The following is a 57671-nucleotide window of genomic DNA, read 5'->3' as shown; positions in this document are numbered from 1 at the left end:
GGATTCAAAGGTGTCGCCGGGTTTGATTTCCAAGCCGGGACCGAGTAGGGGAGTGACTTCCAGACGTGCCGGCTTATATTGACCATAATAGCGAATGCCGGTAAATTCGTATTCCGGATGATCGAAAACCCAACGGACAGCCGGATTGTCTTTCATCGCTTCCATATCACCGCCCATGGCATAGTCGGTTACGACGAACAGTTGGGTGAAGCGGTCGATATAATCGCGTGGCGCATCGGTTTGCACGGGTTGTTTACGGAAATCTTTTGTGTAAGCGCCTGCTTCCTGCGCCATCATGCGGACTTCATGCGGTTCGCCGTAATGTACTTTCGGAGCCGTTTCGACCAAAGCAAGTATTTCTGACTTGAAAGAATCGAGTGTAACAGGCATTGTCCCTTTATTGTCAATCTCGATCCATTTGGCCAGGATAGGGGTACCGTCGTACAGTTCATAAATGACACGTATTTTCAGGTCTTTACATTCCTGAGGGGCAGTTGCCGGAGCCTGGTAATTGAAGGTGATCCGTTTTCCCGGGGCAGGCCAGGGGTATAAGTTGGATATCCATTGGCTGTTGGGTTTCCAGGGGAAACGTTCTTTACTTTCGCTTATCTGATAATCAACCAACATGAATGCTGAATCGCAAGCCTGCATATTGTTGATAAATTCTTCTGTCAGGAAGTTATTGACCGGCTGTCCGGTCAGGCCTCCGACAGGATATTCTTTTCCGTTGATGACAAGTAAGGCTTCGGGACGGACGGCACGCAGCTCGTTTTGCCCGGTCATCAGGTTGTCAAGGGCGATGGTCGCTGCATTGGGGGCAAGCAGGAATGTACGGCGAAGGAGGCCGTTCGTTAATTCGAGACGTTTCCCTTCATGGGTTGTTTGTGCTGTCGATTTGTAAGGGGAACCGTCTATTAGCCAATCCTGGGCGGATGAGCTGAGGGTAGAGGAAATGTATGAGAAAATTATTAATAGTAGGTATCTCATGATCTGATGTTTTCTTGATATGTGAAAGAAGAGAAAGAAGGGGCAAATACGTTGCCTGTAGATGCCCCTTGTTATGTCATATAATTAATAACCCGGATTTTGCGGGAAGTCGGCACCTGTATTAGAGTCAATGATAGATTGCGGGATTGGCCACAAAGTATGATCATTGTCTATTTTATTGCTGCGAGAGTTGTACTTTTTAGTACGTTCTACTAATTTGCCTGTACGGACCAGTGTAAAGCGGCGCAGTTCTTCACCAACCAATTCACGGATACGTTCATCCAACAAAAAGTCCATTGTGGCCTGAGAGGAATTGATTTCCGGAGCACCGGCGCGTTTGCGTACAACGTTGATTGCTTCTGCTGCCCCTTGTGTGTTACCTTGCTGCAAACGAGCTTCGGCCAATAACAGGTAAGTTTCTGCCAGGCGGAACTTCATACGGTCTTTGTTGTTTCCTGCGTAAGCTGGATCATCGTCTGTTTTACCATAGTTGAACTTGGTGATAGTTGGGAAAACAGAGCATTTAGCCCATGTATCTTCTGTAATTTCACATTTTTTGCCAAACAGTTCAGGTGTTGCCGGATTGTTGTAATACCAGTCTCTCTTAATATTATATTTAGAGTTACGCATATCCGTAGGAGCGTAGAAGTCTTCACTTTCGATCCACCATTTGAACGGAACGATTTGAGCCAGACCACGACCGCCCAGTGAGTCACACAATACAAAACCTGTCTCATTCCAGTACTTAGGTACCCATGCACGTTTAGTCCAGTCTTCATTGCTACCGCCACCACCAGGAGTATTGTATTCTAGCTGCATCACCCAGATTGTTTCCATATTACCTGCTGTACGGTTCTGGTTGTATTCGAGGAACATATCAGAGAACACGTCACCGGGAGCCGATTTGTTTACCCCGAAACGTTCTGTCATCAGGTGGAAATAACCACAATCTATCACTTGCTTGGCTGCAGCTTCTGCTTTATCATATTGTCCGGCCATTAAGTACACTTCGGATAGTAGTTGGATAGCTGCCCATTTGGTCAGTTTACCCACTTCGTTTACATTATCCGGGTTCTCCGGCAAATTATCTGCAGCAAATGTCAGGTCTTCGATCATGTGATTCAGCACTTCTGCTTTCGGTGTACGGGTAAAGTCTATGCGGAAGTCGCTTTCGATTTTATCTATATAAGGAACATCTCCGTATAGGTAAACCAAGTAACGGTAAGCATAAGCACGGAAGAAACGTGCTTCAGCTTGGAAACCGATTTTATCTGTCGGTGCATCCCAGTTTTCGTTTTTATCGGCATAGGTTAATAATTCGTTGACAGATGCGATCAATCCGTAAGACCACTTCCAGTAGTTTTCGACGAATGTCAGTGAAGGTGTGATGGCCAGTGTTTCGAAAGGAACCAGTGAGCCGTCGCCATGACCGGTATATACAATGTCTGTTGCTACCTGGAACGATTCGTAGGGACAAGCCTGTCCTAATGTCGTCGGTGATGTACCCCAGGTATTGAATTCTGAACGTGCCCACGCATACAATCCGTTTACACCAACCTGGAAACCGTATGTGCTGGTATAGGTATTATCAGGAGCCAATTCCTTTTTCAGATCTTCATTCAGGAAATCGGAACATCCTGTTGTTGTGATCAGTAAAAATGCTGCGGCTGCAGCAGCTAATATATTTTTCATATACTGTATTTGTTTGTGAGATTAGAAAATAAGATTTAAGCCCAGCATAAAAGAACGTGCTGTCGGATAACAGGTTATAATGTTTGCATTGTAATCTGTTCCGTCGAAGTTCAACGCATTCTTTACGTTGCTGAATGTATACAGGTTGTTAACGCTCAAATTAACGTTTAATGCAGAGATTCCAACCGGATTGAGAATTGTTTTCGGAATGTTGTAACCTAATGTGATGTTCTTGATGCGTACATAATTCATCTTTTTGTAGAATGAATGTTTGTCATAAGGAACATAACCCGGAGAGGTCATAGCATTTGTCGGATTTTCCGGAGTCCAGTAATCCATGCCGCTGATGTAGTTGTATTTAGAGCTCCAACGGTCGAAGTTGTAATCGATCATTTCTTTCCATGCACCGAATACTCCGTTCAACAGGAACGAGAATGTGAAATCCTTATATGTAAATGTATTGCCTAATGACATCGTGAAACTCGGTAATTTGGAACCAATGATCTTTTTATCTTTGGCTGTGATTGTACCGTCGCCGTCTACATCTTCCAGTTTGGCATGTCCGGGTTTTGCACCTTTCTGTATTTCTTTTCCGTCTGCGTTCAAGAAGTTATCATCTTCCTGCCATGTTCCTATTACATTATAATCATAGTAAACTTTTACCGGTTCACCGATAAACCATTTGTTAGTGATATCGTCTTTACCGTCTCCGCGAAGTTCGATGATCTTATCACGGTTTAGAGAGAAGTTGTAGCTGGTACTCCAACGGAAGTCCTTGTTTTCCATGTTTACAGAGTTCAAGGCCAGTTCGATACCAGTGTTGCGTGTTTCACCGACATTGTCCATGATGGAGTTGTAACCGTTCATGATAGGAACCGTACGGCTCATCAATAGGTCAGAAGTCTTTGAAACGTAGAAATCGATGCTACCTGACAGGCGGCTGTTGAAGAAACTAAAATCGACACCGGCATTGACTGTGCGGGTTGTTTCCCATTTCAGGTTTGGGTTACCGATCGAGTTGTATGATAAGATCACACCATTCACTGTTGTTCCTTTATCTCCCCAGATGTAGTTTGTCAGTTTCAAACGGTCAAGTGTCTGGTAAGCCTTGATAGCCTGGTTACCGTTAGAACCCCATGACAAACGGATCTTTAACATATCCATCCAGCTGTTTGTGCTTTCCATGAATTCTTCGGAAGAGATGTTCCATGCAGCGGCAAGAGACGGGAAGAATGCATATTTGTTGTTTGTACCGAATGCAGAGTAACCGTCCGAACGACCGGTTGCAGTGAACAAATATCTATTTGCATAATTGTAGTTCAAACGTAACATATAAGATAACATAGCTGTTTCAGTCAGTTCGGAAGTAACGGTTTTGTTTTCTTCCGCACCAGCCATGTTGTGATATTCAGAATCGTCGTTTACGAAGCTGGTTCCTTTTTGTTCGGATATTTCCTGGGATGTCTGCTGCATACTGAACAAACCGGTTGCATCGAATTTATGCTTGCCTAACTGAAGTTCATACTTTAATACATTTTCCCATGTATAATCCCAGTCGTGTTGGTTCTTGATAGCGGCTGAACCGTTCTTCGCTTTACCAGTCACAGTGTTACGTCCGTAGTAAGACGCTTCAAACTTGTTACGGTAGTTGTAACCGAAGTTGGTACGGAAGCTCAATCCTTTTATCGGAAGCTTTGCTTCTGCATAAGTAGAAACAAAGATGTTACGGGCTGTTTTATCGCTTGTTGCTTCCAAGTCAGCTAAAGGGTTGGGGTGTAAAGTCTGATCCATCGGATAGAAATTTAACGAACCGTCGCTGTTATACGGCTGGCCGTAAGGAGATTGACAAAGAGCGTCGGAAATACCGGCCTGAATGCCACCGTATTCTTTCTGAACAGCTTGGGTAGCCATGCCGATAGTCAGCCAGTTTCCCAATTGCTGTGTAATATTTAAAGCGATGTTTGTACGTTTCATACCGGTGTCTTTTACTACACCTTCCTGGTTCAAACGAGAGATAGAAGCCATGTAGGTAGTCTTTTCCGTACCGCCTGATACGCTGATCTGGTGGCTGTTGGTCAAAGCTGTTCTGAAGATTTGATCCTGCCAGTCTGTTTCAATACCGTTTTTCCAGTTTTCAATTTCACTTACGTTTAGAATATCTTCCGGATTTTTGATCACACCGTTATAGTTCATATATGCCCATTGATCCTGAAGGAACTTTACGTATTCCGGACCTTTCATCACATCAACACGACGTTCAGGCTGGGAGAGACCGATCTGTCCTTTATAGCTGACAGTTGCCGTTCCCTTTTTTCCTTTTTTAGTCTGGATCAAAATTACACCGTTTGCACCACGAGAGCCGTAGATAGCGGCAGAAGATGCATCTTTCAAAACAGACAGGTTTTCGATATTATCAGGATCAATGTCACCTAGCGAGCCACTGTAAGGGATACCGTCCAGAACAATCAATGGAGAGTTGTCGGCCGTCAGTGAGTTTTCACCACGAACGCGCAATACCTGATCTTCCGAAGGACTAGCTTTCTCCATAGTGATATTCAAGCCTGGGACCTGTCCAGCCAGTTTATCCATCAGGTTGTTGGTTGAAACCATCTGAAGTTTTTCATTACCGACAGCCACGATACCGCCTGTCATATCCGACTTTTTCTGTGAACCGTAACCGATAACGACAACCTCGTCCAACTTTTCAGTGTCTTCAGATAAAATAATTTTAAGAGGAGCATTGCCGCTTACCTGCATTTCCTGTGATTGGTAGCCAATGTAAGATACAATTAAAGTAGAACCTTTGGGTGCTTCAAAAGAGAAATTACCGTCTACATCTGTAATAGTTCCGATAGTAGTACCTTTTACCAGAATGTTCGCTCCAATGATCGGGTAATTATCAGATCCGGAAATGACTGTTCCGGAAATTTTGATGTTCTGCGCATATACCTGTACAGATATAAACGCCATAAAAAAGAATAATAAAGAAAGAATTCTGTTCTTTCGTTCTGCTGCCTTTTTACAGGGGGGCAGGTTCCCGCTCAGTTGTCTGCTCATGCTTTTCATAATTTGTTTGCGCATTAAAACAATTTAAGTAATTAACCAGGGGTTATTTTATTTTTTTGTGTCAAAAGAATGAAATATGCGTCATGTGTACGAACAAAATTGTCTCAAAAGGATGTATTATCGTCTCAATGCACTAAAAAATATGTAATTTCTATAAAATTACTCCTTTAGTTTGTAGATTTCTCCAGCAGCCATCAGGAGTGCGCCAGTGCCGTAAAGTTCCGTCATATCCCGGGTTACTTTTTTAGGATCGGCTCCGACCGGTTGTACCCAACCTAACTTTCCGTCCGGTTCGACAGCGGAGACAAGCGCCTTCCATCCTTTTTCGATAACTGGGAGATATTTATCTGCCGGGAGATACCCTTGGTTTACACCATAGGCCAGTCCGTAAACGATAAATCCGCTGGCACTGGTCTCAGGAGAGGGATAGCTGTCCGGGTCTAAAAGGCTGGCATGCCAGAAACCGTCTTTATTTTGCAGTCCGGCCAGGCGTTCACTCAATTCGCGGAACAGTTGCAGGTAGAAGGGGCGGTATTCGGTATCATTCTCCGGTAGTGTTTTCAGTATTTCTGCCAGTCCGCCGATCACCCAGCCGTTGCCTCGTCCCCAGAACACTTTCTTGCCGTTCGCTTCCTTCTGACTGAAATAGCGACTGTCACGGAAGAAGAGGTGTTCTTCTTTATCGTATAAGTGGTTATAAGTGGCTTTGAATTCGGCATCGGCGAAAATCATGTACTTTTTATTTCCGGTGAGGGTGTATAGGCGGGTGTATACTCCCGGTGCCATAAAGAGTGCGTCGCACCATGACCATCGTTCGTAGGAGAGAGGTTTGCTGTAGTCTATATCCAGGCCGCCTTTGGAAGGGTTGTTGATTACCCAGTCGATACGCGCTAGGGTAGGAAGCAGCATTTTCTCCTCCTTATATTTATTGTACATATCGATATAGGTCTGTGAGACACATACATCATCGGCATGATACATACGGTCGGCTACCTGCCAGTACTGGCGGTTGAACACTTTCTTCAGCCAATTGAAGTATTCTTCCTCTCCGCTGAGTTCAGCCCAGTCATACATTCCGAGATAGAGAGCACCGGCTATCCATCCTTTGGGTTCCTTGACGGCATATGGATTATTGGGGAATTCCTTTATTTGCCAGTCTGCTACTTTACGGGCTACGGAAAGTATTTCTGCCTGGTCGAAGCCGAATGGTTTTTCGGCCGGTACGGGGGCGGCCCATGAAGAGATTGTTACGAAGCCAAGCATCATTGCTGCGGCAATGTGTTTAAACGGCATTAATTTAAAATTCATAAATCAGTTCTTTTATATTAGATTAATAAGCATAATCAAATGAATAAAAGAACTGACTCATGAAAAAACATTATCATCCCAAATGTGAGTACAAACGTCTCATTTCTCCTGATACTCTGTGGGTGACATGCCGTAAACTGCTTTAAAGCTGCGTGCGAAGTAAGATCGGCTGCTGAAACCGATGTGCTGGGCGATCTCGGATATGTTCATATTCGACTCTTTCAGAAGTTTAGCCCCTGCTTCCAGACGGATATTCTTGATCAGTTCGATGGGGGAGAGTCCGGTAACAGCTTTTACTTTCCGGTAGAAGTTCGCACGGCTCATACCCAATGCTTGGTAGATAACCGAGACATCCAGTTCTTGGTTTGAGATATTTGCCTTTACGATATCTATATATTGCGTCAGGAAGTCATTGTCTTCATCCGGCTCCTCTACACCCAGGTTACGGAGAGTCAGTGACTCTCCGTAAATGCTTTTCATCTTCTCCCGTAGCGAGAGCAAGTTTCTGACACGTGCCTTCAATAAGGATACCTGAAACGGTTTCACAATGTAATCGTCCGCTCCGGCTTCCAGACCCTCTTCGACCTGCGACACCATCGACTTGGCGGTGAGCAATATAACTGGTATATGGCAGAAATCCTGGCTTTCCTTGATCCGTTTGCATAATTCGAGCCCGTTCATCTCCGGCATCATCACATCGCTGATCACGATATTTGGGAAAGTACTTTCCAACTGTTCCAGCGCATCTTTGCCGTTGATGGCTTTCATGACGGTGTAATCGGGCTGTAGTTGTTGTTCCAGATATAGCAAAACTTCCTGGTTGTCATCTACAAGTAGTACGGTTTGTTTATTGCGGGCTTCCGTTTCTTCCACTAGCAGGGCGACCTTTTTGCTGATTTCAGACGGATGTGAGTTTATGGTTTCCTCTTCCTTCTTTATGTCCTGCATCTCAGTGTCAGGCAAAAGGATCTGGAAGTTTGTACCTTTTTCTTCGGTACTGTCCGTCCAGATGCATCCCTGGTGTTGCAGAACGATGGAGCGGGTCAGGCTGAGGCCTATACCCGTGCCTGCTACCTGTTTGTGTATATCTTCCTCTGCCCGGTAGAAAGGTTCGAATATCTTTTCTGCTTCCTTTTTATTAAATCCTTTACCTGTGTCAACGATTTCTATCAACAGATACGACGGCTCGATCAGGGTTGAGGATTGCTGCTCGGGAAACATCGGCAACGTTTCGCACTGCCCTTGGGAGATCCGTTTGATACGGAGCGTGACATTTCCGTTCGCCGGCGTGAATTTGAATGCGTTGGATAGCAGATTGAAAAAGACTTTCTCTATCTCCGCCTCATCATAACAGGTGAAGTAAGGCTCGGGCAGTTCATTTTTCAAAGTGAACTGAATATTCCGGTTATGGGCTACACTTTCAAACGAATGATACATTTCCTGGATAAAAGCGGAAAAGTTGAACCGTGTCTTTTGCAGGATCGATTTCCCGGCCTCATACTTTTGGATATCCATCAGGTTATTTACCAGCAGCAGCATTCGTCCGGTATTCTTTTTGATCATCTGCAACGCTTCTTTTACTTCCGGTGAGAAGGTGACCCGTTGGAGAAGATCGTTCAGCGGATTGATGATTAATGTGAGGGGAGTTCTTAACTCATGGGAAAAGTTGGTGAACATCCGCATGCGCTCTTCATGCAGTTCGTTCATTCGTTCCTGTTCCAGTTGTCTGTATTTTTCTTCTCGTTCCCGTTCGTGTTTACGATGTTGCCAGCGGATAATTAGCGTAATAATTAACGACAAGATACACAGATAGAGTGAATAAGCCCACCATGTTTTGTAAAAAGGAGGGTTTACGGTAATATGTAATACCGCTTCTTCCGGGTTCCAGACACCATCGTTGTTTGCAGCTTTTACGCGGAAGGTATATTTACCGGGTGACAGATTACTATAGTAAGCCTCCCGGCGGTTACCGATATTATGCCAGTTATGGTCGGCCCCTTCCATCATATAAGCATATGAATTATCCTCGGAGTGGATAAAGTTGAGGGCTGAATAGCGGATGGTGATATTACCCTGGCTGGCTTTTAACGTGATGTTGTTATTATATTGCAAAGGCAATAACTCCTGGTAAGTCGGCAGGCCTTCCGGGTCTTCCTGGCTGTTTATCAGTAGTGAGGTGACATAGACAGGAGGTCTGTTCGGATTTGTTAATACTTTTTGCGGGTTGATGGCCAGGATACCCTGGTTCCCCGGGAAATAGAGGGTACCGTCGTTTGATACACAATTGTTTGCATATAATGAGTATTCCTGTGTCGGGCTGTCGACCGGTTTTACCAGCTCGAATTTGTTTTCAGGGCGGTTCAACTTATATAATTCTTTACCGGTAACGACCCATATATCTCCGTTTTTATCGATCGAAAGTGAATTGATGTAACTTTCTGATAACCCGTTTTCTTTCTGGTAGTTTTGTATCAGATTCAGGTTGCTGTCGAGGCGGAACAGACCTCCTTTCGTAGTGGCTATCCAAATGAATTGGTTGTCATCTTTCAAGGCTCCCGATATACTTCCCAGCCGTTTTCTCTTATCGCCGTTCTGGAGCAGGGAGGTAAGGTCGGTAGCCGTTTCCTTGTTCATGTCGTACACAAAAACACTGTCGGATATTGCTCCGAATAAGAAAACGTCCGGTTCCAGTTCTTTAATCAGGCACATTCCCCTGAATTGTTTTTTATGACCGTTTACATTAAAATAACTCGTTGTTTTTTCTTTATCGGCCATGACGGTTTGATCAGGGGTGTTGGTCGGTATCCACAGCCGTTGTTTGCTGTCTATATATAATGTATTGATGTCATTATATTTATAATCATGTATTTTTTTGTACTGTTTGTCCCGGATGGAAAAGAGATAGACCGAGCCGAAGTGGGTGGAACATAGAATGGAATCTCCTTGTATCAAGATGGATTTAAGGATATTTATTTCATAATTTCCGGCCTGTAAAGGTTTGATGGGGTAGAGTTTTTGTTCTTCGGTGCGCGGATTATAGTAAAGTAATCCGGCTCCTTCCGTTGCGAACCACATATTTCCGTTGCTGTCTTCTCGTCCTTGTCCAATAATACCGGCAAAAGAGTTGGTGGTGATAAAGGAAGCAGGCCTGTAAAAGGGACTGTGATAATTGACTCCGGCCGAGTAGGTCCCTACCCATAGTGTCTGGTCACGGTCGATCAGCATGCTATGGATGGAATAATGGCTGAGTGCTCCTTTTGCCTTCATATCCATATTGATCGGAGTGATAATCATGTTTTGGGTGTTCAGTATATTCAGCCCTCTGAAAGTCCCAATCAAGATAGAGTCCTTGCTTAATACGGTGAGATGGCGGACTGAATTATTGTTTAACCCCGAATTATCCGTGTTCAAACGGGTGAAAGTTTGTTCCTTTTTATTGTAGAGGCACAATCCGTTTTCATTGGTACCAATGAAAACAGTATTACCGGGTCCCGGTAATAAGGCCGATATTGTACTGATGGGTAATGTTTGCTGATTATTAGAACTGTCCGGTAAATAATGTTTCTTCAGCTTCCAGCCGGAAGTGAAAATGTACAGTCCTTTATCTTCTGTTCCGATGAAAATATCTCCGGCATTATCTTGTGCAATAGAATGGATCGGTGATTCCATTTTTGTCAGATAGGGCATTTCCTCTACCGTTTTGTCAGAATTGCATTTTAATATGCTCCGCGTGGTGAAAGCATATAACTCACCGTCTGCATGGCGGAGAAAGTTATTGACAGCATTCGTTGTTATCTGCGGATTGATGGCCTGCGGATAGAAGCGGGAAATCTGCTGTGTCTTGTAATCGATGCAATTGACTCCGTTGGAAGTCCCTATCCATATATTTTTGTTTTTGTCTTCACTTATTTTACGGATATAATTGTCACTGATCGATGCCGGGTTATTTACTTCGTTCTGGTATACTTTAAATTCATAACCATCGTAACGGTTTGCTCCGTTACGTGTCCCGAACCATATGTATCCTTCCGAATCCTGAAATATACTGAGAATAGATACCTGCGAAAGCCCGTCTTCAACTCCGAGATGGGAAAAAAAGAAAGGGTTTTCGTTTTCTGCATATATAGTGATGAGGTGCAGGGACAGGATCAGGGTAAGCATCAGTCTGTAGATAACTCCCATATTTATTCCTCCCTGGTTTTTAGGCCATATTGTGCATTGGCGCGATACCCCAAACGGACAATCTTTTGCTCATCCAACAATGTCCGGAGATCTTTCAAGGCGATATACTTCGAGCAACCATTGATGGAACGGCATTCGAGGGTAGAGATCGTGTTGTTCTGCTGTATGTAATTCAATATATTCGTTTTCCGCTTCTCTTCCGTGTATCCTTTCAGACGGCTTGGTTCGTCGGCCCGTTCCACTTTCATATAACGCAACTCCTTCTTCAGTTCGTTGGAGCAGCGGAACACTACTTTGTTGAACCTCACCAGATGAGGTGTGATCTGTTTTTCTGTGGGCAGAGACGGACATTTCAGGGAGGCATTGAACGTACCCAATCCTTCCAGTTCGACGATATCCCCGTATTTCAGGTGAAAGGCAATCCGGCTTTTCACTGCTTCCAGCATTCCTTTTACATCCGAAGAAGAGAAGGAACTGATCTGGGAAATCTCTTCGCAAAGCGCATCGATGCGCACGGTGTACTGGTTTACCTGACGAGCATGAAGATTATCTCCCTTCCCCGGATTCTTAAATAGGTTATAAGTGGCTGACATAGGCAGTGTTGTTTAAGTGTGATATCCCGGTTGTAATCAACCTTGTTCCGGACATAATCTCAATTATAACCGATATAATCTTACTTATATCGGTACAAAAGGTTTGTCCGACCCCTGTAAAACAGCTGTTCGACGGAGGTGGAACAGCTGTCTGACAAGAGTCGGCTAACTGTTCGACATCCGTCGGACAATCTTTTCTTCAGCACCAAAGATACTTAATATAGGGACAACCTGTATCTTTGAAGGGGATATTTTTTATTGTCTCCTACTTGCCGTCCTGCAGCTTCCCGAAGAGATTGAATATCTGTAGTACGCTTTCTTTGTCTTTGACCGGTATCAATAGGATACTCTTTTCTGTTTTTCGTCGTCTGCTTTGGGGGGTTAAAGGAAAAGATGGCAGGACGATTATCAATAACTGGTGGTGGCAATGGGGGAATAAGATTATTTTATTAGATTTGCAATTCAGTTGCAAGCGAATTCAACTATTGGGGATTCTCCGGTAACTGTATCCGAAAGAACGAATCAGGAGATTGAAAAAGGAACGGTTATGGACAATATAGAGAAACTTTATGGCGAATGGTTATCTTTGCAGCCTTTGAAAGAAGAAGACAGTATTCGTTTGAATCAGAAATTCATGTTGGAATTCAACTATAATTCCAATCATATGGAAGGAAATACGCTGACTTATGGCCAGACAGAACTCTTATTGCTATTTGGGAAAGTGATCGGCGAAGCCAACATGAAAGACTTGGAAGAAATGAAAGCACATAATGTCGGCCTGAAAATGATGCAAGTAGAAGCTGCAGAAAAGATTCATCCTTTGACGGAAACCTTTATCCGCCAACTTCATCATACTCTTTTACGCGAAGATTATACAGTTTATCGCAGATTGCCTGATGGGACAACGACTTCGTACGTCATTCATGCCGGATGTTATAAGACTCGTCCTAATTCCGTAATAACCGTTACCGGAGAGTCTTTTGAATATGCTTCCCCGGAAGAAACACCGGCTTTAATGAATGATTTGGTACAATGGTATAATAAAGCGGAAGTGGCCGGAGAGATGTCTCCGATAGAGTTGGCAGCCGTGTTCCATTATCGGTATATTCGTATCCACCCTTTTGAGGACGGAAACGGTCGTATAGCCAGATTGATGGTGAACTACATTCTTTCCCGTCATAATTACCCAATGATTGTAATTAAAACAAAGGATAAAGCGAACTATTTACGTGCTCTAAGTGCAGCGGATACGGCTGTCGGCTCTATCCCAGCCGAAGGTGCTAAGGCTTCGTTTGGACAAATAAAGCCGTTTATTAATTATATGAAGCATGTTTTGGAGGAGGAACTTGATATCGGACTTAAAATTATTCACCGGCATTCCGGTAAATTGTGGTATATGAATGGTGAAGTCATTTTGTTCAGAAGGCCTGTTACTGAAAAAATAATAGAGCAGATATCTTCTAACCCTAAGATTACGGTGCGTGAATTATCTGACGCACTTACTATAAACAAATCGGCTGTTCAGAAAGAAATAAAGGAGTTACAGAATAAAGAGTACATTAAGCGTGAGGGTGGAACACGTGGACGTTGGCACGTCTTAATCAATTGTACCACTTAAAATGGTGGTACAATCGAAAATGGTGGTACAATCGAACGAATTAAGATCAATTAATTAAAAACATCATACCCTTATGCCTGCATTTCATTCTATAGAAGAACTCCTCAAAACGCTTAGTCGCGAACAACGGTTGTTGAAAGAGTTGTTTGCGAAGCGAAAGATACTTTCGTTTCGTTATGAGGATGCGCTGGCTTTGGTGGACTATAAGGAAGAACGTATCCGGAAGTTGGTCGATTCGGAGGTCGTCAGGGAGAACGGTTCGTTTCTCGAACTGGAAGATTCCTATTTGCAATTCTTCGAACAGATACTGGAGGTGAACGAGGAGATCAATATTTCGTTCGTCCATGAACATATCACTTATCTGAAAGATACGATATCCTATTTTCTTCAGGAAAACAACGAGACACAACGATACAGCTATCTGCGGAATATCAAACGGACACTGCGTAACATCGCCGTCACGACTCTTCGCAATGTGATCGACCTGAAACGGAATGTTGATAATACCTTTAAAAGCGAACCCAATTATAAGATAAAGAAACAGAAGCTGGTGCGCCTCGATGAAAAGCGCGAAGGCATCGAGGCGTTGATTCGGACGACAGAGGAACTTATCAACGGAAATGAGGAAGCCTTTTTCTGTATTGCTACGGATGAGGAGCTGGGGCATATTACCGATATGCTGAGGCTTCAGTTTTACGAATGCAGCCACAACCTGATCGAGATCCAGAAACAGATTATCAGTTATTTGAATCAAATCGAGTATCAGAGCCGGATATTGGTAAAAGTTCGCCAGCTGAAATACCTGAAAGACCAGTTTGAGTTGGAAAGCAAGACGAATATCCGGGAAGTGCTGGCAGCCAAAGATCCCGTTTGCTTCGAGCCGTCGCCCACTTATCCGCTTCGTTTGTCGGTCGATTATCTGCGCAGCGGTGACGATGTGGTGGAAAGTATCCGTAAAGTATTTGTCCGTGTGAAGAAAAATGGTCGCCAGGCGAAGAAGATTGCTGGTAACATTGCCGGTGATTATCTTGTGACGCAGACGACGGAAGAAATATTTATCAATCTGGAAGAGGTGAAGAACGCGTTTCTGGCTTCGGGTAGCGACCTGTTCACTTTCGTGATGACTTACCGCTTTCCGAAAGAGGTAGATATTGACGAGCGTATCACCTTCTACTGTCAGATCATCTCCCAGTATTACGACGATTGTTCGGTCACTGACCGGTATGCTTCGGCCTATGGGGTCGAATATACTTTGGTGTATCCTAAATAAATATGAACTATGATTAAACAGACTGCTGAAATATTCGAGTTATTGAGCAAGGGCGGGTTTATCTCGTCGGATAGTACCGATCCGCATATCCGCCAGCTTTACAACCAGATAGACGGGAACCTTACGGAACTTTACGAACACTATGCTTCGATCAACTTTTTCCTCGAAAGCGGCAACGAATACTATTATTTTGCCCGCCGTGAAACCCGTGCCGAACTGGAGCGTAAGCTGGAAATCGCCATGCGATGGATCGATGTGCTCGACTTTGTCAAAACGTATGATAACTCCTTTGCCCCCGGTTTCCGTTTCCAGCCGTCCGATATCCTGGTGCGGCTTAAGTTGGATGCCGAACTGAAGGAGAAACTCGGCGGACTAAAGAAATATACGGGAAAGGAGAAGCAGGACGAGATACTCGAAAAGGTACTGAACGATCTGAAACGTGACGGGTTCATCGAGTTGGAGAACGAGATCACATCGACCTATAAGGTTGTTGCTGCTTTTAATTATCTGGAAGAATTAGTAACCTGTATCAATATACCAGAAGAAACGCAAAATGAGATACCTGAATAGAATTGTTTTTATCAACAGCGCCCGGGTGAATTATGCCGATATCCCGGTCGACGGCAATGTGCATTTCATCGGAACCCAGGGAGTGGGGAAGAGTACCGTGCTGCGTGCCTTGCTCTTTTTCTATAATGCGGATAAGATGAAACTGGGAATTTCGAAAGAGAAGAAAAGTTTCGACGAATACTATTTCCCGTATGCCAATTCATATGTGATCTACGAAGTAAAGCGCGATGAGGGTTGTTATCTTGTGATGGCGTTCCGTTCGCAGGGACGTGCCTGTTTCCGTTTTCTCGATATTGCCTACGACAAGGATTTCTTTATTTCCCCGGAGGGGCGTGCCTTCGACGGTTGGGATCAGATACGCGAAGCATTGGGTCGTAAGGTGTATTATAGCCGAAAGATCGAGAAATACGAAGAATACCGGAATATCATCTTTGGGAATAACAAGGGACTGCTGCCTGAGTTTCGCAAGTTTGCCATCACCGAAAGCAGCCAGTATCAGAATATTCCTCGTACGATACAGAATGTCTTCCTTAATTCAAAACTGGAAGCCTCGTTTATTAAAGATACGATCATCATGTCGCTGAGCGAAGAAAATGCGACGATTGACCTGAGTCAATATGCTGATCATCTCAAAGGATTCGAGGAAGAGTATAAGGATATCAGCCTGTGGCATGCAAAGGACAGGAACGGAAATGTACTGGTACGTAAACAGGCGGAGAAAGCTATCGATGTGCACCGGACGCTGCTTTATCATGAACAGGAGCGGAAAGAATTGTCGCACGAACTGAACTTTGCCTACCGCCTTGCCGGCGAAGAACTTCCCCTTCGTGAACGGCAACTTTCCGAGCAACAGGAAAAGTTGAGAAAGACGGAAATGCAATTGAGCGAACTGGCGAATAAATACCAAGAGAAGAAAATACAGATCACATCCGATATCAAACTGTTGAACGATAAGTTGCAGCAGGCCCGTGAACAGAAGAAACGATACGAACAACTGAATATCGGTGAGATCGAACGGCGGGTGAATGCTCGCGAAAGTGTAGCCAATGAAAAGGCGGGACTGGAAGAACAGTTGAGTATCCTAACAGATCGTTTTACACATATCCGCCAAAAGTTCGCTTTGCTGGAAGAGCAGGAGAAGGCACAATTCACTACTTTCAAAAATGCCAAAGAGACAGAAGCGATCGGTCTGCAACAACGGCTCTTTGAGAAGAAAGAGCAACTTCGCAAACAACAGGAACAACTGATCCGCGAAATAAAGGAGCAGGAGGAAGAAAAGGTGAACAGCGCCCGCGGAAAGATCGACCGGAAAAAGGAAGAACTTTCAGGTCTGGCCATCCGGAAGGTGGAAATCGGTCACCAGGTGTTCTATGAAAAAGAAATCAGGAGTTGTAAAGAAGAACAAGCGGTTTTGCAAGGAGAGATCAAGGAAGATATGCTGAAGAAAGAAACCTGCAACCGCCGTATAAAAAGCAATACCCGCGAATGGGAACTGGAGGGACAGGCTTTGGAACGTGAAACGACTTCCGCGCAAAAAGAACTGTCACGCCGGATAGAGGAGGCTGACCGCCATATCGCAGGGATTGCAACTCTTCTGAAGAGCCGGCAGGGGTCGCTCTACGAGTGGCTGAATCGTGAATATCCCGGATGGGAAGACACGATCGGGAAGGTGATCGACGAGAAGCAAGTCCTGTTCCATACCGGACTCGGTCCGCAGTTGATGGAAAAGCTATCTGCTACACTCTACGGTGTCAAACTTGATTTGTCGGGAATCGGCAAAGTGGTGAAGACCATTGGCGAATATGAAGAGGAACAGCAGGAGTTACGGACACAGTTACAGGAACTGAAAAAGCAGTTCAACGACCTGTCTGTCCGCAAGGAAGAAGAGGCTGTCCGTCTCAAAAAGAAATATCAGCCTTTGATAAAGGCTGACAAGGAAGAGGTGATCCGGCTGGATTACCGCAACGAACAGCATCAGTTGAAATTGCAGCAACTGGCGGCAACGCTGATCACCTGGCAGCAAAAGGCGGCTGACGAGAAGGCGGCCCGGTTACTACAGGTGGAAGAGCAGGTGCGCCGTGTCACCGCCCAACGGATGGAGGCGGAAGAGGAATGGCAGAAATCGGTTGCTGTCCTGGATAAACGGATCAAAGCCAAAGAAAAAGAGTTCCGGCTACGGGGCAAAGAAGAATCAGAACAGGTAGAAACTGCTACAGCTTTGTTGCACGCCGGAATTGCCGCTGCTGGGACAAAGTTGAAAGAAACATTGGTAGTCCTGCAACAAGAATATGCCAAAGAGTTGGCTGGTGAAGGCGCGGATACTTCCCGGATAACGGCGGTGACGGATCGGATCGGGAAACTGGAAAACGAACTGCGTTTCATCGAAGATAACCGGACGTTGGTGATCGAATACCGCAAGGATAAGCGGGAACTGATCGATCGGATGGACGAGTTTCGTAACGACAAGCAACTGAAAGAAAAGGAACTGGCCGGTGAGCAGGGGAAATACGAACAGAAACGTTTGTCACTGCTCCGTGAAGCAGGAGAACAACGGGGTGCGCTGGAGGAACTGAACCGTTTGCTGGAGGAACTGAGGGAGGATATCCGGCGGACAAAAGAATTTTGCCGGCAGGAGGATTGTCCGGCCGAACTGTTGTCGGGTGCTGAAAAGGAAACCGGAAAACGTTGTAAGTCGCTGGTGGAAGAGTTGATCCGCAACCATTTCCGTATCATCGAGCGGGAGAAGGATTTGCGGGAGGCTGTGAACCGCTTCACCGGCAATTTCTCCGAACAGAACACCTTCCATTTCCGTACCCGCCTGACGACTCAGGATGATTTTATGGATTTCGCTTCCGAACTGACTGACTTTATCGACAACGACAAGATCGCCGAGTTCGAACAACGTTCCAATAAGGCTTACACCGATATTATTCGGCAGATCGGAAAGGAAGTTTCGGATATGATGTCGCGGGAAGGAGCTATACAGAAGGTGATCAACGATATCAATGACGATTTTGTGGAACGCAACTTTGCCGGAGTAATCAAAAGCATTGCCCTTCGTGCCATGCCGAGCGAGAATAAGATCATGCAGTTGATGCAGACCATACGCGACTTCAACGAGGAGCATCTTTTCAGCCTGGGAAGTTTCGACCTTTTCTCCGGCTCTGCTGAGAAACAGGAGGAGAACAACCGGAAGGCAGTCGGTTATCTGCAATCGCTGGTGAAAGAGTTGTCACTAACAAGCGAGAAGGAACTAACCCTGTCCGACACCTTCGACCTGCAATTCCGCATCGTGGAGAACGATAACGACAGCGGATGGGTGGAAAAACTGGCCAATGTGGGTTCCGATGGGACAGACGTGTTAGTAAAGGCCATGATTAATATCATGCTGCTCAATGTGTTCAAAGAAAAGGCTTCCCGTCGTTTCAGTGATTTCCGGCTGCATTGTATGATGGATGAGATCGGCAAACTGCATCCGAACAACATACAAGGTATCCTTAACTTTGCTAACAGCCGCAATATCCTGCTGGTGAATTGTTCGCCTACTTCCTACCGGGCGACGGATTATCGCTATACCTATATATTAAATAAGGACAGCCAGAATATCACAGTCGTTAAACGTTTGATCCGGAAGGAGGCCGAATCATGAAGCTTTCGTTGGCGGATGCCCGTAAATTGTTGCGGCTAGGGAGGGGAGAAAAGCTTCCTTCCAGCCAGTTTAATAATGCATTGTCTGCTTTGTTGCTGGAAGAAGAGGTGTTGCAAATCCTTCCGAAAGGGAGTCGGAAAACTTATTATGTCCGGAATCAAGCTACGCTCGATGACTTTCTTTACAACCGTTTCAATGTAAGTAACCTATCGCTCTATGTCGAAACACTGGAAAAGGAAGACTTGCTCCGTGCTGATTTAGCACGTCAGGTAGGTGATACAAAAATTCGTTCGGTGAGAAGTTTTAAGGGTTTCTGTGTGAACAGTTACCAGCCTTTGGAATCTATGTTTAACGGGAAACCGTTTGTTGTCTCACCTGTTGAGGGAAGTTATTTGTTTATTTCCGATTTTGAATCGTTTGTTCCGGATCAGGAAATTACGATTGTCGGTATGGAGAATCCGGAGAACTTTCGTTATATCCGTCAGCAAGCCTATCTGTTCAATAACATAACGCCTCTGTTTGTTTGCCGCTATCCTCAGACACAGAGTAAAGATCTGGTCCGTTGGTTGGCAGCTATACCGAATCCGTATCTTCATTTCGGTGATTTCGATCCGGCAGGTTTGAATGTGTTCAGTAATGAATATTTTCCTTATCTGGCGGGGAAGGCTCATTATTTTGTACCGGATGATATAGAAGAGTGGTTGAATAGAGGAAGCCGGGAGAGATATGATAAGCAGTCGTTTAACTTATCACCCGAATGTCTGGAGTTGCCGGAAGTTCAAAAGTTGGTAGGACTGATCCGTAAACATAAAAGAGGACTCGACCAGGAGGTTTTTATCCGTTTTGAGTGATTTTATAGGTAAATAGAGACAATCTTAATCGGTAATGAGATGATTTTATTACTGAAAAAAAGAATGCCGGGGTATATTTGCAATTCATTCAATTAACAAATCATGAATAAACGAGTATTAAGTTTAACCTTATTATTAGCCTGTCTGGGATTAATGACCATGCAGGCGGAAGGCCGGAAAGTCGAATCATTTAATTCCGGCTGGTCATTTAAAAAAGCTCCGGCGGAAAAGGAACTGGCTATCAATGCCCCGAAATGGGATAAGGGATGGTCGGAAGTTGAAATCCCTCATACCTGGAATGCAAAAGATATGCAGGTACAGGCCAATAGTTTTTATGAAGGGGCGGCTTATTATAAAAAACAATATTTCTTCCCGGCTGAACTGAAAGATAAACGTGTCTTTTTACGGTTTGAGGGAGTCGGCTCCTGTGCAGAAGTTTTTGTGAACGGCATGCTGGCTACTTCCCATAAAGGCGGATATTCTGCTTTTGCCTGTGAGATCAGTCCGCTATTGAAGGCTGGAGAGGAGAATGAGATTATCGTGAAAGCGGATAATAAATCACGTCCCGATGTGATCCCTGTTAATCATAATTTGTTTGGCGTATATGGCGGTATCTATCGTCCGGTGTGGCTGGTTGTCACTGAACCGTATAATATAAGTGTGACCGATTGTGCATCTCCCGGTGTTTATATCACCCAGAAGAATGTATCGAAGAAACAGGCAGATGTAAAAGTGAAGGTAAAGCTCGACAACGGAACTCTGCAACCCGCTCCTGTTACTTTGCAGAATACGATTTACGATCAGGAAGGAAAGCAGGTGGCTACCCATAGCCAGTCTTTCGAACTGTCGGCACAGGGTGAGCAGGCCTATGAATCTTCTTTTACGATAAAGAAACCGACTTTGTGGCAGGGGCGTGAAAATCCTTATCTGTATAAGGTTGTCAGCCGTTTGATTAAAGACGGACAGGTGATTGATGAAATGGTACAGCCGTTGGGGTTGCGTAAATATGAAATTGTTGCCGGCAAAGGTTTCTATCTGAATGGTGAGAAATATCCGATGTATGGTGTTACCCGTCATCAGGACTGGTGGGGGCTGGGAAGTGCCTTGAAGAACGAAAACCATGATTTCGACCTGGCTACGATTATGGATGTCGGTGCGACAACCGTTCGTTTTGCCCACTATCAGCAATCCGATTATCTGTATTCTCGTTGTGACAGTCTGGGGTTGATTATTTGGGCGGAGATACCGTTTGTAAACCGTGTGACCGGGCAGGAAGCGGAGAATTGCCGTAACCAGTTGCGTGAAATGATCCGCCAGAGCTTCAATCATCCTTCTATCTATGTGTGGGGATTGCATAATGAGGTATATCAGCCGCACCAATATACAAAAGAACTGACCCAGTCTTTGCATGACCTGGCTAAAACGGAAGACCCGGACCGTTATACGGTTTCGGTGAACGGATACGGACATATGGAGCATCCGGTTAACCTGGTTGCCGATATTCAGGGTATGAACCGCTATTTCGGTTGGTATGAAAAGAAAATACAGGATATCAAACCCTGGGTGGAGAATCTGGAGAAAGAATATCCGCATCAGAAACTGATGCTGACCGAATATGGTGCAGATGCCAACCTGAATCATCAGACGGAGTATCTGGGAGATGCGCTGAACTGGACGAAAGAGTTCTATCCCGAAACATTCGCTACCAAAACGCACGAATATCAGTGGAGTGTGATCGCTGCCCATCCGTATATCATTGCTTCTTATCTTTGGAATACGTTTGATTTCTGTGCTCCGATGTGGGTGCGTGGCGGTGTTCCGGCACGTAATATGAAAGGTCTGGTAACATTCGACCGTAAAATAAAGAAAGATTCTTATTTCTGGTACAAGGCAAACTGGAGCAAAGAACCTGTACTGTATCTGACTCAACGTCGTAACTGGGACCGTGAGAAAAAGGAAACGTCTGTGACTGTTTATTCAAATATCGGTACGCCGAAAGTGTATCTGAACGGAAAGGAACTGACCGGTATCCGTGAAGGTTATACGCCCGTACATTATATTATAGATAACATTACGCTCGATATGGGCAAAAATATCGTAAAGACGGTTGTTGTGAAAAACGGCAAGACGTACGAAGATGAAATCGAGTGGGTATATAATGGCGAGAAGAAACGTGATTCGGACCAGTCGGTGAACAAGGAAGAACATGCCGGATTCTGATCTCTCTCTGAACTAAACGATAAATGAAACTCCCGGTGTTTCCTGTCAGACGGCAGGATAGCACCGGGAGTCTTTTTTACCATCCGTTATAGTGCATTTGTTTCTTATTGAATTTGTCTTTGGGCTTTTCAATGCCTGTCGGATAGCCTACCGGAATGACAGTCAGCGGAACGATGTGTTCCGGTAAGTGTAAAGCCTCCCGAACTACTTTCATCCGTTCAGGATACGGATAAGCTGCTGTCCAGACGGCTCCCAGTCCCAAAGATTCGGCTGCCAGTAATACGTTTTGTGCGGCAGCGGAACAGTCCAGTTGCCAGGCGTTATTGGACTTCGCTGTATCTCCGCAAACGATAATAGCTTGCTTGGTCTCTTTTAACATACGAGCCAGAGGGAGTCCGTCTCCCATTGTATCCAGAATGTCCCGGTCTGTTACGATGATAAATTCCCATGGACGGCGGTCTCTGGAAGAAGGGGCGGCCATTCCTGCACGTACCAGTGTCTCCAGTTTCTCTTTTTCAACCGGACGTTCAGTGTATTTGCGTACGCTTTTGCGGTTGAAGATTGTCTCCAATGTTTCATTAACCTCTTTATTGTCTTTAGATTCCGTATTGTTATTACAGGCAATCAAAGCAGATAATAATACGATAAAAGAATATTTCCATTTCATATTGCAAACATACGAATTGATTTGGAAAAAAATCCGGAATCGAATCATATTATTACTACCTTTGTAAATCACGTTAATAGTTCATATTATGTCAACCAATTCAATAAACAGACGTCGGGAAGATCTGATAAAACAGATCAGCCAGATAGAAGATGAGGAGTTGCTGATTTCTTTGGAAGATCAGATTTTTACTTATCAGCAAGGAGCGCGTGAGCCATTATCCTGTCCTGAAAGTATGCAAATTCGTTCGGTAGCCCATTTTCGTAGTTTGATAGATCAGGTGTTGGAAGATGACCGGAACGGAAAGATGCTGGATGCCGATGAGGTTTTTGCTGAGTTGGAAAAAGAATGGGGCATTGAAGAGGAGGCTAGAAATAGATGAAAAAGTTGAAACGTATTATCTCTCCGTTGGCTAAAAAGCAATTAAAGGAACTGAAAGATTTTAATCAGATTTTGTATGGAACATCAAGAGCCAATCAAATTTACTTTTCAATAAAAGATTGTCTTCAAGTTTTAACTGATTTTCCGGGTTTAGGATATATAGAACCAACATTGCAGGATTATCCTCAATGTTTCCGTACTTTTGTTCAGCATTCGAATTTGAAAATCATTTACTGGATAGAAGATGGTGCTATAAAAATAGCCATGTTTTTTGGAACTCACCAGAAACCGGAAAAGTTGCGTTATACAATAGAACATACTTCCGATTGGGTGTGTGAAGATATGGAACCTTACGGCTAACCTTATTTCTGACATTCGAAGCAATAATAAATACTTCCTCCTAAATAATTTTCCTTCCGTATATTTTCTCCGCAGACCGGACATGGTTTTCCGACGGTATTTTTAGATAAAATGGGAATATAACCTCCTTTCTTACCGAACAGGTCGGTTTCAGAATTGCGGCCGCCGGCTAGATAAATATCCTGAAGCGTATCTTTAACGCAATGAAACAAAGTGTCTTTCTGTTTATCCGATAATGTGCTGATGCGTGTTTTAGGATGGATACGAGCCTTGAAGAGAATATCCTGTAAAACACCGTTTCCCAGACCTGGGATTGTTTGTTCGGTGGCCAGGAATGCTTTGGCTGTTTTCTTTTGTTTTTCTTCGCTGTTTATCAGGCTCAGGAAATAGGTTTTGTTGAAAGCATCGGAAAGAACCTGCGGTTTGCTTCGTGCCCCATCACGATAGGGGGAGAAATTACATTCAAAAGAATCAGCCGGGAAACACCAGATTCCGCCGTACATTCGGGCAGAACCCATGATACAACTTTCATCCTCGAAGGCAATCAGTAACTGATGTTTTTCCGGCAGCTTTTTTCCGGGAGCATAATAACAAATATTCATCCCGTCTCCGAAAAGTAACCGTACATCCTCGATTTCCACTTCAACCAACCCTCCGTAAGCATGTGCTTCTCCGACAGTTTTATGGAGTAACTTATCACTGTAACCGGCAGGGTCTCCATAATACCAGACAAATTTATGCGGGGTATATCCGGCACTGACAAAAGAGATTCTCTTTCCTTTAATCGTTTGATTTAATTGTTCCGACAGGATCAGGGCTTCCGGTGCTTCTATCATTTTTAATAGGTTAATTTGTTATATATGATTTTTATAGTGTAAATATACGAATATATCTATAACTATTGCCCCATCTGCCTGTACGTTTCGATTTGGGATTTACAGATTTGTTCGGTTATATCGCGCAACCTTTCTACTTTAGGAAATAGTGCTTCTATCTCCTCCTTGGTGACAACGAATTTAGAATTATATCTTGCTTCTACATAGGCCAGGCGGAGCAGTTCAAATAATCGCTTTTCTTCCTTTGGCTTTCGGGGAAAGATTTTCTGTAATTCGGGCGAATATTTATGGGTTGCACCTAACAGTTTTGACAGGTTATGTTGCTTGCTGTTTTTCAGGGTATGGACTAAACGCAGTGCATAGAAATAATTCTCACAGGCTTGATGCAAATCGAAAGAAGCTAAATTATATCTTCCTTTTTCATAATCAAAAGAAGCGTGATCTATGAAATAACCAGCCTTTTCAAACTTCTCGTTAAAATACTCTTGGGACTGTTGCGTGATCTCCTGAAAGTTCAGCTTTCGGGGACGTTCCAGTTTGTAATTTCCACTGTCGTATAACATAATCCCTTGTTTTTGGATGCTGGTATAGAAATATCTTCCTTCCGACAGGTCGGAGTTCAATTTCTCTATATCGTCGTTGATAAATTGAATAGGAACCTGGTTGTCGGGACGTTTATAATATTTGTCATCCACAGTATCCAGTAGATGTCCTACCTCACGAACGTCTTCATTGCTGGTAACTACCAATAGATCGTAGTCGCTCATAAAAGAAGTGAGGATGCCGAATTCATCCCGTTCGTCATATTCCACAAATGTTCCCCTGGCGTAACTTCCGTACAGGATAATCATTTCGCAATGGGGCACTCTTTCCAGTATCAGAGTGACGATCTGTTGCAAATCGTTTTTTGCATAATCAGGTAAGTGGGAATAAGACGTTTTCATTTAGCATTCCAATTTTTATGTTATACATCGGTAAAGATACATGATTTTTCCGTTTCTTATTCCTACTATTGATATTTGTGTGTTTTGTGATGAGGTGTTGTTGCGGAACAGTTTTCTCCACCAGAGGAGAAAGTTGCCGGTGAATTTAAAATAAATTACTTTTCCTTTTGATGTTACCGTTTGGTAACTTAGTTTTGTTGCCGAGTGGTAACAAAGATATAAAGTATGGAAAAAGAAGTAGTAAGAACGAATAAAAACAGAGAGTTGACAGAGCTGGCTTTGTTGAAGGCTGTGGATGACCTGATAGAAGAAGATGGTTTCGAAAATCTGGGAATTAATGCGGTTGCGGCCAAAGCCGGATTATCCAAAATGCTGATTTATCGTTATTTTGAATCGCTGGACGGATTGATTGTTGCTTATATCGAACGGAATGATTACTGGATTAATTTGGAACCGGAACTGCCGGAAGTGGCGAACTTGGGGGAGTTTGTCAAGAAACTGTTTCGTGACCAAATCACGATGTTGCGTAACAGTTATACGTTGAGGCGGTTGTATCGCTGGGAACTTTCGGCCAAAAATAAAGTAATCAAAGAATTGCGTGAGAGGAGGGAGGCGAAGGGTATCTGGCTGATCGATGCTGTCAGCCGGTTGACGGACTGGCCGAAAGCGGATATTGCCGTTATAGCGACGGTTCTCACATCTTCTATCACTTATCTGGTTATGTTGGAAGAGAATTGTCCGGTCTACAACGGCTTCAAATTGCAGAGTGAGACCGGCTGGGAAGAATTGGAAAAAGGAATAGACCTGTTGATTGATAATTGGATTAAAAATTATAGAAATGCATAAGTATGGAATTATTTTAGGAGCTTGTATGGCACTGTTGGCCTGCTGCTCCTGTAACAACGATTTGGTTGAGTATAAGAGTAATGACTTAAAGATTACCTTGCAGAAAGGCGAATCATGGTTGCACGATTTTCCCTTGTTTTTAGGAATCAGTAGAAAGAATCCTCCCCAGATAGCAATCTGGTTGGAAGATAAGGATGGAAATTATCTGTCGACTGTCTATGTGACGCATAAGATTGCGACTCAAAGCTGGCTGATGGCCGGTAAGAACAGAAAGAAAGAAGCATTGCCGCATTGGTGTTATTCCCGTGGGGTGAAATATGGCGACGGTCTTTATTTGCCGACTAAAAAGGAACCTTTCACCGACGGTCTGACCGGCGCTACGCCGCATTCCGGATTCGATGTGAAGATGCAACCGGCAGGCGGTCTGAAGCAGTTCCGTATAAAAATAGAAATCAACCATTCGACTGATTTTAATGAGAGTTATCCCAAATCGGCTCAGGAGGGAGATGATAATTATTCGGGAGGAAAAGAAGGGAGCGGACAACCGGCTGTTGTTTATGCCGCAGATATCGACCTGACATCCGGCGTTACATCGTATGTCGCCAGCCTTATCGGCCATAGTTCGCCTGACGGAAGCAATGGGCAACTATATACGGATACTTCCACCCTGACTTCCGCTTTGAAGATTGTCGAACAAATAACCATAACGATTCAGCCATGAAACAATATCTATTTGTCATGCTTTTCTTTCTGATACCGTTTTTTTCGAAAGGACAGAGGGAATGTAACCCTGTCCGGTATCAGGTAACCGTCAGTACGGGTATTCCGATGAGTACTCCTTCGACAGTCCCTTTCGCATTGGAAGGCAGGGCGTTGTATTCTCTCAGTAGCCGCTTTGCTGCCGGGGTGGGAACCGGATTTTCCCTTTATGATAAGGAAGCACTGATTCCTTTGGCGGGAAACCTACAATTCAACCTGTTGAAACCGGGTAGGTTCACTCCGTATCTGGATTGCGCGGCCGGCTATTCTTTTGCACCGGCAAGTAAAGTGGACGGAGGATTTTATTTGTTCCCGTCTGTGGGTATCCGGATGAACTTATTGTCTGATAAGGAGATGTTGTTTTCCCTGGGATACGGATTGCAGGATTTAAAGCGCTTACAAGAATATTCAACCCCTTATCTTGATTCTTCCTATGAAGAATCGTTGAGTTTTCATAGCCTCTCCTTTAAGCTGGGGATTGTTTTTTGAACTTTATTAAACTCGTTTTTTCCGAAAAGAAGAAAAACAAACGTACCTTTGTTGTGTTATTACTAACGATAACAGCAAAGATTTATGAGAAAAAGAAACAATTGGCAACTTATCAAAGGTCAGCCACTTACCGAATTGGATAAAAAGATTCTCTACCTCCAGAATAAAGGTCATTTGGTACCTTCCCGGAAATTGATTAAAACAGAAGAACAGATTGAAGGTATCCGCAGAAGCGGGGTTGTAAATTCAGGTATTCTCGATTTGGTGGGAAAAGAAATAAAAGCCGGAATGTCGACAGCCGCAATAGATAAACTGGTCTATGACTATACGGTTGACCACGGTGCTATCCCGGCCCCGCTGAATTTTGAAGGATTCCCGAAGAGCGTGTGCACTTCCATCAATGAAGTGGTCTGCCACGGTATCCCCAGCGAAAAAGAGATATTAAAGGAGGGAGATATTATCAATGTGGATGTTTCGACAATCCTGGACGGTTATTATTCGGATGCTTCGCGAATGTTTATGATTGGCAAGGTTTCTCCTAAAGAAGAGAAACTGGTGCGTGTGGCAAAAGAGTGTCTGGAAATAGGAATGAAGGCAGCTAAGCCATTCGGTTTTGTAGGTGATATAGGTCATGCCATCCAGAAACATGCGGAAAAGAACGGTTTTTCCGTTGTCCGTGATTTGTGCGGGCATGGGGTAGGACTGGAATTTCATGAAGAACCCGAAGTAACTCATTTCGGACGTAAGGGTACCGGCATGTTACTGGTCCCGGGAATGGTCTTTACGATTGAACCGATGATTAATATGGGTACATATCGTGTTTATATTGCCGAAGAAGATGGCTGGACGGTAATAACCGACGACGAACTTCCTTCCGCCCAATGGGAACACACATTCGTGATGCGTGAAAACGGACTGGAAATATTATCGGACTAAACACCGATTCAAAGATAAGGGACCTTTGAAATCAAAATAAGGGACTTTTGTTTGCAAAGCATATATGTTTCGTAATCAAAGCATATATGTTTTGTAAGTACTATTTATCCGAATGTTTTTCCTTGCATCTGTCGGGTTGCAAATAATCCCATTCCTGAAGTTTTCCATCCAGTAATTTGAAACGGTATAGCCCATCCTGAAGGTCCTCATATCCGAGCGTTTCCTGATAGCCTTTTGCTGTTTGTTTGACTTCGAGCCTTTTATAAGTCTTCCCCATAATGGCAATAACTTCTATTTTAGTCATTCCCAATTCTAATTTTTGTATATTGTTATCTGCGTTCTTGGCATTATTAAAGGTTGTTCCGCAAGAAGTAAACAAGCATATTGAAAAACAGGAGAATAATATGTATTTAATTAGATTCATAACGCTTTTGTTTTAGATGGTGATAAATCGGGTGCAATATACGATAATTACATAATAAATAAGGGAAGGAAATAAAAAAAGCGATACAAGTTGTATCGCTTCTGCACGGAAGGAGAGGCTCGAACTCCCGACACCTGGTTTTGGAGACCAGTGCTCTACCAACTGAGCTACTTCCGTATTGCGGGTGCAAAGGTAGGTTTTTATTTTTAATATGCAAGGCTTTTTCAGAAAAAGTGCAATTCTATTTTTACTTACCTGATAAAATCCAACGAAAAGCGAAACAATCGTCATATCTTTTTTTATCTTTGAAACCTTATAGAAAATATAATTAAATCTATATTGTATAAATACAATCAACAAAACATGGAAAACGAATTAGAAATGAATTCGAATCTTTTAGTCGAATTCTTGCAGAAACCTTCATCTGAGTTTACAAAGGCGGATATTATTTCTTTTATCCGCGAAAAAGGAATCAAGATGGTCAATTTTATGTATCCGGCAGGAGACGGCCGTCTGAAAACATTGAATTTTGTTATTAATAATGCAGCCTATCTGAATGCAATCCTTACCTGTGGTGAGCGTGTGGACGGTTCCAGCCTGTTCTCTTTTATTGAAGCCGGCAGTAGCGATCTGTATGTAATTCCCCGCTTCCGGACAGCTTTCGTCGACCCTTTTGCCGAGTTGCCGACAATCACTATGCTTTGTTCCTTCTTTAATAAAGATGGCGAACCGTTGGAAAGTTCTCCCGAATATACCTTGCATAAGGCAAGTAAAGCCTTTACGGAAGTAACAGGCATGGAGTTTCAGGCAATGGGCGAATTGGAGTATTATGTGATAGCGGAAGAGGAAGAATTATTCCCGGCAACCGACCAGCGCGGATATCATGAATCCGGCCCGTTCGCCAAATTCAATGAATTCCGTACCCAGTGCATGCAATATATTGCCCAGGCCGGCGGACAGATTAAATATGGTCATTCCGAAGTCGGTAACTTTACATTGAACGGAAAGATATATGAGCAAAACGAAATCGAGTTTCTACCAACCAAAGTGGAAGAAGCTGCCGACCAGTTGATGATTGCCAAATGGGTAATTCGTAATCTGGCTTATAGCTATGGTCTGGATATCACATTCGCTCCTAAGATTACAGTCGGAAAAGCCGGTTCGGGTTTGCATGTTCATATGCGAATTATGAAAGACGGTAAAAACCAGATGTTGGCCGACGGTGCTTTGTCTGAAACAGCCCGTAAAGCGATTGCCGGAATGATGCAACTGGCTCCTTCGATTACTGCGTTCGGAAATACGAATCCAACCTCTTACTTCCGTTTGGTTCCTCATCAGGAAGCTCCGACAAACGTTTGCTGGGGCGACCGGAACCGTTCGGTATTGGTACGTGTCCCCTTAGGCTGGGCTGCAAAAAAAGACATGTGTGTATTGGCTAACCCTCTGGAATCGGAAAGCCATTATGATACGACACAGAAACAGACGGTTGAGATGCGTTCGCCGGATGGTTCTGCCGATTTGTATCAGTTGTTGGCTGGATTGGCTGTCGCTTGTCGTCATGGTTTTGAGATAGAAAATGCGTTGGAAATAGCCGAAAAGACTTATGTAAATGTGAATATCCACCAGGAAGAAAACAAGGCCCGTCTGGAAACTCTAGACCAGTTACCCGACAGTTGTGCTGCTTCGGCCGAACGTCTGCAAAAACAACGGGCTGTCTTTGAGAAATATAATGTGTTTAGCCCGAGCATGATAGACGGTATAATCAAAAAGTTGAAGTCTTATAACGACTTTACCCTGAGAGATGATTTGAAAAATGACCCCGAAGGAATGCTTCGATTGGTAAATACTTATTTCCATTGCGGGTAAAGGCTGGAAAAAGGATAAAAGTTTATCGAATAAGTTTTTTGAGGACAGTTATCTGACATCATAAAACTTATTCGATCTTTATCTCTTTTATTTTTATAGTAATTATTAAAAACTTCGTTTAAAAGATATGGATGGCAGAAAAGGGATGAGGACAAATGCTTTATAATTACCTTCTTTTCTGTATACTGCATAAGGATTATTCCGGGCAGTAGCATTCAATAAAGAAAACTGCCAACAACTTGTTCCATGTTTCAGTTGTCGTTCCATAGTAAAATTAATATCCATGCGGAAATAATCTTTCAAGCGAATATTGGGATAATCCGGAATATAATTTATACTCTTTTCAAGGTACCCGCTATACGGACCGTTGGTTGTCGGTAATCCCATACTAGGATAAGACACTTCAGGGATGTAATAAGGAATCCCTGAACGATATTGCGTATTGGCAGACAATGTATTTCTTATCTTCCCTTTTGCATAGATGTCATAGCTGACAAATAATGAAATATCATGAGGTGCATCATATTTGAATGGATATTTTTTGCCTTTGAACTGTCTGTTGGAATGAGAGAGAGTATAAGAAAGCCAGGTGGTTAATTTATTTTTATTATACTGTCCCAGAAATTCGATACCGGTAGATTGCCCTTTGCCTGTTTGATAACCTGTATGAAAATCGAGATAATGCTCAAGATTTGATATTAATACAAGGTTATTCATTTTTTTGTAATACCCTTCAATAGAAAAGAGTAAATCAGGAATAGCATAATTCTTCCATCCGATTGAAATCTGGTTTGAATTAGGTAATACATTCTCACTGAATGGCATCCAGAAGTCCGTATTAATCGAATAATTCATCTCATTAACAGAATGGATCGGCTGATACATCCTGTCATAAGCAAGCATAATTTTATTATTATCGTTTATGAAAGTAGATAATTTGATTCTAGGTTCGATGACCAGTTTTGTTCTCGTTCCATTATGAAAAACAGACATCCGTATACCTGGTACCAACATGCTTTTTTTATTTTTTATCTCAGAATAAACAAAAAATGAAGTGGTAAACAAATTTTTCTGTCCGCTTTCCATGTTATTCTGAAAACCGTTCTGATTCTTGAACATATATTCCGGATAGTAAAATTGAGCTGAAAAGTCAAAGCCTCCAAAGAGGCTCAAGTTATTTGAAAGCTTATTTTCCAACGAATTCCTCCAGCCAAACTCTTGTAATTCGGAAGAGACCTGTTGTTTGATTTGCATAGCTGGAGTATGCAAATTCATATAATCAAAATTACCCAAATGGGAATAATAAACACTGGATGAAAGAAAACAGTTCTGCCGGATATTGGATGTCAACCGACCATACGCAGTAAGTGTTTTCCATCCCATTCCGAATTTATTTTTAGATTTCTCTCTGGTCTGCATATCTTTCTTTTTATTCAGACCGTATAAATCATCGTAGCTATTGAATACACCAAGCGACAATTTGGTTTTATCTGTCAGTTTCCATGATATTTTTCCGTTTATATCCCAAAAAGCAAACATAGAAGAACTCCAGTTCCCATTTGACGGAATGGATAAAAAGGCGTTCGTTAATAAGTCGAGGAATGACCGGCGAGCAGAAAATAGGTAACAGATTTTATTTTTTACAATAGGACCTTCTGTTGAAATGATTCCGGCCAGAGTACCGATATTTATTGAGTGATGATACGTCTGGTAATTCCCCTCTTTCAATTCAATAGAAGCGACTCCCGAAAGCCGGTTACCATAAATAGCTGGTATGCCACCTTTATACATATCTGCACTTAGTAAAATATCAGGATTAAAAATAGATATCAGTCCAAATGTATGATTCTGGTTATACACAGGTACATCATCTATCAAATAGAGTGTCTGATCATTCGTCCCGCCTCTTATATTCAGGCCGGAAGAACCTTCCATACCGGATGAAACACCCGGCATGAACTGCATTGTCTTTATTATATCCCTTTCTCCCAGAAAAAGAGGGGAAACAGATAGTTGAGATAAGTTTATTCGTAAGTTTCCTAATCCTTTGTTTTCAACCTTTTTATTATTATTGACCTGGAATACAACTTCGGGCAATTCGAGTCCGGGATACAGAGCAACAGATATTGTTGTATCTCTTTCGACTATAATATCCTTGATTACAGAAGAAAATCCCATGTAAGAAGCATGTAGTTTCAGTGTTCCGGCTTTTATTCTCATGCTGTAAAATCCATAATTATTACTTATGGAAGATTGTTCTCCGATTTGTATATGAGCGTTGGATAATATTTCTCCCGAATAGGCATCCGACACATATCCTTGAATAATTATTTCTTTATCGGAATATTGTGCAAATATCCTCCCTGTTAAACCCAAAAGTAAAAATATCAGTAATATTTTATTCATTTACATTTTCCTTTAATAACTGAATGTAATGACTTGTCTCATTCATTCCTGCAAAAATACCCAGACCATTCTCGATGTTAGAATACACTTGTATAGGCTGATATGTTATAGCAGAAATATCATTACTATATATTATTTTTGATAACTGCTGATAATAAGTCTTGCAATACTGATCGTATTCGGGAGCTGCAGAAATGACTTTTACTTCGATTTTGTGAGGCTCGGAATAAATAGGAGGAGTTGTATCCTCTGCATAATTCACTTTTCTGGGAATAAAATTCAACATATCCACCTGTGTAATGTTTTTATTTTTTATCCTCATAAATCCCTCATAATAAGCCGCACCGATCTCTTCGTCTATAATATCGGAATCGTTCAGACGGTTTATTCTGTCTATTAAAATATTGTTGGCAAAATATTCATCAAACTGATCGATAGTATCATTATCATGAATGGTATAAGCCGTAATATAGAGTGAGGATAATCCTAAATCTCCTTCGAAATCCGATAGTCTATAGATCATCTGTCCATTTGAAGAAACAAAACGTTCGAAATGTGAAGTTATACTATCTGGAACAGTCGTTTCCGCATATATGGTTTCATAAGGAGACAAGGATACTTCTATTTTATATGTTGCCTGCGACAAAGGATACTGGTCCAAAGTCAGTACACTATCCGGACAGATATCTTCATACAGGACCCGGTCGTTTTCAAATAATTTTACCTGTGCATGTTGAATTCCCCGGAAAGCATAACCGGTATTCATACGGTAGGTGGAATATAAGTAGACCTGTATCTTTTTTTTCGGATTAAGCAAACAGTTCACCACTAATCGATCCGATTCCGTTATTTCGGATTTTCCAGGAATATAATCGACTGTACAAGCTGAAAAGCAGATCAATAGGAATAAAATATAAAATCTGTCCATTTCATTTTTTTATTCTTCTGTTTGTAAAGGAATGATAGTCAGTTCGATTGTGTTGAGCACGAAAGCTCCTTTTCCTTTCATCCCTATATGGAGTAGCACCTTCTTTTTCTCGGACAACATTTTATTGTCAATAATTAATTTATTATTGAATTTCTCTGTATTCGCAGGGATTACCAGATTTTTATGTATAAAATTACATATATTTTCTGAGTCTTTGTCTGGCAGTTCTACCGAAAAATCAACTGTACGTTCAAAATCTGGGACTAGCATTGATATAAATTCTATATCCAATGTGTCCTTATCTGCTCTTCGGACCTGATACTCTTTTGGTATATTTGAACTAATACCTAAACTCATAGAATCAAATGCTTCTTTCTCACAACTCATCATTACGAAAATCATCATAACGAAACTAAATAAACTTACTGTTTTCATCTTCTTTTTTTAATTGATATATTTATATGACGTGAAAATTAGAAAAAACCCTATTGAACTGAGTTCTTGTTTTGAAATTGGAGTGGATTTTTTGAATCCACTCCAACAAAGTAATGTCAAACTCTTACTCTTAGAAGCTGACGTCCCTCTGGACCAAAGCTTCTGGTATAAATATAGAAATCTCCACTTCTAGGAAAGTTAGGAACCCAATAGGTTGAACCACTTGGTATCTCATTAGTTTCCCAAAGAGGTTTATATTGTGGCCCCAAACCTGTACAATAGTATTTTGTGGATAAAGCTTTCCATCCCCATAAGAACTTTGAAGAAGCATTTAAGCTGAATGCTACGCAGCCTCGGAGACTATCCCAGTTTGATTTAACATGAAATTTTCTTTTTTTGTGATTACTGGTTAATCCACACTGATTTATAACAATTTCATCTGCAAATACCGTTATTTCCTGATCTTCAAAAGATCTAGACATAGTGTTTCCATTCGCTGTTTTGTAATCATTATAATCTTGCAAATCTTTAAAAGAATGTATTTCACCTCCAATTATCACTTCTCCTTGTGTATTAATGATTTTTGAGTATTCCCAGTCCTTTGTAGGTAAATACATTGTCAAATCGTAATAATCTTCATCGTTGAAAATAAAAGTAGAGGAATACTCTTTTCTTAAGTTTTTGTACTCTTCAGCATCTTTTACATTATCAATACGACTGTCCACCTCTGTGAATAATTTGTACATTGATACAAATTCATTGGCTTTACTCCACGAAAGAACTTCTTCTTTTGACATACTTTTTAGTTTGTTCAAAGTTGCCTTAAATGAATCCATGTTTTCAAATTGTAGCATTTGATTATCTTCAATATTCGAAGATTTGGTAATAACCTTTTCATTGGTGTTTTTTGGTAAATTTTCCGAATCTTCAGAGCAAGATGTAAAAATAATTACACTACAAGCAAAGAATAAAAATAAGTTTTTCATACATTTTGTTGTTTAAATATTAATAAATAGAAAAATCTCCATATAATATATTATTACTAGTTGTTATAGATAACATATATTCTCCTTTGGATAAATTATCCAGATAAATATGTAGGGAAGACATAGTATCGGTATCAGCTATTTCTTCATAAATAGTTTTACCCGAATGATTGGTAACCGTAATTATCACAGGGCCGAGATTGCAATAGAATTGGAATACTATCTCTTTGCTGCTATCTTCGAGCCAGGCTTCAATGGGAGTGATTGCTTCAATTGATCTTTCATTTTTATTCTCTTTCTCTTGTACTTTTATGTTCCTTTTTGCAAATCCAGAGAAAGGGGGTATTAGACAAACCACAATTAATAATAATCTAAAAATCTTCATACTTGTTTTATTTTTGATTTTCTGAGGCAAAGGTAGTTGGACCGAAGAGAAGAGCAAAGACAAAAGGCTAAATACATATGTACAAACGGGTGCTGATTATCAGCTGTTTACAAATTAGTAATTGTACAAGGTGTTTAGTAAATAATTGAATTACAGGTGTGTATGGTGGTGTCCTTTGGATGGTTAGATTTATAGACAAAGAGAGTACTATGGCTCTGAAAGCATGTTTTTATAGCTCAAAGTTTAGTCAAAAATTCATGAAGGGACTTGTCTTCACCTATTATATCTAATTTTTTACGTAATCGTGAACGACGTCGACTTGCAGAGTCCGGATTTATGTTCAAGAGAATGGCTTCGGCTTGCGGATCTAAATCAAAAAAGCTAAGATAACAACATTCTATATCAGCTGGAGTGAATGATAAGATTTCATTTTTTAAAAGTTGAGGCAAGGAAATGTATATTTCATCTATTTGTGCTTGTATAATACCCCAGTCTTTCGCTGTGAGCGGTGATGTATTCGTTCCTGCTTTTACTGATTTAGATAATTTGATTATCTTTTTAGCTATAGATGATGCGAATAATTTTTCTTTGCGCACCTGCATTATCTCATTATTTATCTGTTCTAATTCTGTTTTTTGTTGTTCATACAATTTTTGTTGTTCTTCTAATTTATTTTGTTGTTCAATTTGTTCATTGCCAATTTATTATTATCTAATGTTATTTGTTGTTCATATATTTTTTTCGTTGTTTTCTTAACTTAATTTGAAAAATATATAAAATGACCAAGCAGATGATAATAAGGAGGATAACCAGGATAAAATTCCTTTGTTTGGCTATATGTAGTTGACTATTTTCTTTTAGAATTTTTTCTTGCTGATACTTTTTTTCTATCTTAAGGATATCTGATTCATTTTGCATGCTTGTAACAGAATCGCATGCAGCATCGTATTGTTCAAGATAATTCAGTGCATCTTCAATATGATTACTGGCTTTTGCTAACAAATACTGCTGATAAATAATACCGGCCGAGACATTTGCCTCTTTCATATGAATTTTGGCTTTTTCTAAATAAAAGCCAGCTTTTTCCAGATTACCACTTTGGGTATACATACTGCTTAAAGCCAGATAGGTAGATTTGTTGTTCTTCTTATTAACATCTAAAGACTGCAGATAATTCTCTTCAGCTTTCTGATAATCTCCTTTCATTTCATATAAATTACCAAGTCCGTTCGCAATAGAGGCCATAGCTTTACGATCATTTAATTCAGACACAATAGTATCAGCTTTTGTCATATACCATAACGCTTTGTTTACGGAATCTACTCTTGACCATGTATAAGCAATATCCCTTAATGCCAATGCATAGCTACGTTTATTGCCGGCTTTCAGAAAATAATCGGCTCCTTCTATATTCTTCTTTCGTGCTTCACCCGGCATATCTTTAAAAAGATATAAATCGGCGATGTAGGAAGAGAGGTATCCTGCTTGATTGTATACCCGGTTTGTACTCGCCGCTTCAAGAGCTTCCATATAAATCGTCATGGCTTTTTCAAATTCCTTATTTTCTACATACGAACGGCCCAAAAACAGACTGATGCGTGCCTGCTCTTCTGCTGTACCATGTTTTTTGTACCAAGTTTGTGCCTCGACTACCAGATTCGAAGAGGGCATATCTTCGTATATTTTATCTGCACTTTCACCTACAAGCATACACCATCTGGCCAGTTGCTTGTCGCTCATTTGTGCAGGGTTAGGAATGCTGTTTAACAGTGCATAAGCACTATCTGGATCTGTTCTCAATAAAGTTTCCGATTTGTTGAGAATGTCCTTTTGAGTACACTCATCTTTGCATGAGAATAATGAGAAGATTGATAAGAATAGAAATACTAGTTTCATAAAATATTATAATGACCAGATAAACTCTGAGTTAAATTTTTTCTCCAATCTGCGCGAAACTCGACGCAAAAGTATAAATATCATCATAATGAAAACAGAGTTACATATATTTATTGTAATACGTATTATCTATAGTTCCATTCTTTTGATCCCAATATTTCTAAATTAACGATACTGCTTATAAAACTAAACAGTCTTTGTTATTTATAGTATCTCCAGTTCTTCAAACATCCCTCTGTAAACCGCCGCCTTTTCCTCTAATGGTTTCGGATAGGCCCGTGATGAGGAAGGCATACGATATAATCTGAATCCCCGGTCCAGTAAGGTGAATGTCGAATAAGTTCCGACTTTCGGCTCTTCTGTCGGAGGCAATACCGATAAAATCGTATCCATCGCTTTTTGCCCTGTAACGACAATTGCTTTACATTCGGGTATTTGCGATAGGACTTCTTCTGGATTTATCGGTTTTATCACTTGCAGGAAATTATCGGAAGCATTATTCTTTAACCGGATTATTTCGACAGCCGTATCGCCGATACCGATACCTTTCTCCCGGCAGAAGGCTTTGGCTTTCTCTTCACTGAACGCCTTCTTTGTTTCAAGGAAATATTCTTTATTGCTATAAAACAATAGTCCGAGGATACGCCACATATCGTTCTGTATATTCGGATAGTAAAAGTTCATCGACCAACGTTGCATCGGAGGAGGAAAGCTCCCCAACATCAGCAATTTAGTCTGCTCCGGTAAAAAGAAACCTAACGGATGTAATTCTGAAACCATCGGGATATATATTATCGTTTTATTGTCTGTTGTTTTTTAGCGTGCATTTCCCTGGCAAAAGCATCATAGCCGATTGCCTGTATCCTTCTGATACAGGCCGGACGGTCGGAACGGAAGAGGATAGAAAATACTTTTCCGATGAAGTTATTGAACTTCTTGCATTCATCGATAGAACTGATTGTGCAGTCGGCACAACTTTTATAGTTATGCTCGATGTTACATGCCCGTATTTTACACCAGTCCGCTTTTTTATTCTCCCAGCATCCGGGGCATTGTTCTTTTACGAATTTGCGACAAGCACCGCAATACAGGCCACAAGCTGCAACGTATGCAGCGTCGGGTTGATATGTAAGGTTTTCCATACGATATAATAGATAAGATGATTATTTAGCTTTTACAGAAATACCAATCATAACGGTGGTCCCTTCGATATTATTCCATACCGAATGGGGAACTTTTCCGTTTACAAGGAATGATTCGTTTGCATTCACAATCTTTACTTCACCGTCTAATTCAATCCTTGCTTGTCCGCTGAATACGATAAACAAATGATTATGCTCATGAGTATGCAGGGAAGTCGGTCCACCACCTCCTTTTTCCAGATAGGCAATGGAACCATCTATAATTTCCCCGCAATCGGTAAATAACTTTTTTGCCAGGAAATGAATATGCTCCGGAGGGGTGATGAACTCTTTCATATACTCTTTATTTTACAGATTCTTCCCATTCAGCTGCTTTGAAGCCGACCAAGACCTGATTCTCGCTTACCAACAAAGGACGTTTGATAAGTTTGCCATCGGAAGCAAGTAGTTCTATCTGTTCCTTTTCACTCATGGAGGGCAATTTGTCTTTCAACTGCATGGCTTTATATACAAGACCACTGGTGTTGAAGAAGTTCTTCAGTGGTAATTTGCTGCGTCCTATCCATTCCGTCAACTCTTCAGCCGAAGGATGCTGGTCGATTATATGGCGGTCCTCATAAGCAACCTTATGTTCGTCCAACCATTTTTTTGCGTTCCGGCAGGTACTGCATTTCGGATATTCTAAAAATAGATATTTCATGCCTGTCTGATTTTATTTGTCTTTTTTACGTTGGTTTTTGGCATCTTCTTTGGCAAGAAGGACAATGTTGTAAACGAAATCAGTCATCCATTCTTCCGAATAGCCTAATGTCTCTTTGTATTTGCGGATGCTCCAGGCTGTTTTCTGGACACTGACCTCTTTCCATTCCGAACGAGTTACAATCTCATGGATTGTTTTTGCTGTCTGGTTATATAATAATTTTTTTACCAGCATGGAGAAACGGAACTTCCATTGCATCAGGTTATCCAGCAGGGAGAACAGGCCATTACAAAATCCCTGGAAAAGGAAAAAGTATGATTTGATGTCGTTTTGCGACTTACAGTTCTTTTTTACTGAGGCTTCTATTTCCTTGAAGAAACTTTCTTTCATGGCATAGTCCTGCATTAATATTTTGCGGACACGTGCCTTTTCTGCGATACCAGGCTTGTTATTTTGGGTAGGAATTTTCAGCATACGTTTGAAAAGGGCCATATCCGATAACATATTAATATTGGTAATACCCAACTGTACGGCCATTACCGCCTGATAATATACGCGGATTAATGTTACAAATTCTTCAACGGAGCCTTTTGATGTAGCTTCTGTTTCCTCTTTTTCTTTCTTGAATAGTTTAGAAATTATGTTCATGTGTATCTGTTATAAAATGATTACGGGGACAAAGATACTAAAACTTGTCCCCGTTTTAAGAATTTCTATTCAATTCTCTCAACTGTTACCTCCGGAAATTCTTCCATGAAAAGTAGTAGCTGGTTGTCGTCCGTACTTTTCCTGGCCTTTATAACCAGGGTGACAATGAAAGTATCGACGTTTGAATGACTGACTTTTTCCATTTGGTAGGAGACGAGCAGGTAACCTTTGTCGTTCAGAACCCGGGTTACCTTTTTTATGATATCTTTCTCATTGGTGGAAAAAATAATCATCGAACTTTTCATTCCCAGGCTTTTAAAGATATAACTTAGTAGCTCAAGTCCCATCAGAGTCAGTACGGTTGCCGCAACACCAATGCCGTACATTCCGGCACCGATTGCCAGGCCGATTCCGGCTGTTGCCCATATTCCTGCGGCAGTCGTCAGTCCGCGAACAAATTGTTTTTGTATGATAATGGTTCCCGCTCCGATAAAGCCGATACCACTAACAACCTGTGCCGCAACACGACTGGGGTCGAGCGAAACACTACTTTCCTGTATAATCTGCTGAAAACCGTATTGGGATACAATCATGATAAGGGCACTTCCCAGTGAGACCAGGAAATGTGTACGATAGCCGGCTTCTTTCGCCCTGTATTCCCGGTCAAGACCAATTACGGCACCAAGAATACCGGCAATAAATAATCTCAGAATAAAATCCCATAACATAATTGTATGCCTCCCTTGTTTATAATCCCAATACTACATTTTGAAGAATATATACTCCTGCACCGGCCAGATATCCGATCAAGGCCAGTAAGGATATGTTTTTCAGATACCAGATGAAATTGATGCGTTCCAATCCCATCACGACAACTCCGGCAGCTGAACCTATGATCAACATGCTGCCTCCAACTCCGGCGCAATAAGCCAGGAATTGCCAGAATATTCCGTCTTGAACAAAGTTTGCCATATAAGTCGGATCTGTTGCTGTTGCGATGATAGCATCTGTTGCAACCGGATACATGCCGATAGCTCCGGCTACCAGCGGAACATTATCAACTACGGCCGATAAAGTACCGATGATCAGGTTTACAGCATATACATTTCCGACAGTTTCGTCTAGCCAGAAAGCGAAATTTGTCAATACACCGCTACATCGCAGTGCGTCGACAGCCAAAAGGATTCCAAGAAAGAATAATAGGGTTGCTCCGTCTATACGGCGCACTATTTTTGACAGACGAAGTTTAAGATCTTCATTGACAATATCCCGTTTATACATTAATTCTGTATAGATCCATAAAATACCGACTCCCATCAGGATACCCATAAACGGAGGCAAATGAGTGATCGTTTTAAATATAGGGACGAATATAAGACATAATACGCCGAGTATCAGTATCGAGAGTTTTTCTTTGGTCTTTAATTCTTTGAGTAGTTCGTCATTTTCATTATAGGTAAATGCATCGGGCGGAGTCACTTTCCCATGGAGGAAACGCATCATAATGAGAACAGGTACTATCATTGATACCAGACTGGGCAAAATCAGGTGTGGAATAGTAGAGGATGAGGAAATGTTTCCTCTGACCCAAAGCATGATGGTAGTTACGTCTCCAATCGGTGACCAGGCCCCGCCACTGTTTGCAGCAATGATAATCACGCTGCCGAATACCCACCGTTCTTTGTAGTTCCCCAGTAGTTTCCGCATTAGCATAACCATAACGATGGAAGTTGTCAGGTTATCGAGTATGGCAGACATGAAAAAAGTAATAAATGCGACCAGAAGTAATAATTTTTTTTTCTGGTTGGTTTTGATACGGTTTGTGATAAACATGAAACCGCCGTGAGCGTCAATCAACTCCACGGTAATCATCGCGCCAATTAGGAAAATCAATGTTTCTGCAATTTCTCCGATACTGTCCAGTACCTGGTGTTCAACGACGAAGCGGGTACATTGTTCTACAAAAGGAAGATCTGCTATAGCCGGATAGGCATCCAGAAATTCTTTAAATTCTTCGGCTGATGCGGTCGGGATCAGATCAGGTGCAGCAAATGTGTATAAAACCCAAAGTATTGTTCCGGTCAGTAGGGCTGTTCCGGCTTTGTTCACCTTTAGCGGATGCTCTAAAGCTATACATAAGTATCCAATCAGAAAAACAAAAATCATTACTGTCAACATAGCAAATCTTCTTTTTCTTTTTAAATTCAGTTAATAGTCGCAAATGTAGGAATTATATGGGATTAACACTCCTTTTGGATGAAATGTTTTGAATTATCGTCCCAAAGAGTGCGAACTTTTTTTTCTTCAAAATTTTGATTGCTTCTTTCTTTATCATGTTTCGATGGGTATATAGAGATTATTATTAAGGTCTTGTTTTTAGGGAGCGGTAAATGGGACTCGAACCCACGACCCTTAGCTTGGGAAGCTAATGCTCTACCAACTGAGCTACTACCGCGTTGACAGGTGCAAAAGTATATAAATCTTTTGTTTTTTTGTACCTTTGACGCAAAAATATTTTATCAGATATGAATAAAGAAAAGCTTACGCTGATCAAGGTCGGCGGAAAGATCGTTGAGGAAGAGGAAACATTGAAAAGTTTGCTTCGGGATTTTTCTCATATAGAAGGTTTTAAAGCATTGGTACATGGCGGAGGACGTTCTGCAACTAAACTGGCGAGCCAGTTAGGCATCGAAAGTAAAATGGTGAATGGCCGTAGGGTGACGGACGTTGAAACACTGAAAGTGGTAACAATGGTATATGGCGGCCTGGTCAATAAAAATATTGTGGCCGGTTTGCAGGCGTTAGATGTGAATGCACTAGGCCTCACCGGAGCAGATATGAATCTGATGCGTTCGGATAAACGTCCGGTAGCTGAAGTCGATTATGGTTTTGTGGGAGATGTGAAAGAAGTGAATGCAGATTTGCTGGCCTCTCTGATCCATCAGGGCATTGTTCCGGTATTGGCTCCGCTGACCCATGACAAACAGGGGCATATGCTGAATACCAATGCTGATACGATTGCCGGTGAAGCTGCAAAAGCACTGGCTAAGCATTTTGATGTAACATTAGTTTTTTGTTTTGAGAAAAAAGGTGTATTGCGGGATGAGAATGATGATGAAAGCGTTATTCCGGAAATAGACCGTACGGTATTTAAACAATTGGTAGAAGAGGGGATTATCCAGGGAGGTATGATCCCTAAACTGGAAAACTCATTCCAGGCAATCGATGCAGGGGTGAAAGAGGTTATTATAACCCAGGCTTCTGAAATCCATCAGGGAAAAGGAACGAAAGTTTATTGATAAAATGAAAAGAGGAAAGTTCGAATATAACTTTCCTCTTTTCATTTTATTATTTGATACTTCTTATTTTTACGTTACGGAACCAGATCAGGGAATCACCATGTTTACCCTGTAATCCGATATATCCTTTTGTCGGAAGTTCTGCAAATGGCTTAGGCAACCAACTGGGGATTTCACTGCCGTCCGGGTTGACTGTTCCCGAAGTCCATTTGCTCATGTCCATTTCCGTTACTTTTTTACCATTCAGGATAACATTAATGCGTTGTCCGACACATCTGATGCGCATATGGTTCCATTCGCCGGGCTTTTTTACTATTTTGTCTTGTTTTGCACCCAGGTGGCCGTAAATGGCTCCGCACTTTTCATAAGGTTTGCCGTTTCCCCATTTTTCACAATGATCGTCGGCAATCTGTATTTCTACAGAATTGGGAATCCAATCTTTAGTATCGGTGCAATATACTACAACGCCGCTATTGGTTCCTACGTCGGTTTTGAAGTCCAGATCCAGTTCAAAGTTTTCATATTCGGTCTTTGTCCAAATGGATTCATCCTCCACTGCTGCAAGTACACCACCTGTCATACTCCAAACTTCAGGATTGTAGCTGGCATCGGAAAGGTTTTCTCCGAACAGGGGTTTCCATTTGTTGTCGGTGGCTGAAACACTAAGGGTGCTGATGATACCTAGAAAGAGAATTGAGAAATAAAAAAATCGTTTCATGTTATTGGATTTTAAGATAAAATAATTAGAAATTCAAAGATAGATAATCTGCTTTAATAAGCGAGTGAAAACTGGTTAAATTTATGGAAGTCTTTCGAATGATAACAAAATCGGTTAGTTTATACGAAATATAATGTTTTTTTATTGCTGTTTTCTTTTCTTTTATTTTATTATTTTTGTTTAAAAAAGGCTGGTGTCTGATTTCTGGATTAAATGTGATAAAATGTAAATACGATAAAAATATTAAATAGATACGTTAAGTTGAGTAGGGAAATTACAGGCATTAAAATAACTAATTTGTAAGAATTTCATAGACATACCAGGCCTGTATATATAATAAGGGATTGCTCGGGATGAGTGATCCCTTTCTTTTAATAGTTCCTTTTATTCCGGTATGTTTAATTTTATAAATAAACTCTTTACCTTTGGGGGGGACAAATTAACAACAATGGAAAAGAGTAAAACAATCGTTAATATAAATAATGTAGTAACCCGTTTACCGGAACTGCGTTTTGCTGAGCCGTTCAGTTGGAAAATCAATGAAGGGGAGCAATGGGCAATAGTCGGACCTAACGGAGCTGGTAAAACATTGATTGCAGACCTGATACAGCGCAAGTTTGCATTGAAAGAGGGAGAGGTGACGTTCGGTTATGATGACAAAATCAGTAATCTGATAAAAAGTATAGCATTCAAAGACATTTACTCATTAGCTGATTGCCGGAATTCTTATTACCAACAACGCTGGCACTCGACGGAAACCGATGAAGTGCCGACTGTAGAAGATATTTTGAAAGAATATTCCGGTACAACGGATTTACATCAGATACTCTCGTTTTTCGGTATTGAGGATTTGCTGCCTAAAAAACTTATTTTTCTTTCCAGCGGGGAACTCCGGAAATTTCTTGTCGTCCGTTCTTTATTGAACCATCCGCGTATTTTGATACTGGATAATCCTTTTATCGGTCTGGATGCGGCTTCGCGTGATGTGTTGGTTCATTTACTGCAACAAATGGCGAAGCTGGATAATGTACAGGTTATTCTATTGTTGTCGAATCCGGATGACATACCGGAGATGATAACTCACGTCCTGCCAGTCTATAACCGTACACCTTATCCTCCTCAGACACGGGCTGATTTCATGGGCCGGACAGACTTGTTGGCACATTTGTTTCCCGGTTATTCCGGGGATATTTCATTACCCGTATCGGTTAAAAAACCCTCTACCCATGAAGTGACGTTCCGTATGGAGCATGTCTCCATTAAATATGGTAGCCGCACTATTTTAAAAGAACTGGACTGGGAAGTGAAAAATGGAGAGAAATGGGCGTTATTCGGTCCCAATGGTGCCGGAAAATCAACTTTATTAAGTTTGATTTATGCAGATAACCCTCAATCTTACGCAAATACCTTATATTTGTTTGACCGGAAACGGGGATCGGGTGAGAGTATCTGGGATATAAAAAAGAGGATAGGATATGTTTCTCCGGAGATACATCTCTTTTATATGGAGAATGTGCCCACTTTAAATATCGTTGGTTCCGGATTTTTTGATTCTATCGGATTGTATCGTAAATGTACGGAAGAACAACAGTCTATAGCTTTGGCTTGGATGCGTGTCTTTGGGATTGAAGAATTGAAAGACCGTCCGTTCCTGACATTGTCTTCCGGGGAACAACGATTGGCTTTGCTGGCCCGGGCTTTTGTGAAAGATCCGGATTTAATTATTCTGGACGAGCCGTTGCACGGACTCGATATCAGTAATAAACGGAAGGCTGCCCGTATCATTGAGCAGTTTTGTGAACGGCCGGGAAAGACATTGATTTACGTCACTCATTATCCGCATGAATTACCTTCATGCGTTGATAAACGTTTTGAATTGATTAAACATGCTTAAAATATAATACCATGAAATTGAAAGTCACAGCTTTCTGGTTGGTTGTATTGGCTGCTTTGTTCATTTTTCTTCAGGAATATAGCAAGTTCCATTTCTTTTTTATCGAACAAAGTCAGTTATTTCAATTTACCGGTGAGTATATTTCTGAGAAACTGGCTATGCCTGGCGGGTTTGCGTTAACCTTATCTGAGTTTTTGGTGCAGTTTTTTATCTATCCCTATGCTGGTGCCGGAATTACTGCGGGACTGTTGCTGTTGACCGGATTAGGAATGAGAGGGATTGTTCGCCGGATCGCTTCGGACACGAATTGTTTCCTGCTTTATCTGATCCCGGTTGTTTTAATTATGTTCCTCCATTTTGATTTTAATTATCTGGTTTTTGGAACGATAGCATTCAATATGATGCTTTGTGCTTTGTATTTGTGCTTTTGTATATCGACAGATAAATGGCGGATGATAGCAGAGATTATTATAACACCTTTGCTTTATGGACTGGCCGGGTCTGTAGCATGTTTGTTCGCTTTGTCGGTGGTAGTATATGAGTTCTTTAATAAAACTCCCCGGTTTTACTGGTCGTTATTTTCTGTTGTTCTCGCTCTTCTTTGCGGGGTTTGCAGTGTCTATTTCTCGATGCTGGGGGAATATCGTTTTGCTTTCTTGCCGGATGCTTACTATCATACTGCATTGGAACCGAAAACTGTCATCTATTATTCATGGATTTCGTTGCCTCTGATCCTGATTGTCGCTTTTCTGTTGAGGAAAAGGAAGAAAGATACCAGTAAAAAACTCCTGATTGCCGGCGGACTCCTTCAGGTAATCCTTTTATTTGCGTTATGCTGGTGGGGAATACCTGAATATGGAGATAAGAAATCAGCCAAAGTGAAAGAACTCGACTATTATGCAAGAACGGAACAATGGGATAAAATAGTGGAAAGCAGTCAAGGTTCGTTGACTAATTATCTGAATATGTGTTTTTTGAATCTGGCATTATCTCAAAAAGGGGAGTTGGCAGATCGTTTGTTCAGTTTTGACCAGAGAGGGCCGCAGGGAATAATGGTCGGATGGAATAAAACAGAGCAGATATCCTCTTTATTGAGTGATATTGCTTTTGCCATGGGAAATCCGGCGATGGCTCAGGAAATGGCTTTTGAAGCATATGCAACAGCCATAGGAGAGGGGAACCCCCGTATGTTAAAGAGACTTGTTCAGACAAATATTATTTATGGGGAATATCCGGTGGCGGAGAAGTATCTGAATATATTGGAGAATACATTTTATTATAAAAAATGGGCTGGTGAACATCGTAAATTTTTATATAATGATGCTGCTGTAGAGCAGGATCCGGTATTGGGACCAAGGCGCAAATGTTTACCGAAAGAGAACTATCTTTCCGAGATAAACTATATCGAAAAAGACATGCGTATGATCGCTGAAGCCAATCCGGAAAATAAAGCGGCCATTGAGTATCTGGGAGCCTTTCTTTTATTGGCAAAGAATATGGAAGGTTTCAAAGGGCTGGTCGAAACTTATTATGGAACGGAGGTGCTTCCTGTGTTGCCGAAGTCTTTCCAGGAAGCAGTGATCACGTTGTCGGAAGCGGAACCGGATTATTGGAAACGTTTTGATATCTCTCCCTCCGTCATGCAACGTTTTGCAGAATACAAGAAGCAGGTTCTGGCGAACCGGAATAATAAGAGTGCCCTCCCCGGACTGTTGCGCAGGGCCTACGGAGATACTTACTGGTTTTATTTTATGTTTAAATAAAGGAATGGGATATGAATGGAAATTATAAATATATAGCATTGCTGGCCTTGTTTTTTTCTTGTTCGGACTCGGTTCAGGTGAGTGATACGTTAAGCGAAAGGCCTGCTATCTTCCCAGATTACACCGATATAACGATACCGGCAAATATCGCTCCGCTGAATTTCTCTCTGGAGAATCCTGTTGAAGATGCACGTGCTGTTCTGTCATTCTCGGATCAGCAGATAAAAGTGAAGGCGAAGGATAACCAGTTCGTTTTTCCTGTTTCTAAATGGAAAAAACTATTATCGTCTGCGGCAGGAAATGAGGTAAAGGTTGTTGTCCAGGTGAAAGATAAAGGGAAATGGGTGGAATATGCTCCTGTTAAATGGAATGTGGCGGCAGAACCGGTCGATCCTTATATAGCTTACCGTCTGATTGCACCGGGATACACTTTATGGAATAAAATGGGACTTTATCAGCGTAACCTGGAGAATTATACCGAGACGCCTATTATCGAGAATAAGATGAGTGGCAGGAACTGTGTGAATTGTCATTCATTTTGCATGCAGAATCCGGATAAGATGCTTTTCCATATGCGTGAAACATATCCGGGAACTCTTCTGATAGATGGCGATAAGATAGAAAAACTGAACACGAAAACCGAGCAAACAATATCTTCTTTGGTCTATCCTTCCTGGCATCCTTCCGGAAAATATGTGGCATTTTCTGTAAACAATACCAAACAGGGATTCCATGCCAACGACAGGAACCGTATAGAAGTGTTTGATGAGGCGTCGGACGTTGTTGTCTATGATGTGAAAAAACATGAGATTGTAACTACGGCTAAGTTGTTTTCCAAAGATGCTTTTGAAACTTTTCCGACATTCTCTCCGGATGGAAAAACGCTTTATTTCTGTACGGCTCCGGCACGTCCTATTCCGGAAGAGTTTTCAGAGATCAAATATAATTTATGTGCTATCGGATTCGATCCTGACAGCCGTAGTTTCGGTTCGGAGGTCGATACTTTATATAATGCAGCAGTTTCAGGTCAGAGTGCTTCTTTCCCCCGGGTATCTCCGGACGGGAAATATTTAATGTATACAGTCTCGGGTTATGGAAACTTCTCAATCTGGCATAAAGATGCGGATTTGCAGATGGCGGATTTGTCAACAGGAGAAAGCATACCGTTAGATATATTGAATAGCGATGATGTGGAAAGCTATCATTCCTGGAGTAGCAATAGCCGTTGGGTCATATTCAGCAGTCGCCGTATGGATGGATTATATACGCGTCCTTATATCGCTTATATAGATGAAAAAGGAAATGCATGCAAACCGTTTTTATTGCCTCAGAAAGATACCGGCTTTTATGACCGTTTTATGATGTCATATAATATTCCGGAGTTTATTACCGGAAAGGTGAAAGTAGGAGGCAGGGTGTTAGGGCTGAAAGCGAAAGAGGATAAAGGGATAGATGTGAAGTTCGCTAAATAAAAAAAGCCGCTTAAAAGCGGCTTTTTTTATTAGTAATATTAGTCGATTTTCTGTTATTTGGAAGAAAAAAGTTTGTTCTTATTTATCCGAATGACTTTTCCGTATTTCGATAACTCATCCAGATTAATTCGTTTGGGGTCGCCTATTATACCGATAGCAACCGGGCGGCCTTTTACGTTTTGTTGATAGAATTTTACAACATCCTCAAATGATAAATTCTGGATTTTAGGTAATTGTGTTTTGGCAGGATCTTCGGTATAACCCAAACGCTTCCATGCTTCATACACTTGGCTTCTGGAGCGGAATCCCGGCTTAGCCGTTTGAAGACCTTCCCGTAAATAATCCTTGATACCATTGATGCGGTCTGCATATTCCGGCATTTCCGTCAACAGATTCATAAATACATCAATAGCTTCGATTGTTTTATCGGCCTGGGTACCGATATATCCTTCGAAGTAGGCGTTTTTATTAGCCAGAGGTGGTGTGATTTCTCCACCATCTGCGGTATAAGCCATAGAACGGTATTCACGAACTTCCTGCATAACCAATCCGCCGAATCCGCTTCCAAAATATTTGTTGAAAGCTTTGTAATAAACATCATCTTCAATCTTAAAAGGATTACCTTCGACATAAAAATAAATCTTGCTTTGCAATGCATCGTTATCGGATACGAAATAGATCGTATTTTCTTTATATTGAACACGATCCTTTACAACAGGTGAGTTACTTGTCTTTTCTGTAGCTTTCAAAGGAAGGTTCTTGCTTAAAATATCGTAAACATCATTGAAAGGCATTGAACCCACATAATGAATTTCTGCTTCATAATCTGTGGCCCGATTGAATTCTCCTGTAAGACTACTGATTGTTAGATTGATAATATCTTCCAATGGCATACGATCCAGATATTCGGATTTGTTTTGATACAGTAAATAGTCGTGTAAGGCTTCTTCCAACAAATTTTCATTTTTTTCTTCGATAGCACGCATCTGATAAGCAGAACCAATCATATTATTTAATTGTTTCTCATCAAGTTTGGGCATAAGGATCTGACGAGTCAGCAAATTACAGGAAGCTTCAAGATTTTCTTCGTAACCAGACATAGAGACATAAAGGTAATTGTCATCTACACCAAAATTACAAACTGCGCCTAGGGCATTGAGCTCCTGCTTTAACGCTTGCGGTTCATAAGCACCCATAACACCTGCGTTATTCATCAAATCAACGGCGTATTTAAGTTGAGGCATTTCATGGGTTCCGACTCCATATTTCAGAGTTAGTGTGAATATCGCATTTTCCTGATTCTGTGTATAGAATAATCGGGAGCGTTCATTCACTTGCTTGATCTGGACAGCATCGAACTTTTCATAAACCGGATCAACTTTACGAACCGGTAGCTTACGAAATTTTTCGGCATATTGTGATATCACTCCGCGTTCTGGATTGATTGGATCATATTTGGGTTTGGATAGTTTTTCAGCCTTAGGGGCTTTTCCCGGCTGATAATTTAACACAATGTAATTTTTATTGAGATATTTGTTTGCAATCTCTTTTACCTGTTCTATGCTGATGGCTTTCAATCTTTCTTTATAATTCAAAACATGGCTTATGTCTTCATTACAAATAAAAGTAGACAAAATTTGTTCCGCTTTATTGTATGATGATTCAAAAGCGAGATCGAAGTCACGTATAAGAGTTGCTTTCACTGAGTTGAATAGTTCTTCATTGAATTCTCCTTTCTGTATTTTGGAGACTTCCTGAAGTAACATTTTCTCAAGCGATTTTGATGATTCGAAGCGGCGTTGGTTTACATCATAATAGGGGACACCTACAATTAATATACGACCTTGTTCTTTAAAATTGATCAAACCGGCATCAGCCCCCAGGACATCTCCGGACAAAGATAGTTTATCTAATAATCCGGTACGGTTACTATTGGATAACATGTTTACACAAATAGTAAGGGCTAATTCGTCTTCATGTCCTTTCGGAACCCCTTTGAAGGCTAATCTTAAAGTAGGGAAGTCTCCCATTTTTGTACTATATTCTGTGCGGCCTTTTATTTCTATTTCAGGATAGGTTTTCCGTTCAGGGCTTTTTTGTGGATTCAAACGGCCAAAGCGGTCATTAATAAGCCCCATTGCTTCTTTTAACTTGATATTTCCGACTAAGATCAGAACCATATTTTCCGGAACATACCAACTCTTATAGAAATCAACTAATCCTCCCAGACGAGGTTTTTTCAGATGTTCCTGTAAACCTAGTATTGCGCGGGAATAAGGATGACCAGGGAAAATATGTTTCAACATAAAGTCTGATTGCAGGGAACCTTGCATATCCTGACTTCTGTTAAATTCTTCGTAAACGGTTTCCAACTCCGGCTGGAAGGCGCGAAAGACCGGATTAATAAAACGTTCTGAATTAAGGTCTAGCCATTTATATAACTGAGAGGGGGGAAATGAACTGTAATACATGGTTTCATCGTATCCGGTTGCAGCATTGAGCATTTTTCCTCCCATATTATCTGTCAATTCAGCAAATTCGTTAGGAGCGGCAAGCTTCGCTGCTTCCACGGTCAGTTTATTTATTTCAAGTGAAATCGTTTCTTTTTTAGCTGGGTCTGTTTCATTTGCCATTTCATCATATTTGGCTATGATCTGTTCATATATAGGTTTTTCTTTTTCCCAGTTTAAAGCACTGATGCTTTGTGTTCCTTTAAACATCATGTGTTCCAGGTAATGTGCCAGCCCTGTTAAGTCTTCCGGATCATTTACCGCACCAACTTTTACTCCGACTAAACCAAACACATCATTTTTCGTACTATCTTCCCATATATATACAGAAAGTCCGTTTTTAAGTTTAAAACCTTTCAAACCTTGTGCTGAAACCGTGAGAGAAGAGGCTACAGCGATTATCAGTAAAACTAATGAATAGAATTTTCTCATTTGTATCAAGTTTATAAATGTTGTTGATTCAATAGAAAACAAAAAAGATACTGTCTTACTTCAGTAGAATAAAACAGTATCTTTTTCATATTAATGTATGTTATATATTATTCCGGAAATTCCAGTACCTCAACAGCTTCATTGGTATATTGAGCTAACTTTCCATTTAAGTAGACAACAAAGAATGCCGAAATATTATATTTATTTCCAACTTTTTCTGTACCGGTACAATACAAGGAAGTCATACCGTAAGTATCATCATTATATCCTGTTTCTTGTATTGCAATATTATCTATTTCTCCATTTGCATCTGTTGAGAAGATGATGGGATAACCTTCCACATAACAATCCGGTAACCGATATACATCTGCTTCAACAGCTTTCTCAATAACCTGTGGCCAAGAATCTCCGAAAATATTGGATGTGAACGTTCCTGTACCTATGGAATTAAAGGTTAACTTGCGTTGAGCTTTTACCGTGATAGAATTAACGTTAGTAGGAGAGGCTTTAGCTTCATCAAACCCTAAAATTAAAACATATTGGTCTGTTACTCCCAATAAATTGATATCTTTATAAGTAATAACTGCTTCTGCAACAGATTTTCCATCTTCGAATGTCAGAGTTGGATTTTCCAATGTAAACAACTCTTCAATTCCTTCGGCAGGAGTAAAGGACAGTTCAAGAGTAGAAGTTCCCTGTGTTGTTCCGCGATAGACAGGAACAACGATCTTGTTTCCATCCGTTGCTAACATTTCGACTTTCTGTGTAGCTCCGGCAAAAGCATAAACTGCACTGTCTCCACTGTAAACGACACCATCATGCTCTGAACAACCAACGAATGCCATTGCCATTAGAATCAGCAAGGATAACGATTTGAATATATTTGATTTCATATTTCTATTGCTTAATTATTAAACATGTCATTAGAATGGATTCTGATCGGATGCGCTGATATTGGCATTACCGTCTATTTCCGATTGGGGCAATGTCATTATGAATGCATTGGATCCGGCATTTGTATCTACATTCTTAACCAATTCGGTATGATTAGAACCGCTATAATCACGATCGAAGCCTAGTTTTAAACGTTGCAAATCGAATATACGTCCTACTTCGCCCCATAATTCCACACGGCGCTGGAATAAGATTTCATCCATAAGAGTCTGCAATGGAGCTACTGTATTCTGATTATAAGAATTAGAATCGGAGAATTTTGCCAAACGAACCGCATAATTGCTGTCGCGTACGCTTCCTAATTGTGAAATTAACTTCCGTGCTTCAGCATAATGTCCTAAGTGACATTCTGCTTCTGCAGCGATAAGCACCATTTCTTCTCCGCGCATATAAATATAATCACCGGTACGGCTGGTTACATTTGCAAACTTGAATTTTACCTGACAATAAGGCAACATGGATGTACCACTCACTATTTCGTCTTCACTCAGGTCACCTCTCCACCAAGATTTCCGTTCATCTGTCTCGGGCATATTGTTGTATAACCAACTGGAAATACATTTTTCTGCACCTGAAGCATACATTCCTTCAGCATCAGCATCCATGTGACTGAACAAGGAGGCGAAATGCTGACTTTGGTCTGCTATAACTTCTACACCCCACAATACATCGGCATTTTTTACACTATTAAATCCGGTTAATGAACTAACAGGAAGAACAGCTTGCAATCCGGGCTTTTTCAAAGCCTCTTTGGCAGCAGCTAGTGCGCCTTCATAATTTTGTTGAACGAGGCAAACACGTGCCTTGATTCCGTTCGCTGCATAATAGTCGATATGAGATGGATGTTTTTGTTCAACACCGCAATCTTTCAATAGCGAGATGGCTGTTTCCAAATCAGAATTGATCTGTTTATAGACATCTTCCACAGTTCCACGCGGTTTACCTTCAGATGAACTTGTAGTCGGTTCCGTATATAAAGGTACTCCGGGTGCCGATTCATTTCCTTTATAAGTCTGTTGATACAACTGGATCAACTGGAAATAAGAGAGTGCCCTCATGGCATAGGCCTGTCCTACAACGCTGTTTAAAAGATTCTGATCACCTCCGGCATCCGGTGCTTGGGCGATAATGTAATTGGCATTTGATATTAGCGTATAATGAAGATTCCAGAACTGATATGGACGTCCTTGCTTATGTGTATAATCCTGACGAACATTAAAACGGTAATCTTCATAAAACCAGCCTTGTCCTTGTCCAAGCATCAGGTGGTCTTCTCCCATCAAATCGCCAGCTAAATAAACACCGACAAATCCGGGATTTTCGTCAGCCCAACCTGTACCCCAACCAGCTACATAAGTAGCACGATAAATACCATTCATCGCCGTTTCAGCACCATTGGCATCGCTAAATATAATTGTTCCGCTGACTTTATCGGTCGGATTTGTTTCCAATTGGTCGTTACATGCTCCCAAAGTAAGTAATCCGACAGCAGATAATATATATATTACTTTTTTCATTTTTTTTCGTATTTATATTTTACTGGTTCTGCTTAAAATTTAACATCTACACCGAAAGAAATAGTTCTTGAAGGTGTATAAACAAATGTAGTTCCACCGCTGAAGTTATATTGCGGGTCCATACCTTTCAAATGAGAGAATAGCACCAGATTATCGGCTGTAGCCGTGAAGCGGATATCTTTCATGAACATACCCTTTGTCAATCTGGTCGGCAAAGAATAACCTAATGTGATATTTTTAATCGCCAAATAAGAAGCATTGATCAAATCGGCGTCTGTGATAGGATACGCTTTACCAATTTCAATTTTAGGTACGTCGGTAATATCTCCCGGCTGTTTCCATGCCCTTTCCAGGTTTTTATGTTTGGCTTGTCCGACATAGTTTCCATACATAAAGGTATTATATACGCTATCCAATACTTTACCTCCGATCGAATAGGTACACATGATGCTTAAATCGAAACCTTTATATTTGAAATCGTTTGTGAATGATCCGTACAAATTCGGAATACGGCTACCCATAATCTGTTTAGAAGCTGTAGCTTTGTTTATATTGGAAGAGATGTAAGGTTCTCCCGGATTGCCATTTTCATCCGTATCCCAAACCCAATACAATTGGCTACCTGTCGCAGGATCTACTCCGGCGGATTTTGCTGTATAGAATGAGTTAATCGTTTCACCTTCCTTTATAATATAGTTTCCGCTAATGATTTCTGGTTTATCAGCCAAATGCAATACCTTATTCTTGACAGTCGATCCCATCAAAGTCAGGTCCCAGGTAAAATCATTCGTGTTGACCAAACGACCGTTTAACGTAATATCCCAACCGGTGTTACGCATGCTACCGATATTTTTCAAATAACTGTCGAAACCTAAAGAAGAAGCCATCGGGTAATCGAGCAACATATCCGTTGTTTTACGGTTGTACCATTCGATAGATGCTGAGAAACGATCGAAAACTTTAGCTTCGACACCCACGTTCAGATTACCGTTTTGTTCCCACTTCAAATTCGTGTTTTCAAGAGAAGATACTAATGCACCACTCATCGAGGCATTAGGCCAACCTAAATCATAGAAAGATTGCCAAGCATATAATGTACCGACATTGTCATTACCCTGAACACCATAGCTAGCCTTCACTGACAGATTATTCAACCAGTCCACATCGCTTAGGAATGCTTCGTTATTCATACGCCAGTTTGCACCGACCGACCAGAATTTACCCCAACGATAATCTTTGTTGAAACGAGAAGAACCATCCGTACGGAAGCTGGCCGACAAGTAATATTTGTCCATATAATCATAGTTTGCTCTGAACAAATAAGATTCGATCGTATAAGAATCCTTTACAGAACTAGCATCTGTGATAGTAGTAGCACCAGCTAATTCATAGATACCTCCGAATGGGAAACCAGACTTGGTCGCATTCAAAGAACTCACTTCGTAATCATAATATTCGTGACCGGCTAAAAAGTCAATGTGATGTTTGTCATTGAACTTTCTATCATAAGTCAGCAATTGGTTGAATGTGTAACTGAAATAACGAGAGTTTTTCTTGGCCAGCATACCTTTTACACTGGCTGCATTTCCGAAATAAGGATTATAATAAGTAAAGTTATTTCGGTTCACATAATCAAAACCGAAGTTCGCTGTCAATTTCAATCCTTGAAGAGGACCGTCTTTCAAATCACCCAAACTGATGTAAGTACGTCCACTTACGTTATCGTCGTTTGTTCCGTATTTATCATCAAATAAAGTTGCAATACTATTAAAATTGGCATTTGCTCCTGCAGGACGAGTTGAACCATAGTCAAACATAGGTGCACCATCGGCGCCATACATAATTTGTCCGTTTTCATCCAATTGGTGTACTGGGAAAATAGGAGCCATCAATTGAGCCGAGTAGAAAGTATTTGATGAAGCAGAAGTAGAAGTATTGGAAGTGTTGCTTTTCGTATGGGCAAAGTTCGTGCTCAAACCGGCTGTCAGCCAATTTTTATATTCTGTGTCTACATTGATACGGCCCGTATAACGTTGAAAATTAGTAGTCTTCAACAAACCGTCTTCATTCAAGTAGCCTAAAGAAAACATGTATTTTGTTTTATTCTGAGAACCGGACATGTTCAATACATATTCCTGACGTAACGGATTGTTTGCTGTAGCTTCATCCATCCAATCTTCATGATAACGTAATGTTGCATCAGAACGGACCTTTCCTGTAACCGGATCAATTAGTTCTGCAATAGGAAAGTTAAACGGATTATACATCTGATTAGTACCAAAGATAGCTTTAGCTCCGCTTCCCATAGCTGTCAATGCAGCAACACCTGCTGCTTCAGGAGATAATCCGTTACTTGCAATCTGATCATTTTTATATGATTGGAAAATCGTTTCCAGATAACCTCTTTCATCCATTGTCTCATATCTGGGGATAGCACGTGAAGCAATACCCCAATTTGCTTTCAAATTGACAAGTAAAGCACCATCCTTACCTTTTTTTGTTGTAATCATCACAACCCCGTTTGCACCACGAGATCCATATAACGCACCGGCAGATGCATCTTTCAATACAGTCATCGACTCGATATCGTTTGGATTGATTGCATTGATATTACCGTCATAAGGAATACCATCTACCACATACAACGGGTTTTGAGATGCTTTGATAGAACCGAAACCACGAATTACGACAGAAGAACCAGACCCAGGCTGTCCGGAACCCGATGTTGTCTGTACACCGGCCACTAGTCCATCTAATGCTTTACTAACATTAGCGACGGTTCTCTTTTCGATCTTTTCATTTTTGATGATTTCGGCAGAACCAGTAAATGATTCTTTCTTCGCAGTACCGTATGCAACTACAACAACCTCATCAAGAGATTGATTATCAGTTTGCATTAGGATTCTTAAATTAGATTTTACTTCGATCTCTTGAGTCTTCATACCGACATACGAAATCACCAGAGTCTTTGCAGAACTTGGTACATCCAAAGAGAACGCACCATCAAAATCAGTCACTGTACCGACCATCGTACCCTTTACGACAATCGATGCACCAATAATTGGCTCATTA

General features: G+C 41.3%; 46 protein-coding genes and 2 tRNA genes (1 of these 48 running past the window's edge). 17 read left to right on the top strand and 31 right to left on the bottom strand.

Translation table 11 applies throughout. The features are described from left to right. The 6 genes from NBH15_RS16840 to NBH15_RS16815 form a co-directional block, all read right to left on the bottom strand. Positions 1 to 987: the 5' portion of an IolE/MocC family protein gene (locus NBH15_RS16840; RefSeq protein WP_244051257.1), read on the bottom strand. The gene continues 1287 nt to the left of window position 1, outside the view; only the first 987 of its 2274 coding nucleotides appear in the window; it begins with the start codon at positions 985 to 987; its stop codon lies off the left edge, out of view. A gap of 84 nt (positions 988 to 1071) precedes the next feature. Beyond that, on the bottom strand, positions 1072 to 2679 hold the full coding sequence (locus NBH15_RS16835) for a RagB/SusD family nutrient uptake outer membrane protein (RefSeq protein WP_244051256.1): 1608 nt from the start codon (positions 2677 to 2679) through the stop codon (positions 1072 to 1074). Positions 2680 to 2700: 21 nt separating this feature from the next. Continuing rightward, entirely contained in the window at positions 2701 to 5736 is a 3036-nt protein-coding gene (locus NBH15_RS16830; RefSeq protein ID WP_250823128.1) for a SusC/RagA family TonB-linked outer membrane protein, read from the bottom strand. Between the two features lie 168 nt (positions 5737 to 5904). Continuing rightward, entirely contained in the window at positions 5905 to 7053 is a 1149-nt protein-coding gene (locus NBH15_RS16825) for a glycoside hydrolase family 88/105 protein (protein WP_443146944.1), read from the bottom strand. 99 nt (positions 7054 to 7152) lie between these two features. After that, the gene (locus tag NBH15_RS16820; protein ID WP_250823127.1) at positions 7153 to 11235 is read right to left on the bottom strand and encodes a hybrid sensor histidine kinase/response regulator transcription factor; all 4083 of its coding nucleotides are present in this window, start codon (positions 11233 to 11235) and stop codon (positions 7153 to 7155) included. 2 nt (positions 11236 to 11237) lie between these two features. Then, complete coding sequence (locus NBH15_RS16815; protein WP_128133690.1) at positions 11238 to 11828, bottom strand: HU family DNA-binding protein; 591 nt, start codon at positions 11826 to 11828, stop codon at positions 11238 to 11240. Positions 11829 to 12375: 547 nt separating this feature from the next. Here NBH15_RS16815 and NBH15_RS16810 point away from each other — a divergent pair. The 6 genes from NBH15_RS16810 (at position 12376) to NBH15_RS16785 (ending at position 22006) form a co-directional block, all read left to right on the top strand. Beyond that, entirely contained in the window at positions 12376 to 13446 is a 1071-nt protein-coding gene (locus tag NBH15_RS16810; protein WP_128133691.1) for a Fic family protein, read from the top strand. Between the two features lie 73 nt (positions 13447 to 13519). Beyond that, a complete protein-coding gene (locus NBH15_RS16805) occupies positions 13520 to 14716 on the top strand; it encodes a hypothetical protein (RefSeq protein ID WP_128133692.1) in 1197 nt (398 codons plus the stop codon). A 9-nt stretch (positions 14717 to 14725) separates the two neighbouring features. Continuing rightward, positions 14726 to 15286, top strand: a complete 561-nt coding sequence (locus NBH15_RS16800) for a condensin complex protein MksE (RefSeq protein ID WP_128134888.1) — start codon at positions 14726 to 14728, stop codon at positions 15284 to 15286. Further along, positions 15270 to 18935: an ATP-binding protein gene (locus tag NBH15_RS16795; protein ID WP_250823126.1), complete on the top strand. Its 3666-nt coding sequence runs from the start codon at positions 15270 to 15272 to the stop codon at positions 18933 to 18935. Before NBH15_RS16800 ends, NBH15_RS16795 begins: the two co-directional genes overlap by 17 nt. Beyond that, positions 18932 to 19786, top strand: a complete 855-nt coding sequence (locus NBH15_RS16790; protein ID WP_128134889.1) for a DUF7281 domain-containing protein — start codon at positions 18932 to 18934, stop codon at positions 19784 to 19786. The genes NBH15_RS16795 and NBH15_RS16790 overlap by 4 nt, the downstream gene beginning before the upstream one ends. A 159-nt stretch (positions 19787 to 19945) precedes the next feature. Then, positions 19946 to 22006, top strand: a complete 2061-nt coding sequence (locus NBH15_RS16785; protein WP_441342888.1) for a glycoside hydrolase family 2 protein — start codon at positions 19946 to 19948, stop codon at positions 22004 to 22006. Between the two features lie 76 nt (positions 22007 to 22082). On the opposite strand, the gene NBH15_RS16780 is transcribed toward NBH15_RS16785, so the two are convergent. Next, positions 22083 to 22673: a nitroreductase family protein gene (locus NBH15_RS16780; protein WP_199676351.1), complete on the bottom strand. Its 591-nt coding sequence runs from the start codon at positions 22671 to 22673 to the stop codon at positions 22083 to 22085. 88 nt (positions 22674 to 22761) lie between these two features. Here NBH15_RS16780 and NBH15_RS16775 point away from each other — a divergent pair, with 88 nt between their 5' ends. Both NBH15_RS16775 and NBH15_RS16770 read left to right on the top strand, forming a co-directional pair. Continuing rightward, positions 22762 to 23055: a hypothetical protein gene (locus NBH15_RS16775; RefSeq protein ID WP_128134892.1), complete on the top strand. Its 294-nt coding sequence runs from the start codon at positions 22762 to 22764 to the stop codon at positions 23053 to 23055. Next, positions 23052 to 23414, top strand: coding sequence for a type II toxin-antitoxin system RelE/ParE family toxin (locus tag NBH15_RS16770; protein ID WP_250823125.1), 363 nt, complete (start codon positions 23052 to 23054; stop codon positions 23412 to 23414). The genes NBH15_RS16775 and NBH15_RS16770 overlap by 4 nt, the downstream gene beginning before the upstream one ends. Before the next feature lie 2 nt (positions 23415 to 23416). On the opposite strand, the gene NBH15_RS16765 is transcribed toward NBH15_RS16770, so the two are convergent. Further along, positions 23417 to 24250 carry an endonuclease VIII gene (locus tag NBH15_RS16765; protein ID WP_244051252.1) on the bottom strand — a complete coding sequence of 278 codons (834 nt, stop codon included), beginning with the start codon at positions 24248 to 24250 and terminating at the stop codon, positions 23417 to 23419. A gap of 62 nt (positions 24251 to 24312) precedes the next feature. After that, entirely contained in the window at positions 24313 to 25194 is an 882-nt protein-coding gene (locus tag NBH15_RS16760; protein WP_128134893.1) for a HEPN domain-containing protein, read from the bottom strand. A gap of 225 nt (positions 25195 to 25419) precedes the next feature. Here NBH15_RS16760 and NBH15_RS16755 point away from each other — a divergent pair, with 225 nt between their 5' ends. From NBH15_RS16755 to map, 4 genes are all read left to right on the top strand, one after another. Then, positions 25420 to 26040 (top strand): TetR/AcrR family transcriptional regulator, encoded by a 621-nt coding sequence (locus tag NBH15_RS16755; RefSeq protein ID WP_128134894.1) that lies wholly within the window; start codon positions 25420 to 25422, stop codon positions 26038 to 26040. After that, entirely contained in the window at positions 26033 to 26761 is a 729-nt protein-coding gene (locus tag NBH15_RS16750; RefSeq protein ID WP_250823124.1) for a T9SS type B sorting domain-containing protein, read from the top strand. Before NBH15_RS16755 ends, NBH15_RS16750 begins: the two co-directional genes overlap by 8 nt. Next, positions 26758 to 27288 (top strand): hypothetical protein, encoded by a 531-nt coding sequence (locus tag NBH15_RS16745; RefSeq protein ID WP_128134895.1) that lies wholly within the window; start codon positions 26758 to 26760, stop codon positions 27286 to 27288. Before NBH15_RS16750 ends, NBH15_RS16745 begins: the two co-directional genes overlap by 4 nt. A gap of 84 nt (positions 27289 to 27372) precedes the next feature. Then, positions 27373 to 28224, top strand: a complete 852-nt coding sequence (gene map / locus NBH15_RS16740) for a type I methionyl aminopeptidase (protein WP_128134896.1) — start codon at positions 27373 to 27375, stop codon at positions 28222 to 28224. Between the two features lie 100 nt (positions 28225 to 28324). Here map and NBH15_RS16735 read toward each other — a convergent pair whose 3' ends face one another. Continuing rightward, the gene (locus NBH15_RS16735; protein WP_128134897.1) at positions 28325 to 28528 is read right to left on the bottom strand and encodes a hypothetical protein; all 204 of its coding nucleotides are present in this window, start codon (positions 28526 to 28528) and stop codon (positions 28325 to 28327) included. 224 nt (positions 28529 to 28752) lie between these two features. Further along, a tRNA-Trp gene (locus NBH15_RS16730) sits at positions 28753 to 28825 on the bottom strand. A 186-nt stretch (positions 28826 to 29011) separates the two neighbouring features. Between NBH15_RS16730 and NBH15_RS16725 the strand changes: the two genes are divergently transcribed. Further along, the gene (locus tag NBH15_RS16725) at positions 29012 to 30514 is read left to right on the top strand and encodes a glutamine synthetase family protein (protein ID WP_128134898.1); all 1503 of its coding nucleotides are present in this window, start codon (positions 29012 to 29014) and stop codon (positions 30512 to 30514) included. A 105-nt stretch (positions 30515 to 30619) separates the two neighbouring features. On the opposite strand, the gene NBH15_RS16720 is transcribed toward NBH15_RS16725, so the two are convergent. From NBH15_RS16720 to NBH15_RS16650, 15 genes are all read right to left on the bottom strand, one after another. Then, positions 30620 to 32920 carry a TonB-dependent receptor gene (locus NBH15_RS16720; RefSeq protein ID WP_128134899.1) on the bottom strand — a complete coding sequence of 767 codons (2301 nt, stop codon included), beginning with the start codon at positions 32918 to 32920 and terminating at the stop codon, positions 30620 to 30622. Beyond that, positions 32913 to 33848, bottom strand: coding sequence for a DUF4249 domain-containing protein (locus NBH15_RS16715; RefSeq protein ID WP_128134900.1), 936 nt, complete (start codon positions 33846 to 33848; stop codon positions 32913 to 32915). The genes NBH15_RS16720 and NBH15_RS16715 overlap by 8 nt, the downstream gene beginning before the upstream one ends. A 9-nt stretch (positions 33849 to 33857) precedes the next feature. Beyond that, positions 33858 to 34283, bottom strand: a complete 426-nt coding sequence (locus NBH15_RS16710) for a hypothetical protein (protein WP_128134901.1) — start codon at positions 34281 to 34283, stop codon at positions 33858 to 33860. A 116-nt stretch (positions 34284 to 34399) separates the two neighbouring features. Continuing rightward, on the bottom strand, positions 34400 to 35269 hold the full coding sequence (locus NBH15_RS16705; protein WP_128134902.1) for a DUF4848 domain-containing protein: 870 nt from the start codon (positions 35267 to 35269) through the stop codon (positions 34400 to 34402). 19 nt (positions 35270 to 35288) lie between these two features. Next, positions 35289 to 35654, bottom strand: a complete 366-nt coding sequence (locus tag NBH15_RS16700; RefSeq protein WP_128134903.1) for a DUF3244 domain-containing protein — start codon at positions 35652 to 35654, stop codon at positions 35289 to 35291. A 236-nt stretch (positions 35655 to 35890) separates the two neighbouring features. After that, complete coding sequence (locus NBH15_RS16695; protein ID WP_128134904.1) at positions 35891 to 36304, bottom strand: hypothetical protein; 414 nt, start codon at positions 36302 to 36304, stop codon at positions 35891 to 35893. Between the two features lie 67 nt (positions 36305 to 36371). Beyond that, a complete protein-coding gene (locus NBH15_RS16690; protein ID WP_250823123.1) occupies positions 36372 to 37550 on the bottom strand; it encodes a tetratricopeptide repeat protein in 1179 nt (392 codons plus the stop codon). 204 nt (positions 37551 to 37754) lie between these two features. Further along, positions 37755 to 38330 carry a uracil-DNA glycosylase family protein gene (locus NBH15_RS16685; protein ID WP_128134906.1) on the bottom strand — a complete coding sequence of 192 codons (576 nt, stop codon included), beginning with the start codon at positions 38328 to 38330 and terminating at the stop codon, positions 37755 to 37757. Positions 38331 to 38341: 11 nt separating this feature from the next. Beyond that, a complete protein-coding gene (locus NBH15_RS16680; RefSeq protein WP_128134907.1) occupies positions 38342 to 38692 on the bottom strand; it encodes a DUF3795 domain-containing protein in 351 nt (116 codons plus the stop codon). A gap of 21 nt (positions 38693 to 38713) precedes the next feature. After that, positions 38714 to 39028 (bottom strand): cupin domain-containing protein, encoded by a 315-nt coding sequence (locus NBH15_RS16675; protein ID WP_128134908.1) that lies wholly within the window; start codon positions 39026 to 39028, stop codon positions 38714 to 38716. 7 nt (positions 39029 to 39035) lie between these two features. Then, positions 39036 to 39392: an arsenate reductase family protein gene (locus tag NBH15_RS16670; RefSeq protein ID WP_007652607.1), complete on the bottom strand. Its 357-nt coding sequence runs from the start codon at positions 39390 to 39392 to the stop codon at positions 39036 to 39038. A gap of 12 nt (positions 39393 to 39404) precedes the next feature. Beyond that, positions 39405 to 40040: a DUF8491 family protein gene (locus tag NBH15_RS16665; protein WP_250823122.1), complete on the bottom strand. Its 636-nt coding sequence runs from the start codon at positions 40038 to 40040 to the stop codon at positions 39405 to 39407. Positions 40041 to 40105: 65 nt separating this feature from the next. Continuing rightward, positions 40106 to 40768, bottom strand: coding sequence for an MgtC/SapB family protein (locus tag NBH15_RS16660; RefSeq protein WP_007652609.1), 663 nt, complete (start codon positions 40766 to 40768; stop codon positions 40106 to 40108). Positions 40769 to 40787: 19 nt separating this feature from the next. Next, complete coding sequence (gene nhaD / locus NBH15_RS16655) at positions 40788 to 42218, bottom strand: sodium:proton antiporter NhaD (protein WP_186961314.1); 1431 nt, start codon at positions 42216 to 42218, stop codon at positions 40788 to 40790. A 204-nt stretch (positions 42219 to 42422) separates the two neighbouring features. Beyond that, a tRNA-Gly gene (locus NBH15_RS16650) sits at positions 42423 to 42495 on the bottom strand. A gap of 70 nt (positions 42496 to 42565) precedes the next feature. Here NBH15_RS16650 and argB point away from each other — a divergent pair. Then, entirely contained in the window at positions 42566 to 43339 is a 774-nt protein-coding gene (gene argB, locus NBH15_RS16645; protein WP_007652612.1) for an acetylglutamate kinase, read from the top strand. A gap of 49 nt (positions 43340 to 43388) precedes the next feature. Here argB and NBH15_RS16640 read toward each other — a convergent pair whose 3' ends face one another. Further along, positions 43389 to 44057 carry a 3-keto-disaccharide hydrolase gene (locus NBH15_RS16640; protein ID WP_128134910.1) on the bottom strand — a complete coding sequence of 223 codons (669 nt, stop codon included), beginning with the start codon at positions 44055 to 44057 and terminating at the stop codon, positions 43389 to 43391. A gap of 448 nt (positions 44058 to 44505) precedes the next feature. Between NBH15_RS16640 and NBH15_RS16635 the strand changes: the two genes are divergently transcribed. The 3 genes from NBH15_RS16635 to NBH15_RS16625 are packed head-to-tail and all read left to right on the top strand — an operon-like array spanning position 44506 to position 49186. Next, positions 44506 to 45951 (top strand): ATP-binding cassette domain-containing protein, encoded by a 1446-nt coding sequence (locus NBH15_RS16635; RefSeq protein WP_250823121.1) that lies wholly within the window; start codon positions 44506 to 44508, stop codon positions 45949 to 45951. An 11-nt stretch (positions 45952 to 45962) separates the two neighbouring features. Further along, complete coding sequence (locus NBH15_RS16630; protein ID WP_128134741.1) at positions 45963 to 47714, top strand: DUF6057 family protein; 1752 nt, start codon at positions 45963 to 45965, stop codon at positions 47712 to 47714. Between the two features lie 11 nt (positions 47715 to 47725). Continuing rightward, positions 47726 to 49186, top strand: coding sequence for a TolB family protein (locus NBH15_RS16625; RefSeq protein WP_128134740.1), 1461 nt, complete (start codon positions 47726 to 47728; stop codon positions 49184 to 49186). 53 nt (positions 49187 to 49239) lie between these two features. On the opposite strand, the gene NBH15_RS16620 is transcribed toward NBH15_RS16625, so the two are convergent. The 4 genes from NBH15_RS16620 to NBH15_RS16605 form a co-directional block, all read right to left on the bottom strand. Continuing rightward, positions 49240 to 52128, bottom strand: a complete 2889-nt coding sequence (locus tag NBH15_RS16620) for a M16 family metallopeptidase (RefSeq protein WP_128134744.1) — start codon at positions 52126 to 52128, stop codon at positions 49240 to 49242. 107 nt (positions 52129 to 52235) lie between these two features. Next, positions 52236 to 53021: a hypothetical protein gene (locus NBH15_RS16615; protein WP_250823120.1), complete on the bottom strand. Its 786-nt coding sequence runs from the start codon at positions 53019 to 53021 to the stop codon at positions 52236 to 52238. A 30-nt stretch (positions 53022 to 53051) separates the two neighbouring features. Then, positions 53052 to 54599 carry a RagB/SusD family nutrient uptake outer membrane protein gene (locus NBH15_RS16610; RefSeq protein WP_244051248.1) on the bottom strand — a complete coding sequence of 516 codons (1548 nt, stop codon included), beginning with the start codon at positions 54597 to 54599 and terminating at the stop codon, positions 53052 to 53054. A 32-nt stretch (positions 54600 to 54631) separates the two neighbouring features. Then, positions 54632 to 57671: SusC/RagA family TonB-linked outer membrane protein (locus NBH15_RS16605; protein WP_250823119.1), on the bottom strand; the 3040-nt coding region annotated here is incomplete at its 5' end.

Origin of the sequence: Parabacteroides caeci, from assembly GCF_023656795.1 — a bacterium.
In the GTDB taxonomy this organism is placed as follows: domain Bacteria; phylum Bacteroidota; class Bacteroidia; order Bacteroidales; family Tannerellaceae; genus Parabacteroides; species Parabacteroides segnis.
The sequence above is the reverse complement of the archived record's forward strand: the minus strand, read 5'-3'. Positions and strand labels throughout refer to the sequence as shown.

Bases quoted from the DNA above. Each gene is read 5' to 3' on its own strand.
- NBH15_RS16835 (WP_244051256.1), bottom strand. From the start codon at position 2,679: ATGAAAAATATATTAGCTGCTGCAGCCGCAGCATTTTTACTGATCACA.
- NBH15_RS16830 (WP_250823128.1), bottom strand. From the start codon at position 5,736: ATGAGCAGACAACTGAGCGGGAACCTGCCCCCCTGTAAAAAGGCAGCA.
- NBH15_RS16825 (WP_443146944.1), bottom strand. From the start codon at position 7,053: ATGAATTTTAAATTAATGCCGTTTAAACACATTGCCGCAGCAATGATG.
- NBH15_RS16820 (WP_250823127.1), bottom strand. From the start codon at position 11,235: ATGGGAGTTATCTACAGACTGATGCTTACCCTGATCCTGTCCCTGCAC.
- NBH15_RS16815 (WP_128133690.1), bottom strand. From the start codon at position 11,828: ATGTCAGCCACTTATAACCTATTTAAGAATCCGGGGAAGGGAGATAAT.
- NBH15_RS16810 (WP_128133691.1), top strand. From the start codon at position 12,376: ATGGACAATATAGAGAAACTTTATGGCGAATGGTTATCTTTGCAGCCT.
- NBH15_RS16805 (WP_128133692.1), top strand. From the start codon at position 13,520: ATGCCTGCATTTCATTCTATAGAAGAACTCCTCAAAACGCTTAGTCGC.
- NBH15_RS16800 (WP_128134888.1), top strand. From the start codon at position 14,726: ATGATTAAACAGACTGCTGAAATATTCGAGTTATTGAGCAAGGGCGGG.
- NBH15_RS16795 (WP_250823126.1), top strand. From the start codon at position 15,270: ATGAGATACCTGAATAGAATTGTTTTTATCAACAGCGCCCGGGTGAAT.
- NBH15_RS16790 (WP_128134889.1), top strand. From the start codon at position 18,932: ATGAAGCTTTCGTTGGCGGATGCCCGTAAATTGTTGCGGCTAGGGAGG.
- NBH15_RS16785 (WP_441342888.1), top strand. From the start codon at position 19,946: ATGCAGGCGGAAGGCCGGAAAGTCGAATCATTTAATTCCGGCTGGTCA.
- NBH15_RS16780 (WP_199676351.1), bottom strand. From the start codon at position 22,673: ATGAAATGGAAATATTCTTTTATCGTATTATTATCTGCTTTGATTGCC.
- NBH15_RS16775 (WP_128134892.1), top strand. From the start codon at position 22,762: ATGTCAACCAATTCAATAAACAGACGTCGGGAAGATCTGATAAAACAG.
- NBH15_RS16770 (WP_250823125.1), top strand. From the start codon at position 23,052: ATGAAAAAGTTGAAACGTATTATCTCTCCGTTGGCTAAAAAGCAATTA.
- NBH15_RS16765 (WP_244051252.1), bottom strand. From the start codon at position 24,250: ATGATAGAAGCACCGGAAGCCCTGATCCTGTCGGAACAATTAAATCAA.
- NBH15_RS16760 (WP_128134893.1), bottom strand. From the start codon at position 25,194: ATGAAAACGTCTTATTCCCACTTACCTGATTATGCAAAAAACGATTTG.
- NBH15_RS16755 (WP_128134894.1), top strand. From the start codon at position 25,420: ATGGAAAAAGAAGTAGTAAGAACGAATAAAAACAGAGAGTTGACAGAG.
- NBH15_RS16750 (WP_250823124.1), top strand. From the start codon at position 26,033: ATGCATAAGTATGGAATTATTTTAGGAGCTTGTATGGCACTGTTGGCC.
- NBH15_RS16745 (WP_128134895.1), top strand. From the start codon at position 26,758: ATGAAACAATATCTATTTGTCATGCTTTTCTTTCTGATACCGTTTTTT.
- map (WP_128134896.1), top strand. From the start codon at position 27,373: ATGAGAAAAAGAAACAATTGGCAACTTATCAAAGGTCAGCCACTTACC.
- NBH15_RS16735 (WP_128134897.1), bottom strand. From the start codon at position 28,528: ATGACTAAAATAGAAGTTATTGCCATTATGGGGAAGACTTATAAAAGG.
- NBH15_RS16725 (WP_128134898.1), top strand. From the start codon at position 29,012: ATGGAAAACGAATTAGAAATGAATTCGAATCTTTTAGTCGAATTCTTG.
- NBH15_RS16720 (WP_128134899.1), bottom strand. From the start codon at position 32,920: ATGAATAAAATATTACTGATATTTTTACTTTTGGGTTTAACAGGGAGG.
- NBH15_RS16715 (WP_128134900.1), bottom strand. From the start codon at position 33,848: ATGGACAGATTTTATATTTTATTCCTATTGATCTGCTTTTCAGCTTGT.
- NBH15_RS16710 (WP_128134901.1), bottom strand. From the start codon at position 34,283: ATGAAAACAGTAAGTTTATTTAGTTTCGTTATGATGATTTTCGTAATG.
- NBH15_RS16705 (WP_128134902.1), bottom strand. From the start codon at position 35,269: ATGAAAAACTTATTTTTATTCTTTGCTTGTAGTGTAATTATTTTTACA.
- NBH15_RS16700 (WP_128134903.1), bottom strand. From the start codon at position 35,654: ATGAAGATTTTTAGATTATTATTAATTGTGGTTTGTCTAATACCCCCT.
- NBH15_RS16690 (WP_250823123.1), bottom strand. From the start codon at position 37,550: ATGAAACTAGTATTTCTATTCTTATCAATCTTCTCATTATTCTCATGC.
- NBH15_RS16685 (WP_128134906.1), bottom strand. From the start codon at position 38,330: ATGGTTTCAGAATTACATCCGTTAGGTTTCTTTTTACCGGAGCAGACT.
- NBH15_RS16680 (WP_128134907.1), bottom strand. From the start codon at position 38,692: ATGGAAAACCTTACATATCAACCCGACGCTGCATACGTTGCAGCTTGT.
- NBH15_RS16675 (WP_128134908.1), bottom strand. From the start codon at position 39,028: ATGAAAGAGTTCATCACCCCTCCGGAGCATATTCATTTCCTGGCAAAA.
- NBH15_RS16670 (WP_007652607.1), bottom strand. From the start codon at position 39,392: ATGAAATATCTATTTTTAGAATATCCGAAATGCAGTACCTGCCGGAAC.
- NBH15_RS16665 (WP_250823122.1), bottom strand. From the start codon at position 40,040: ATGAACATAATTTCTAAACTATTCAAGAAAGAAAAAGAGGAAACAGAA.
- NBH15_RS16660 (WP_007652609.1), bottom strand. From the start codon at position 40,768: ATGTTATGGGATTTTATTCTGAGATTATTTATTGCCGGTATTCTTGGT.
- nhaD (WP_186961314.1), bottom strand. From the start codon at position 42,218: ATGTTGACAGTAATGATTTTTGTTTTTCTGATTGGATACTTATGTATA.
- argB (WP_007652612.1), top strand. From the start codon at position 42,566: ATGAATAAAGAAAAGCTTACGCTGATCAAGGTCGGCGGAAAGATCGTT.
- NBH15_RS16640 (WP_128134910.1), bottom strand. From the start codon at position 44,057: ATGAAACGATTTTTTTATTTCTCAATTCTCTTTCTAGGTATCATCAGC.
- NBH15_RS16635 (WP_250823121.1), top strand. From the start codon at position 44,506: ATGGAAAAGAGTAAAACAATCGTTAATATAAATAATGTAGTAACCCGT.
- NBH15_RS16630 (WP_128134741.1), top strand. From the start codon at position 45,963: ATGAAATTGAAAGTCACAGCTTTCTGGTTGGTTGTATTGGCTGCTTTG.
- NBH15_RS16625 (WP_128134740.1), top strand. From the start codon at position 47,726: ATGAATGGAAATTATAAATATATAGCATTGCTGGCCTTGTTTTTTTCT.
- NBH15_RS16620 (WP_128134744.1), bottom strand. From the start codon at position 52,128: ATGAGAAAATTCTATTCATTAGTTTTACTGATAATCGCTGTAGCCTCT.
- NBH15_RS16615 (WP_250823120.1), bottom strand. From the start codon at position 53,021: ATGAAATCAAATATATTCAAATCGTTATCCTTGCTGATTCTAATGGCA.
- NBH15_RS16610 (WP_244051248.1), bottom strand. From the start codon at position 54,599: ATGAAAAAAGTAATATATATATTATCTGCTGTCGGATTACTTACTTTG.